Origin of the sequence: Myxococcus sp. AM011 (assembly GCF_013372595.1) — a bacterium.
Lineage (GTDB): Bacteria > Myxococcota > Myxococcia > Myxococcales > Myxococcaceae > Myxococcus > Myxococcus eversor.
Map to the genome: position 1 here is coordinate 1 of NZ_JABXEM010000053.1, position 48270 is coordinate 48270.

General features: G+C 69.1%; 35 protein-coding genes and 1 CRISPR repeat array. Of the genes, 19 read left to right on the top strand and 16 right to left on the bottom strand.

The window, feature by feature from the left end; translation table 11 throughout:
- Positions 1-1460: PAS domain-containing protein (locus HUW62_RS13730; protein WP_176434701.1), on the bottom strand; the 1460-nt coding region annotated here is incomplete at its 3' end.
- 155 nt (positions 1461-1615) lie between these two features.
- On the bottom strand, positions 1616-2161 hold the full coding sequence (atpH, locus tag HUW62_RS13735) for an ATP synthase F1 subunit delta (RefSeq protein ID WP_163869933.1): 546 nt from the start codon (positions 2159-2161) through the stop codon (positions 1616-1618).
- Positions 2162-2317: 156 nt separating this feature from the next.
- Here atpH and HUW62_RS13740 point away from each other — a divergent pair, with 156 nt between their 5' ends.
- The 4 genes from HUW62_RS13740 (at position 2318) to HUW62_RS13755 (ending at position 9223) form a co-directional block, all read left to right on the top strand.
- Positions 2318-4141 carry an Hsp70 family protein gene (locus HUW62_RS13740; protein ID WP_176434702.1) on the top strand — a complete coding sequence of 608 codons (1824 nt, stop codon included), beginning with the start codon at positions 2318-2320 and terminating at the stop codon, positions 4139-4141.
- 2 nt (positions 4142-4143) lie between these two features.
- Positions 4144-5313: a TIGR02266 family protein gene (locus tag HUW62_RS13745; protein WP_163869935.1), complete on the top strand. Its 1170-nt coding sequence runs from the start codon at positions 4144-4146 to the stop codon at positions 5311-5313.
- 170 nt (positions 5314-5483) lie between these two features.
- Positions 5484-7619, top strand: a complete 2136-nt coding sequence (locus tag HUW62_RS13750; RefSeq protein ID WP_176434703.1) for a beta-propeller domain-containing protein — start codon at positions 5484-5486, stop codon at positions 7617-7619.
- Between the two features lie 188 nt (positions 7620-7807).
- Positions 7808-9223, top strand: coding sequence for an MATE family efflux transporter (locus tag HUW62_RS13755; RefSeq protein WP_176434704.1), 1416 nt, complete (start codon positions 7808-7810; stop codon positions 9221-9223).
- A gap of 20 nt (positions 9224-9243) precedes the next feature.
- Here HUW62_RS13755 and HUW62_RS13760 read toward each other — a convergent pair whose 3' ends face one another.
- Entirely contained in the window at positions 9244-9957 is a 714-nt protein-coding gene (locus tag HUW62_RS13760) for an esterase family protein (protein WP_163869938.1), read from the bottom strand.
- 299 nt (positions 9958-10256) lie between these two features.
- Between HUW62_RS13760 and HUW62_RS13765 the strand changes: the two genes are divergently transcribed.
- A complete protein-coding gene (locus tag HUW62_RS13765) occupies positions 10257-11054 on the top strand; it encodes a hypothetical protein (protein WP_163869889.1) in 798 nt (265 codons plus the stop codon).
- 96 nt (positions 11055-11150) lie between these two features.
- Here the strand turns inward: HUW62_RS13765 and HUW62_RS13770 are convergent, their stop codons facing one another.
- Positions 11151-12584: an aldehyde dehydrogenase family protein gene (locus HUW62_RS13770; protein WP_368670408.1), complete on the bottom strand. Its 1434-nt coding sequence runs from the start codon at positions 12582-12584 to the stop codon at positions 11151-11153.
- A gap of 249 nt (positions 12585-12833) precedes the next feature.
- On the opposite strand from HUW62_RS13770, the gene HUW62_RS13775 reads away from it, so the two are divergent.
- The 8 genes from HUW62_RS13775 (at position 12834) to cas2 (ending at position 21100) form a co-directional block, all read left to right on the top strand.
- The gene (locus tag HUW62_RS13775; RefSeq protein WP_176434706.1) at positions 12834-13301 is read left to right on the top strand and encodes a hypothetical protein; all 468 of its coding nucleotides are present in this window, start codon (positions 12834-12836) and stop codon (positions 13299-13301) included.
- A 207-nt stretch (positions 13302-13508) separates the two neighbouring features.
- A complete protein-coding gene (locus tag HUW62_RS13780) occupies positions 13509-15710 on the top strand; it encodes a CRISPR-associated endonuclease Cas3'' (RefSeq protein ID WP_255203413.1) in 2202 nt (733 codons plus the stop codon).
- Between the two features lie 19 nt (positions 15711-15729).
- Entirely contained in the window at positions 15730-16389 is a 660-nt protein-coding gene (gene cas5c / locus HUW62_RS13785) for a type I-C CRISPR-associated protein Cas5c (protein WP_176434708.1), read from the top strand.
- The gene (gene cas8c / locus HUW62_RS13790) at positions 16386-18137 is read left to right on the top strand and encodes a type I-C CRISPR-associated protein Cas8c/Csd1 (RefSeq protein ID WP_176434709.1); all 1752 of its coding nucleotides are present in this window, start codon (positions 16386-16388) and stop codon (positions 18135-18137) included. The genes cas5c and cas8c overlap by 4 nt, the downstream gene beginning before the upstream one ends.
- A gap of 39 nt (positions 18138-18176) precedes the next feature.
- A complete protein-coding gene (gene cas7c / locus HUW62_RS13795) occupies positions 18177-19091 on the top strand; it encodes a type I-C CRISPR-associated protein Cas7/Csd2 (protein ID WP_176434710.1) in 915 nt (304 codons plus the stop codon).
- Entirely contained in the window at positions 19088-19735 is a 648-nt protein-coding gene (gene cas4 / locus HUW62_RS13800) for a CRISPR-associated protein Cas4 (protein WP_176434711.1), read from the top strand. The genes cas7c and cas4 overlap by 4 nt, the downstream gene beginning before the upstream one ends.
- 37 nt (positions 19736-19772) lie before the next feature.
- Positions 19773-20801 carry a type I-C CRISPR-associated endonuclease Cas1c gene (cas1c, locus tag HUW62_RS13805; protein ID WP_163869946.1) on the top strand — a complete coding sequence of 343 codons (1029 nt, stop codon included), beginning with the start codon at positions 19773-19775 and terminating at the stop codon, positions 20799-20801.
- A complete protein-coding gene (gene cas2, locus HUW62_RS13810) occupies positions 20801-21100 on the top strand; it encodes a CRISPR-associated endonuclease Cas2 (RefSeq protein WP_163869947.1) in 300 nt (99 codons plus the stop codon). Before cas1c ends, cas2 begins: the two co-directional genes overlap by 1 nt.
- A 204-nt stretch (positions 21101-21304) precedes the next feature.
- Positions 21305-26013: a CRISPR direct-repeat array (repeat unit 37 nt; unit sequence GTCGCTCCTCGTGACCGCGAGGAGCGTGGGTTGAAAC).
- 8 nt (positions 26014-26021) lie between these two features.
- Here cas2 and HUW62_RS13815 read toward each other — a convergent pair.
- The 8 genes from HUW62_RS13815 to HUW62_RS13850 form a co-directional block, all read right to left on the bottom strand.
- On the bottom strand, positions 26022-26588 hold the full coding sequence (locus HUW62_RS13815) for a DUF1629 domain-containing protein (protein WP_176434723.1): 567 nt from the start codon (positions 26586-26588) through the stop codon (positions 26022-26024).
- Positions 26589-26597: 9 nt separating this feature from the next.
- The gene (locus tag HUW62_RS13820) at positions 26598-27947 is read right to left on the bottom strand and encodes an AHH domain-containing protein (protein ID WP_176434712.1); all 1350 of its coding nucleotides are present in this window, start codon (positions 27945-27947) and stop codon (positions 26598-26600) included.
- Positions 27948-28084: 137 nt separating this feature from the next.
- Positions 28085-28771, bottom strand: a complete 687-nt coding sequence (locus HUW62_RS13825; protein WP_163869950.1) for a YqiA/YcfP family alpha/beta fold hydrolase — start codon at positions 28769-28771, stop codon at positions 28085-28087.
- 101 nt (positions 28772-28872) lie between these two features.
- Positions 28873-29223, bottom strand: coding sequence for a calmodulin (locus tag HUW62_RS13830; protein WP_176434713.1), 351 nt, complete (start codon positions 29221-29223; stop codon positions 28873-28875).
- Between the two features lie 142 nt (positions 29224-29365).
- Positions 29366-30646, bottom strand: coding sequence for a reverse transcriptase family protein (locus HUW62_RS13835; protein WP_176434714.1), 1281 nt, complete (start codon positions 30644-30646; stop codon positions 29366-29368).
- A 165-nt stretch (positions 30647-30811) separates the two neighbouring features.
- Positions 30812-32458, bottom strand: coding sequence for an SWIM zinc finger family protein (locus tag HUW62_RS13840; protein WP_176434715.1), 1647 nt, complete (start codon positions 32456-32458; stop codon positions 30812-30814).
- Positions 32455-34401 carry a gliding motility protein gene (locus HUW62_RS13845; RefSeq protein ID WP_176434716.1) on the bottom strand — a complete coding sequence of 649 codons (1947 nt, stop codon included), beginning with the start codon at positions 34399-34401 and terminating at the stop codon, positions 32455-32457. Before HUW62_RS13845 ends, HUW62_RS13840 begins: the two co-directional genes overlap by 4 nt.
- A 61-nt stretch (positions 34402-34462) precedes the next feature.
- The gene (locus tag HUW62_RS13850; protein WP_163869955.1) at positions 34463-35056 is read right to left on the bottom strand and encodes a porin family protein; all 594 of its coding nucleotides are present in this window, start codon (positions 35054-35056) and stop codon (positions 34463-34465) included.
- A 221-nt stretch (positions 35057-35277) separates the two neighbouring features.
- On the opposite strand from HUW62_RS13850, the gene HUW62_RS13855 reads away from it, so the two are divergent.
- From HUW62_RS13855 to HUW62_RS13870, 4 genes are all read left to right on the top strand, one after another.
- Positions 35278-36459: an AAA family ATPase gene (locus HUW62_RS13855; protein WP_163869956.1), complete on the top strand. Its 1182-nt coding sequence runs from the start codon at positions 35278-35280 to the stop codon at positions 36457-36459.
- Between the two features lie 85 nt (positions 36460-36544).
- Positions 36545-37015 carry a hypothetical protein gene (locus tag HUW62_RS13860; RefSeq protein WP_176434717.1) on the top strand — a complete coding sequence of 157 codons (471 nt, stop codon included), beginning with the start codon at positions 36545-36547 and terminating at the stop codon, positions 37013-37015.
- Positions 37012-38925, top strand: a complete 1914-nt coding sequence (locus HUW62_RS13865; RefSeq protein ID WP_176434718.1) for a hypothetical protein — start codon at positions 37012-37014, stop codon at positions 38923-38925. Before HUW62_RS13860 ends, HUW62_RS13865 begins: the two co-directional genes overlap by 4 nt.
- Positions 38922-41969 (top strand): bpX6 domain-containing protein, encoded by a 3048-nt coding sequence (locus HUW62_RS13870; RefSeq protein WP_176434719.1) that lies wholly within the window; start codon positions 38922-38924, stop codon positions 41967-41969. The genes HUW62_RS13865 and HUW62_RS13870 overlap by 4 nt, the downstream gene beginning before the upstream one ends.
- Positions 41970-41978: 9 nt before the next feature.
- Here the strand turns inward: HUW62_RS13870 and HUW62_RS13875 are convergent, their stop codons facing one another.
- On the bottom strand, positions 41979-42668 hold the full coding sequence (locus tag HUW62_RS13875; protein ID WP_163869960.1) for a response regulator: 690 nt from the start codon (positions 42666-42668) through the stop codon (positions 41979-41981).
- Between the two features lie 214 nt (positions 42669-42882).
- Here HUW62_RS13875 and HUW62_RS13880 point away from each other — a divergent pair, with 214 nt between their 5' ends.
- Together HUW62_RS13880 and HUW62_RS13885 are read left to right on the top strand one after the other, a co-directional pair.
- The gene (locus HUW62_RS13880; RefSeq protein WP_176434720.1) at positions 42883-43131 is read left to right on the top strand and encodes a hypothetical protein; all 249 of its coding nucleotides are present in this window, start codon (positions 42883-42885) and stop codon (positions 43129-43131) included.
- Between the two features lie 154 nt (positions 43132-43285).
- Positions 43286-45712 carry a PAS domain S-box protein gene (locus HUW62_RS13885; protein ID WP_255203414.1) on the top strand — a complete coding sequence of 809 codons (2427 nt, stop codon included), beginning with the start codon at positions 43286-43288 and terminating at the stop codon, positions 45710-45712.
- A 12-nt stretch (positions 45713-45724) separates the two neighbouring features.
- Here the strand turns inward: HUW62_RS13885 and HUW62_RS13890 are convergent, their stop codons facing one another.
- From HUW62_RS13890 to HUW62_RS13900, 3 genes are all read right to left on the bottom strand, one after another.
- A complete protein-coding gene (locus HUW62_RS13890) occupies positions 45725-46096 on the bottom strand; it encodes a response regulator (protein ID WP_176434722.1) in 372 nt (123 codons plus the stop codon).
- Between the two features lie 121 nt (positions 46097-46217).
- Positions 46218-47351: a protein kinase gene (locus HUW62_RS13895; RefSeq protein ID WP_163869963.1), complete on the bottom strand. Its 1134-nt coding sequence runs from the start codon at positions 47349-47351 to the stop codon at positions 46218-46220.
- 113 nt (positions 47352-47464) lie between these two features.
- Complete coding sequence (locus tag HUW62_RS13900; RefSeq protein WP_163869964.1) at positions 47465-48022, bottom strand: hypothetical protein; 558 nt, start codon at positions 48020-48022, stop codon at positions 47465-47467.
- Positions 48023-48270: the final 248 nt, after the last annotated feature.

A 48270-nucleotide genomic window follows, 5' to 3' on the forward strand; every position in this document is an offset into this window, starting at 1 on the left:
TCTCGGGGCAGCCAGACGACGAAGCGGGTGCCCCCTTGGGAGGACTCCACCGTGAGGCGTCCCCCATGGGCCACGGCCACCTGCCGGGCGATGTACAGCCCCAGGCCCAGGCCCTCCGCGCTGGCGGGGCGGCCCCGCCGGAAGGGCTCGAACAGGGTGGCGTGGTCCTCCACCGGCACCGTCAGCGAGTCATTGCGGATGGAGAGCGTCACGCCCCCCACCGCGCCCACCAGCTTCAGCAACACGGGCGTGGTGTCCGCGCTGTGCTGCAGGACGCTGCCCAGGAGGGTGTCCGCCAACTGCGTCAGTCGCGTCTCGTCCCAGTGGCCGCGCAAATCTCCCTGCGTCTCCATCAGCAGGGTGCGGCCGGGGTGGGCCTGCCGCCGCTCCTCCAGCACCCGTTCCACCAGCCGGTCCAGCATCAGCGACTCCGGGCGCACCGGCAGTCCGCCGGCCAGCCGGGCCCGGGTGAAGTCCAGCAGCTCGTGGATCATCCGCTCCATCCGCCGGGCCGCCTGGGCCATGTGCCCCACCAGCCGCTGCTGGGGCTCCTCCATCCCGCCGAGCCGCTGCAGGGCCCCGGTGCCCATCTGGATGGTCTGCAGGGGCGTGCGCAAGTCATTGCCCACCACGCCCAGGAGCTGCTCCCGGAAGTGCTCGGTGCGCTCGGCGCGCTCCTCCGCCGCCTTGCGCCCGCTGATGTCCCAGATGGCGGCCAGCCGCACCTGCCGGCCCTCCCACGTCACGTGCTTGCCCAGCACCTCCAGGGGGATGCGCTGGCCGTCCCGGCGCACGCACAGCACCTCGTAGGGTGTCTCCACCCCCCGGGCGACGGCGGACATGACGGCGGGGCGGTACTCCGGCGCCACCCACTCCACCAGATGGTGGCCGATCAGCTCCCGGGGCGAGTCGTGGCCCAACAGGTGCGCCAGGGCGCGGTTGGCGTCCAGGACGACGCCATTCTCATGCAGGAAGTGCCCGTCGCAGGCCACGTCCGCGAGGCTGCGCATGTGCGACTCGCGCTCCCGCAGTCGCGCCTCCTCGTGCACGCGCTCCGTGTCGTCGCGCAGCCACAGCACCACGCCCGCGAGCACCCCGGCCTGGTGCGCCGGAGACAGGCCCACGCGCAGGTGGAGCTCCCCGCTCGCCGGCGACAGCACGCCCGTCAGCGGCGCCTCCACCACGTTCTCCCCGGACAGGGCGCGCGACAGCAGCGGGGCCAGGGACACCGCGACCCTGGGCCATACGTCGACGAGGGGACGTCCCAGGTGCGCCCGCACCTCCATGCCCGACAGCGCCGCCAACGCGCCATTCACCCACACGGGCCGCAGCTCCCTGTCCAGCAGGGCGATGCCACAACCCGTCGCGTTCAGCAGCGCGCCAAGGAAGGGCCAGGCCTCTTCGGGGGCGACCGCGAAGAGCGGGCCACCGGGAAGGGGGTGAAACAGGGACTGCGGCATGTTGAGGTCGTCCAGAAAACCCGGGGTTACCCCGCGTTCCCTTGAGTATACCTCTGACCCAGGGCTACGGGAAATGCCGGTTTGCCCCGGACTGCGGGGTCCAGGGACGACCCGCGGAGTGGGCCACCAGGCGGCGGCCCGTACTCCGGGTGTTGCTAGTGGCGCTTCAACTCGCGGCGCATCTCCTCCAACTGGGTGCGGAGGCTGCCGTCGTAGAGGATGCTGCCCACCTGGGCGGAGACGCCACCGAGGAGGCTGGGGTCCACGCGCGTCTCCAGGATGACGTCGCGCTGGGTGATCTGCTGGAGCGACTGGCGGAGCTCGGCCAGGGTGTCGGCGGGCAGCACGGCGGCGGTGGTGACGTTGCCGCGCACGCGTCCGGCCCGGGCGTCGGCCATGTCGCGGAAGACGCGGGCGATGTCGGCCACGTAGGGCAGGCGGTTGCGGTCCACCAGCAGCCGCAGGGTGTTGGCCAGCACGGGCTCCAGGTGGGGGACCAGCTTCATGACCCCTTCCACGACCTGGGCACGCTGGGCGCGCGAGTAGATGGGGTTGTGAAGCACGTCCGCCATCTCCGGGTTCTTCGCGAAGATATCCGCGAAGGAGGAGAGCTGCTCGGATACGGCGTCGATGCGGCCCACCTCCGACGAAACGTCGAGGAGGGCACGGGCGTAGCGGCGGGCAATGGACACGTTCACCATGGCGGTCGCGCCCTTAGCATGGTGACCCAGGGCCGTCCACCTCCGCCGCCAACGTGCTCGGACGGACAGGGAAGCGACGTGCGGAGGGCAGGTCTGACGAGAGGGGGCTTGGCGAGGAGGCGGCAAGACCCGTACCGTGGGGTCCCGACCGCCCCCATGCACGACCCCGTCATCGGCATCGACCTGGGTACCACCAACAGCGCCGTCGCCACCGTGGAGGACGGCCGACCGCGCCTCATCCCCTCACGCGCGGGAGGCCGCCTCACGCCTTCCGTGCTCGGTGTGACGAAGGCCGGCGAGCGCGTCGTGGGGCAGCAAGCCCAAGCGCTCGCGGAGGAGCATCCCGACTCCGTTGTCTGGGCCACGAAGCGTTTCCTTGGCCGGCGCTACACGCCGGAACTGGTGCAACAGGCAAAGGCTCTCGTTCCCTATCCATTGGTCGCCGGCCCCTCGGGCGACGTGCGCGTGAAGCTGGCCGGGCGCGTGCTGCCCGTCACCCAGGTCTCCGCGATGATTCTCGGCGAGCTGGCGCTCGACGCGCAGGCGCACTTCGGCCGCACCGTCACCAAGTGTGTCATCACCGTCCCCGCCAACTTCGACGACAACCAGCGCCAGGCCACGCGTGAAGCGGCCACCATCGCCGGGCTGGATGTCGTCCGGTTGGTGAACGAGCCCACCGCGGCGGCGCTCGCGTACGGCCTGTCGCGCGGCTTCGAGGGCAGCGCGCTGGTGTTCGACTTGGGCGGCGGCACGTTCGATGTCTCCATCCTCGACGTGAAGTCCGGCGTCTTCGAGGTGCGCGCCACCGGTGGTGACCCGCGCCTGGGTGGAGAGGACTTCGACCAGCGCATCGTCCAGTGGCTCCTGGCGCAGGTGGATGACGAGCTCCGCCATGTCGTGTCCCAGGATGCGCAGAGCCTGCGGCGCCTGAAGGTCGCGGCGGAGGCGGCCAAGCGCGAGTTGACGGAGCACGAGGAAGCCACGGTCACCGTGTCGGGGCTGGGCGACCATGCCTCGGGTGGGCGGCGCACGGAGCTGGAGACGGTGCTCACGCGCTCCTTCTTCGAGACGCTGTCGGAGCCGCTGTCCCGCCGCTGCCTGGAGGTGTGCCAGGGCGTGATGCGCGAGGCGAAGATGGACCCGCGCTCGGTGGACGTGGTGCTGCTGGTGGGTGGCATGACGCGCGTGCCGCTGGTGCGCCGGCTGGTGGCGGACTTCTTCGGCCGCGCGCCCTCCACGGATGTGCACCCGGACGAGGCGGTGGCGCTGGGCGCGGCGGTGCAGGCGGACGAGCTGCTTCGCCAGTCGGGCCAGGCGCTGCTGTTGGACGTGGCCAGCCAGAGCCTGGGCGTGGGCGTGCTGGGCGGACGTGTGAAGCGGCTCATCGCGAAGAACACGGGTGTGCCCGTCGTCGCGCGCGACATCTTCTTCCCCGGGACGTCCGGCCAGGCCGAGGCGCGCATCCCCGTGTACCAGGGCGAGAGCGAGTTCCAGGACGAGAACCACAAGCTGGGTGAAGTGGTGCTCAAGCACCTGCACGTGGCCGCGCGTGGTGACGTGCCGCTGGAGGTTGTCTTCGAGCTGTCCGGCGAGGCGATTCTGTCCGTGAAGGCCACGGACCTGACCACCGGCAACATGGAGACGGTGCGCCTGGAGGCACGCGCGGGTCTGCCGCACGGCGAGGCGGAGAAGCTGGGCGCGGAGCAGGCGAACTACGCGAAGTCGCAGGGCGTGGTGGACGCGAAGCGCGCGGAGGAGCTGTTCCGCAAGCTGCTGGAGCGCGGCGAGAAGCTGGCGCGGATGCTCCAGAAGAGCGCGCAGGAGAACCCCAGTCCTGAGGCGGAGGCCGCGGTGGGCACGGTGCAGCGGCTGCTCGACGGCGGGCGCACCGCGCTGGAAGGCAAGGACGCGGCGAAGTGCGCCGCCATCGCCCGGCAGCTCACGCAGTTGTTGTCCGGCAAGCAGGAGCCGCGCGCCTGACCATGAATGTCCCCACCTCCACCACGCGCGAGGCCGTGTTCGTGGTGGATGACTCGCGCACCGCGCGCGAGGTGGTGAGGCTTCATCTGGCCAGGCTGGGCTGCGAGCCGGTGACGCTGGACGGCGGCGAGGCGTGTCTGTCCGAGCTGGCGCGCCGCGCGCCCATGCTCATCCTGATGGACCTGCGCATGGAGCGCATGCAGGGCGACGAGGTGTGCCGCGCGGTGAAGGCACACCCGGCCGGCCGCAACGTGCCCGTCATCATGTTCACCTCCGCGGGCGAGCCGCACGAGGTGATGCACTGCTGGCGCGCGGGCGCCGACGACTTCCTGCCCAAGCCCGTGGCGCTGGAGGCGCTCCAGGCGAAGCTCGTGGCCGTGCGCGGCGCGAAGGAGCGCGCGAAGGAAGGCCCTCCGAAGGGGCGCCGCATGTTGCTCGTCGAAGGCGGGCGCTTCCTCCACACCTTCCTGGGCGGCGCGCTGGAGCAGGAGGGCCTGCACGTCCTCTACGCGCGTGACGCGGTGGACGCGGAGAAGCTCGCGAACGAGCACGCCGCGCAGTTGGACGGATTCCTCGTGGATGTCTCTCGTGCGCCGCGCGAGACGCTGGCCCTGGCCGCGAGGCTGCGCGACGCGAACCCGAAGAAGCCGCTGGTGCTGCTGTCTCGCGCGGAGGAGTCCACGGACGTGCTCGCCCGTGCGCAGGCGCTCGCCGGGGCGCCGCTGTTGGAGAAGCGGCACCTGGGCGCGGATGAGTTGTTGGGGCGCGTGCTGTCGCGGCTCGTCCCGGAGCGCGTGCCCCTGCGGGCCGCGGAGCGTGTGCCCTTCTTCACCGTGGTGGAGTTCGCCCCGGTGGGCGGTGGCGCGACGTTGACGGGCTTCAGCCACGACGCCAGCCCCGACGCCCTCTTCGTGCGCACCCTCACCCCCGCGCGCGAGGGGACGAAGCTGACGCTGAAGGTGCTGCTCGCCGGGCAGCGCACGCCCTGCTCGGCCGAGGCCACCGTCGTCTGGTCCAACCCGCCCCGCACCCCAGGCCCCTTCCGTGCTCCCGCGGGCATGGGCCTGCGACTGGAGCGCATGGACCCGGCGCTGACGCAGCAGTTCGTCCGCTTCGTGCCCAGGACCCACGGTTTTTCCCCCTCGGGGACTCCTCGCTCCTCAGGTTTCTGAGAGGCGTCGTCTCCCGCAACCCCCTGGAAATCCCGGAGTCCGCTGTCTGCCTGGTGCTGGCATGACGGTGGCAAGAGCGCGCCCGGACCGCGCAGCCACCCGGACGTAGCGGGCTGGACGAGCCAGCTCGCGCACCGGGTGGGGCCAAGACGCGACAAGGGAGAAGCCTCATGCGGCAATGGAAGCGCTACGGGTGGGTGGGACTGGCGGCGGTGGCGGCGGTGGGCTGCGGGGATGACCCGGAGTACCCGAAGGTAGAGAACGAGCCGGTGCAGCAGCAGGCCCGGCTGGAGTCCTTCGAGGAGTGTGCTCCGCTGGAGCAGTACATCGAGGACACGGCGACCCGGCGGATGCGCGCGTCGCTGGAGCAGGCCCGGCCTCGAAATGGCGGCTGGCTGTTCGGTGATGGCGCGATGCCTCCGACGGTGGGCATGCCCACGGAGGGCGACGCCAACTCGGGCGGCGACGCGCCTCGCGGACCGACGGACCACACGGGCACCAACAACCAGGTGGCGGGCGTGCACGAGGCGGACTTCGTGCAGAACGACGGCACCCGCATCTTCGTGCTGTCCGGGCCCCGGCTGTACCTGCACCGCTCCTGGCCCGCGGAGCAGCTCACCCTGGCCTCGTCGATGGAAATCCAGGGCTGGCCCCGGGAGATGCTCTACGACAAGGAGCGCCAGCGGCTGGTCATCACCTCGCAGGTGGACGACGACCGTCCGGGACGTCCCACGGTGTGGGGTGGCTCGCTGATGACCGGCGCGCCCGTCATGGACTGCGCGGGCGTGGGCTTCCGGTGTGGCTACATGGGCGGCGACACGCTGAAGGTCACCGTGGTGGACGTGTCGGACCTGGCCGCGCCCAAGGTGAAGCAGCAGGTGTTCCTGCCGGGTTCGTACCTCAGCGCCCGTCGCGTGGACGGCGCGGTCCGGCTGGTGCTGTCGGACGACTTCCGCTGGCCGGCGGACATCCGCTTCTACCCCGAGTACTCGCCGTCGCTGAACCGCAGCCAGAAGAAGATGAACGAGGCCATCGACGCGCTCATCGCGAAGAACGAGCAGCTCATCCGGGCGCAGACGCTGACGGACTGGGTGGCGCCGGGCAAGCACGTGGCCGAGGACGGAACCGTCACGCCGCTGCCCGTGTCGTGCGGGGACTTCTACCGCTCCAACGCGCCCACGGGGCTGGGCTTCGTGACGGTGCTGTCGCTGGATTTGGACGCCGCGGAGGGCGCGGCGCCGGTGGGCCGCACCAGCATCGTGTCCGCGCCGGGCACGGTGTACGCGTCCCCGGACGCGCTCTACCTGGCGGCGTCCCACTGGTGGTGGTGGCCGGAGGCGAACCAGTCAGACCACACGTACCTGCACAAGTTCGACCTCAGTGCGCCGAGCCGCGCGGTGTACGCGGGCAGCGGCACGCTGGAGGGCAGCCTGGTGAACCAGTTCGCCATGGACGAGCACGAGGGCGTGCTGCGCGTGGCCACCACGGTGAGCACCTGGCGCGTCGACCCCAACACCAACGGCAATGGCGTGTCGGCCCCCAACACGATGGAGACCCACAGCCGGGTCGTCACGTTCGGCGCCGAGGGCGGACACCTCCAGGAGCTGGGCCGCAGCGAGGACCTGGCGTCGGGCGAGCGCATCTTCAGCGCGCGCTTCGTGGGCAAGAAGGGCTACGTCGTCACCTTCCGCCAGACGGACCCGCTCTTCACCTTCGACCTGAGTGACGCCGCGCACCCGCGCAAGGTGGGCGAGCTGAAGATTCCGGGCTTCTCCACGTACATCCACCCGCTGGGTGACACGCACCTGCTCACCTTCGGCGAGGACCGCGCCGAGGACGGCAGTTGGACGAGCCGCGCGCTGAAGCTCTCCCTGTTCGACGTGAGTGATTTGGCCCACCCGAAGGAGGCCTTCACGCACCGGATGGGCGGGACGAGCAGCTACAGCGACGCGCAGGGCGACCACAAGGCGTTCAACTTCTTCCCCGCCAAGGGCCTGCTGGCGCTCCCCTTCACGGACTGGGACTACAGCGGCTACGACTACTGGACGGGCTTCAAGAGCGAGCTGCGCGTGTTCCGCGTGGACACGGCCACGGGCTTCACGCCGGTGGGCGCGCTGTCGATGAAGGACGTGTACCAGAGCTTCAACGAGCCGCAGTGGAACTGGTACTGGTCGCCCTCCGTGCGCCGCAGCGTCATGGCGGATGACTACGTGTACGCCATCTCCGACGCGGGCATCCGCGTGTCGAAGGCGGACTCGCTCCAGACGCCGGTGGCCACCACGCGCTTCCAGCCGCCCGTGCGCTGAAGTCGCACCCGCGTCGAGACGACGTGGCGATGACGTGACGGGTCGGGGCCCTCGGGACAGTGGATGTCCGGGGGCCCCTCTCTTTTGACGAAGGAGTCCCCCGCCCGGGCAGGTCAGGTGGGCGAGCGGCGAGGCGTCCCTCGCGATTGGCGCATTCCATGCCGGAAGGCGCTATAGGCCGGGCCGTCATGTCCACCGCCGTCGCACCCTCCGCTCCGTCGCAGCCGCAGACCCGTCGCGGGCTCATCGTCGCGGAGTTTCGCGCGCTGACCCGGCTCGCCGTGCCCATCGCCATCGCCCAGGGCGGCCAGGCCCTCATGGGGTTGGTGGACACGCTCGTGGTGGGGCGTGCGGGCACCTCCGCGCTGGCCTCGGTGGGACTGGGCAATGGCCTGTTCTTCGCCATGAGCGGCTTCGGCATCGGGCTGATGATGGGCTTCGACCCGCTGCTGTCCCAGGCGGTGGGGGCCAAGGCCATGGCGCGGGCCCGGGCGCTGCTCTGGCAAGGCGGCTGGATGTCCCTGTTCGCCGGCCTGCTGCTGGGCGGCCTGCTGCTGTTGACGCCGTTGCTGCTGCCACTGGCGGGCATTGGCGCGACGGAAATCGACGGCGCCTGGGACTACCTGCTGTGGCGCGCTCCGAGCATGCCCCTGATGCTGGCCTTCATGACGATGCGCTCCTATCTCCAGTCCACCGCTTTCACGCGGCCCCTGGTGGTGGCGACGGTGCTGGCCAACGTCCTGAACCTGTTCGCGGACATCCTGCTGGTGTTCGGTGGCGCGGGGCTGCCGGAGTACTTCGGGCCGCTGCGCGCGGTGCCCGCCATGGGCGTCGCGGGCTCGGCGCTGGCGACGACGCTGTGCACGTTGTTGCAGTTGGGCGTGGTGATGTTCGCGGTGTCCAGGCTGCCCGCGGAGCGCGGAGCGCGGCCCACGCGCCTGCCGGTGTGGAAGGACCTGGCGCAGGCGGCGCGGGTGGGCGTGCCCATCGGCCTGCACATCGCGGCGGAGATTGGCGTCTTCGCGCTGGCGGGCGTGCTGTCGGCGGGGCTGGGGCCGGCCAGCGTGGGCGCGCATCAAATCGCCATCGCCTTTTCGAGCGTCACCTTCACGGTGGCCATGGGCATCGGCAACGCCGGCAGCGTCCGGGTGGGCTGGGCGGTGGGCGCGCACGACACGCCCAGGGCGAGGCTGAGCGGCTTCATGGCCTTCGCGGGAGGCGCGGGCTTCATGGCGGTGGGTGCCCTGGTGTTCGCCCTGTTCCCCACGGCGCTGGCGAAGCTGGCGGGAGCGCCGGATGACGTGCTTCCGCTGGTGGTGCCCCTGCTGATGGTGAGCGCCATCTTCCAGGTGTTCGACGGCGTGCAGGGCGTGGGCGCGGGCGTGCTGCGCGGCGCCGGAGACACCCGCTTCACCTTCCTGGCCAACCTGGTGGGGCACTACGCCATCGGCCTGCCGCTCACCTGGCTGCTGGGCTTCAAGCTGGGGCTGGGCGTGGTGGGCATCTGGTGGGGCCTGTGCGCGGGGCTCATCGCGGTGGCCCTGTCGCTGCTCTGGCGCTTCAACCATGTGAGCGCTGGCACGCTGCGTCCGCTCGATGCCTGATTGGGGCCCGGGCCCGGCGACTACCAGGGCAGGTACTGCTGAATCATCTCCCGCCACACGGGCCAGTCGTGGTTGCCGCCCTGCCAGATGGCGAGCTGGTGGGCCAGGTCCTTCTTCCACAGCAGGCTGGAGAGGTGCTCGTTGGAGCCTCGGCAGAAGTCGTGCTCTCCCACCGCGAGCACCATCTCCACGCGCTGGAGCGCGGCGAGCTGCTGGCCGTCGGTGACGTTGGGCAGCCACTGCGTGGCGGAGTGGTAGTAGACGTCCGTGTCCTGGTGGCCGTCGAGGAACTCGTCCGTCTCGAACTTGCCGCCCATGGAGATGAGCCGGCGGAAGACGTGCGGGTGGCGCAGGCCCACGTTGTACGTGTGGAAGCCGCCGAAGCTGCACCCGGCCAGGGTGAGCCGGCCTCCCGTGCCGCGACTCAAGAGCAGCGGCACCACCTCGTGCAGCAGGTAGGCCTCCCACTCCTGGTGGCGGGCGATGCGGTCATGCGGATGGATGGACTTGTTGAACCACGACTCCTCGTCCACCGAGTCCGGACACACGACGACGTAGCGGCCGGACTGGATGCGGTCGGCGATGGCGCCGATGAGGCCGAAGTCCTCGGCCTGGAAGAAGCGCCCCCGGCTGGTGGGGAGCAGCAGCACCGGTTCCCCGGAGTGGCCGAAGACCAGCAACTCCATGTCCCGATGCAGGCGCTCGCTGTGCCAGCGGAGGTATTCGCGGTTCATGGGCGGCAACTTAACCGCGCCGCGTCAACGACTGGCAATGACATGCGGGCTTCGCGTCCGCACTACGTACGAGTGAACACCTCGCGTCGCGCGTGACGCCCCTGGGGTCCGTGACGTCCCACCCCTGATGGCGAGTCACGGGGACGTCGCGAGCCCTCGCGCGACAGGGTTGTGGCGTGTGGAACCGCTCCGAGGGCGTCGGGCCCTCCTTCCGGGTCTGGTGGGGTGGGCGAAACTCTCCGGTTTTCCGGGTGATAATCGACGAGGGGATTTCTCGTGGTTTTACCTGAGGGTCGGACATGTCCAGTGTGAGCGGCAGTACCAGTGGCAGCAGGGGCGCGGACAGCGCCAGCAGGTCTGGCTCCTCCACCCGGTCCGAATCGACCGAGTCCGCCCGCGCGGATGCGGCGAAGGCGGAGGCCGCGAAAGCCGAAGCCGCGAAGGTCGAGGCGGCGAACGTCGAGGCGGCCGCGGTGGCTCAGGCGGTCCAGGCGTCGCTGAAGGTGGACGCCTTCACGGCGGCGCCGGCCGCGGCGCCGGTGGAGCTCAACCCCCAGCTGTCGATGCTGTCGCCCACGCCCATCTCCCAGCAGGCGGTGGCGGAACAGCCGCCGAGCATCACGATGGACTCGATGCTGTCCGCCACGCCCCTGGGGACGCCGACGTCCTTCACGGGCACCCTGAGCACGCAGGGGCTGATGGCGGCGGCCAACAGGCTGGAGACGCCGGCGATGCGCGAGGCCTGGAGCGGCTCGCAGCTCGCGGCGCAGCGGGCCAAGGACATCGCGACCGAGATGGGCTTCTCCGTGTCGAGCACCAAGCGCACCAAGACGGGGTCGATTGGCTCGAAGTCCACCTCCGACCACCACACGTCGCAGACGAACGCGTATGCCTATGACTTCCCGGCGGAGGGAGCGAAGGGCACCCAGTTGGCCGAGGCCATTGCCAAGGCGTATGGCTTTCCCGTCGACCAGCTCGGCACGTACCACAAGCAGCCGTTCACGTTTCAGGACAAGGAGTACCGGGTCCAGGTGCTCTGGGGCTCGGGCATCGACCACGACGACCACGTGCACGTGGGCGTTCGCAGCCTGGACTGACGCGCGCGGCGTCACCGGTTGATGCGAGGGCGGGCGGCCCGGGGAGTGATTCCCGGGAGCCCGCCCTTCGCCTTTTCGTGGACCAGGCTGTCGTGCTCAGTCCGGCCAGTTGCCTTCGAGGGGATGGGGCCCGTCGGTGAAGGCTCGCACCAGGTGCGTGCCGCCGACGAAGGCGCCGGCCCAGGAGCCGCCCTTGCCTCCGAAGGACTCCTCGCGGTCTCCGCGTGAGCGCAGCTTGTTGATGCCGACCTTGAAGGCGTGGAGCCGCGCGGCGATGCGCTCGGCGAGGCTGGGGTCGTCCGTGGCCACGGAGGCCACGAGCGCGCCGTTGGAGACGTTGGCCTCTTTCACGAGCTCCTCCTCGGAGTCGACGGAGATGAGCACGTCGATGGGTCCGAAGGGCTCGCGCAGGTACAGCTCGCTGTCGCGCTGGACGCCGAAGAGCAGGGTGGGCGGGATGTACGCGCCGCGCTCCTGTTGCGCGGTGAAGGCGTCCTCGGCGAGCTCACCCTGGAACAGCACCGCGGTGCCGTGCTCTTTCGCGTCCGCGATGAGGGCGCGCAGCTCCTCGCCCTTGCTGGATGAGATGAGGGGCCCGAAGTCCACGGGCGCGCCGAGGAGTGGATTGCCGACGCGCAACGTCGACACGGCGTCCACGTAGGTGCGCACGAACTTGGGGACGAGGGACTGCTCGACGACCCAGCGCGTGTAGGCGGTGCAGCGCTGCTTGCCGAAGTCGAAGCCCGCGCGAATCTGCTGGCCGAGCTTGTCCCAGTCCGTGAAGGAGGTGATGGCGTAGGCATTCACGCCTTCCATCTCGAGTGCGTAGCGCTTGTCGGTGGCGCGCAGGCGGCGGTGGACCTCGGCGCCGTTGGCTCGGCCGCCGATGAAGGCGACGCCCGCGATGCGCGGGTGGGCGACGAGTGACTCGGAGAGGTCCCTGCCGCGTCCACCCGCGAGCGAGACAGGCAGCTTCGCGCGGCGCAGCAGGGCGAAGGCGATGGTGAGCGAGACGCCGCCACCCTGGGTGGGAATCTTCGCGATGACCGAGTTGCCCGCGAGCGCCTGGACGAGCACGTTGAGCAGCAGCACGGAGAAGGGATAGTTCCAGGAGGCGATGTTCGACACGAGGCCGAGCGGTTGCCGGCTCTCGAGCATCGGGCCTATCTGCTCCAGGTACCACTCGATGCCCGCGAGGCACCGGTCCACGTCGTTGTAGGCGGTGGGCAGCGTCTTGCCGATATCCCACGCGAGGATTCGCACGAGCAGGTCGCGGTGCTCCTCGAGCAGGTCCACGGCCGCGATGACGGCGCGGCTGCGGTCCTCGAGGGAGCGGGCCGACCAGGGGATGAATTCGGAGGCGGCCTTCTCGACGCCCGTGGCGACCTGGGCGGCGTCGAGCAGTGGCAGCTCGGCGAGGACCTTGCCGTCGATGGGAGAGATGGCGTCGAACCAGGCGGGTGGCTTGACCCAGGCTCCCGCAATCGGAGAGAGCAGTCGTCCTTGAGAGTCGAAAGCCTCTGGGACCACGCGTCTGGCTTCAGCCAGCAGACGGCGGCTTTCGAGGTGAAGAAGGGGCTCGCCAACGAGTTCGGTATCCAGCACGGTGCACCTCCTCGTGCGTCGGGATTCACTCTGAATCCGCTCAAACCGAGGCCCATGACGAGCCGCGGCGTGGGCGGAATATCGTCACGCGTGTTCCATCTGTCTGGGCAAGCAGGCAAGGGCCCGGCGGGACGGTGGAGAATGGGACGCTGAGCAGACGAGGGAGCGGACGCGATGATTCGGCTGAGTGCACAACAGAAGGTCCAGAGGCTGCTGCGAGTCTTCACGCGAGGCGGTGGGCCGGGTGAGCGGACCCGTTCGTTCGAGGACTTCCCCGTGGAGGTGCAGGGACAGCTCCTGGAGTTGGCGAGGCTGCGTGAGGGGGAGCTTCCGGTGCTCGCGTGCGTGCTGGAGGAGGCGCGGTGGGTGTTGCTCACCACGAACCGGGTGGTGATTCGGCGAGTCGAGGGCGTGCGAGAGGTCGACTGGGGGGAACTCAAGGATGCGACGACGGATGGCTTGCACGTCGATGCGGCGCTGGCGTCGGGAGCGCGCGGGAAGCTGGCGCTGAATCGGCTGAAGCTGGTGCGGCATGAGGGCGAGGCCGTCGAGCTGGAGCTGGAAGCGGGGCCTCCGTTCTTCGGCATGTGGAACGCGCTGAAGGCCGTGGCGTCTCCGCACTCGCCGAACTGGACGCAGTGATGTCGCGGGTGCCGTCCATCCCCCTCGGGGAGTAGAGACGCCCCGAGCGGGCGGTGTCATACCTCTTCGTGATGTGAGGAATTGACCGCTCCGCGCGCCGCGCGGTGACGACCACCCACGCGTGCGCTGTACGGTGATTGAGATGACCTGGGCGGTTCAGTCAGGTCATGGGGGATTGCGATGGCAGAGGATGAGGCGCCGCGTGTCTTGACGGAGGAGCCCCTCGCTCATGTCACGGAGACGATGCGCCCGCATCTGCTCCGTGAGCATCTGGAGGCTGTCGGGAGTCTCGCCGAGGAGTTCGCCCCTCGCGAGGACATGAAGGTGCCAGCGCTCGCGTCGGGGCGCTGGCATGACCTGGGAAAATACAGACCCCCGTTCCAGTTCCGCATCCGGAAGGAGAATGGCTTCGAGGCACACCTCGAAGGCGATGCATTGGCGGACCGCGACCATGCGACCGCCGGGGCGCTGTGGGCGCTGGGCATGGACCCCAGGCTCCTATCCGTGGCGATGGCCATCGCGGGTCACCATGGTGGCCTGTCGGACCTGGAGAAGTTCAAGGAGCGCATCGGACGTCCGGAGAAGAAGGCGCTCCTCCAGGAAGCCCTGGCTTCGGGCATTCCCGAAGGCCTCCGCGCGTCTCCGGTGGGACTGTCTGGCGAGTCCCTGCTGAAGCGCTCACGGCACCGGCTCGAGTTCTGGACGCGGATGCTCTTCTCGTCGCTCGTTGACGCCGACTTCCTCGACACCGAGGCGTTCTTCGACGCCACCCGTGGCACGGAGCGGCGGGTCGGCGTGACGCTGGAGCAGCTCACCGCCGCGCTGCGCGCGTTCATGGATAGGAAACAGGGTGGGGCGCCAGACACGGAGGTGAACCGTGTGCGCCGGGAGGTGCTCTCCTCGGTGTTCGCGGCGGCTCCGAATCCTCCAGGAGTCTTCAGCCTCACCGTGCCCACGGGTGGTGGAAAGACGCTCGCGTCCATGGCCTTCGCGCTGGAGCACGCCCGCGCCCGCGGGCTCCGGCGCGTCATCGTCGCCATCCCCTACACGTCCATCATCGAGCAGAGCGCCGCCGTTTACCGAGAGGCTTTTGGTGCGCATGGAAGCGCGGTCATCGAGCACCACTCCGCGGTGGACCCGCGACGCGAGACGCCGCGCAACCGGGTGGCCAGTGAGAACTGGGACGCGCCGGTCGTCGTCACCACCACCGTGCAGCTTCTGGAGAGCCTCTTCGCGAACCGTCCGTCGGCGTGTCGCAAGCTGCACAACATCGCTCGCAGCGTCATCGTGCTCGATGAGGCGCAGACGCTTCCGCCAGCGCTCCTGATGACCATCCTGGATGGACTGGGCACGCTGGTCGAGGACTACGGCTGCTCGGTGGTCATCTGCACCGCGACGCAGCCCGCGCTGGGACAGCGACCGGATTTTCCGATGGGGTTCCCGGCCGTTCGAGAGCTGGTGCCGCCGGTGTTGCGCGCGTTCGAGCGCCTGCGCCGCGTGAAGGTCCAGTGGCCGAAGGGACGGGAGAAGACCTCCTACGCCGAGCTGGCCGAGGCCGTGGCGCGCGAGCAGGACGTGCTCGTGGTGGTCCACAAGCGTGATGACGCGCGCGTGCTCTATGAGCGGGTGGAGGCCCTGCTGGGGAATCCCGGGACGACGCTGCACCTGTCCGCGCTGATGTGTCCCGAGCATCGTTCCTCGGTGCTGCGAGACATCAAGGCGCGCAAGCAGCGCGGGGAGCCCGTGCGGCTGGTGGCGACCCAGTTGGTGGAGGCGGGAGTGGACCTCGACTTCCGCGTTGTCTACCGGTGCATGGCGGGATTCGAGGCACTCGCGCAGGCCGCGGGGCGGTGCAACCGCGAGGGCCTGTTGAGTGGGCTCGGGGAGCTGCGCGTCTTCGAGGCGGAGACGGAGCCTCCGCCTGGAGTCCTCCAGACGGCGCTGGGCGTCGCCAGGACGATGCTGGCTCAGCGGCCGGACCTGGACCTGTTCGCGCCAGAGACCTTCAAACGCTACTTCGAGCGGCTCTATGCCACGGCGGTCAGCGACGGCAAGGGCATCCAGGACATGCGCAAGGCGCTGCGCTTCGAGGCGGTCTCCGAGCACTTCAAGCTCGTGGAGGACAAATGGAGCGCGCCTGTCGTCGTGCCCTACGCGGGCTGCGAGCCGTTGCTGGAGGAGCTGCGGTTGCTGGGGCCTTCACGTGACCGCTTGCGAGCCTTGCAGCACTTCACGGTGACTGTGCCTCGCAAGGTGCGCGAGCAGTGGGTGGCGCGCGAGCTGGCGCGGTTCGTCGCGGACACTGTGGTGTTCCTCGGGCCGGAGCACGTGCCCGCGTACGACAAGAAGTTCGGCCTGGTGCCGACCCGGGTCGGGGTGCTCGACCCGGGAGTGCTCATCCCCGGTTGATGGACTTCTGGAGGTGTGGATGAAGACAGCAGCGAGCAGACGGTTCCGCGTGCGTGCCAGCGGCCCCGTGGCGTGCTTCACGCGGCCGGAGATGAAGGCCGAGCGGGTCAGCTACGAGGTCATGACTCCCTCGGCGGCGAGGGGCGTGCTGGAGGCCATCCTGTGGAAGCCGGCGATTCGCTGGCACCTCCACGAAATCGCCGTCCTGAATCCGGTGAAGTGGACGAGCTTCCGCCGCAACGAGGTGAACAGCCGCGCGGTGGTGGGGAAGTTCGACTACGCGGCGGATGAGGACCGCGCTCAGCGCAACACGGTGGCGCTGCGTGACGTGGACTATGTCCTCACCGCGTCCTTCACGCTGGTGCCCGGCAAGGCGGGCGCGGAGGACAACGTCCGCAAGTTCGAGGAGATGTTCGAGCGGCGGTTGGAGAAGGGCCAGTTCTTCCACGCGCCGTATCTGGGATGCCGCGAGTTCGACGCCCGGGTGGAGCCCGCCGGGGAGGACTTGAGTCCCTCGGAGGCGAGCCTGGGACGCAGACCGTTGGGGCTCATGTTCTACGACTTTGCTTTCGGTGACGCGGCAACGCGGCCCCTGTTCTTCGACGCGTACCTGGACCACGGCGTGCTCCAGGTGCCGACGTGGGAGCAGGTTCTAGAACGCAATGGGGGTCCGTCATGATGCTCACGGCGCTCAACGACTTCGCGCTGGAGCGGGGGCTTCTGGACGACCCGCTTTATGAGACGAAGGCCGTGGACTTCCAGATTCGGCTGAGTCCGGAGGGGAAGTTCCTGGGGCTGGTGCCCACGCAGGATGAGCGGGGACGGGGACTTCCCGTGCCCATCCCACGTATCCCGCCGCGCTCGGTGAACATCGCGGCGGGCTTCCTGGTGGACAACTCGAAGTACGTGCTCGGCCATGAAGAGGAGGAGTCCTCTTCGCGCGCGGGCAAGGCGGGGAAGGGCGCGGTGAGGTTCGCGGCCTTCTTGACGCTACTGCGAGAGGCCGTGGCCCAGACGGACGTGCCCGAGCTGCGCGCCGTGGAGGCGTTCCTCGCGAACGAGAAGGCGCGTGCGAAGGCGCTCGCGGAGCGGCCCGAAGACGAGTGGACAGGGTCGGAGATGCTCGCCTTCGTCGTCGGGGACTCCGTCACGCCCGTGCACCAACTGCCGGAGGTTCGCGCGTGGTGGGAGCGGCGAGGCGAGCAGGCGGCGGCGCTGGGACGCACGGGGCTGTGCCTGGTGAGTGGCAGGAACGCGGTCCTGGCGGAGACCCATCCCAAGCTCAAGAACGTTCCCCAGGCCCAGAGTTCGGGCGCTTCGCTGGTGTCCTTCAACGCGAACGCGTTTGTGTCCCACGGGCTCGAACAAGGAGAGAACGCTCCCATCTCCCAACAGTCGGCGTTGGGCTACACGCTCGCGCTGAATGACCTGCTCCGGAAGTCGGAGGAGCGCCGTTACCGACAGGGCATCCAGCTCGGAGAAGACTCGGTGCTGGTGTTCTGGACGAACAGCACCGCGGAGCAGGAGAGCCTGTTGCTCAACTGGGCGGACCCCACGGAGGAGACCCTCCGCCGCTTCCTGGAGGCGCCTCTGCGCGGACTGGAGCCGGGGGAGCTGGACGAGCGGAGCTTCTATTCCGTGACGCTCGCGGGCAACTCCGGCCGCGTCGCCGTGCGCGACTGGTTCCAGACGAGCGTCGGTGAGGTGAAGCGAAGCCTCCGCCGCTACTTCGAGGACCTGCGCCTGGGCGAGGCGAAGACGGACCAGCCCATCCCGGTGTGGCGACTGCTCAAGGCCGTGGAGGCGCCTTCGGGCAAGGGGCTGTCTCCGGACCTCGCCACCCGGATGATGGGGGCCGCGCTTCGGGGACATCCGTTCCCGCGCCAGCTCCTCTCCGCATCCCTGGACCGACTCCGGCTTCCTCCCGCCGACGGGAAGCTGGAGCGAGAGCAGCTCCGTCTTCGTGTCGCGCTCATCAAGGCCACCCTCATTCGCAGCCATGCCTTTTCTCAGGAGGTCACCGTGTCATTGGACAAGAACAACCGGCTCCAGCCGTACGTCCTGGGCCGTCTCTTCGCCGTGTTGGAGCGCTTGCAGGCCGTGGCGTTGGGGAGCGACCTCAACTCCACCATCCGCGACCGTTACTTCGCCTCGGCGTCGCGCACGCCCGCGCTGGCCTTCTCCCGACTGCTGCCGCTCTCCGTCCATCACGCCGCCAAGGCAGGTGACGAGGGCAGGTGGCTGGAGCGGACCAAGTCCGAGGTGATGGCCCTGGTGGAGCCCGACTTCCTGCCCAGCGTCTTCGACCTCAACGCGCAGGGCCTCTTCGCGGTGGGCTACTACCACCAGCGCGAGGCGTTCTTCTCCAAGCGCACGCCCTCCGAGTCCAAGCCTCCGAAGGGCGAGCCTTCCGACTCCGCCGACTGACCCCGCTTCCGCTTCCACCCATTCCAGAGAGAGAACGCCATGACCGAGCTCAAGAACCGCCACGACTTCGTCCTGTTGTTCGACGTCCAGGACGGCAATCCCAATGGAGACCCCGACGCGGGCAACCTGCCGCGCATCGACCCGGAGACGGGCCACGGGCTGGTGACCGACGTGAGCCTCAAGCGCAAGGTGCGCAACTTCATCCAGCTCACGCAGGAGAAGAAGCCAGGGTTCGACATCTTCGTGAAGGAGAAGGCCATCCTGAACGTGTCCATCAACGACGCGTACAAGGACCTGGGCATCGACTTGAACGAGAAGCCCAAGGTGGAGAAGGACGGCAAGAAGCGCGACACCAAGGGAAAGGCGCAGGGCTCCGAGGTCGAGAAGGGGCGCGAATGGATGTGCAAGACGTTCTTCGACGTCCGTACCTTTGGCGCCGTCATGTCCACGGGCCCCAACGCGGGGCAGGTTCGTGGACCCGTGCAGCTCACCTTCGCCCGCTCGGTGAGCCCCATCGTCTCCCAGGAGCACTCCATCACCCGCATGGCCGTGGCCACGGAAGCGGAGGCGGAGAAGCAGGGCGGTGACAACCGCACCATGGGGCGCAAGAACACCGTGCCCTACGGGTTGTACCGCGCGCATGGCTTCATCTCGCCGCACCTCGCGAGGCAGACGAAGTTCAACCAGACGGACCTGGAGCTGCTGTTCAAGGCCTTCGCGAACATGTTCGAGCTGGACCGCAGCGCCGCGCGAGGGCTGATGTCCATGCGCAAGGTCATCGTCTTCAAGCACGGCTCCGAGCTGGGCAACGCGCCCGCGCATGCGCTGTTCGACCGCGTCCATGTCGAGCCCGTGCAGCCGGAGAAGCCCGCTCGGGCGTTCAAGGACTACACGGTGAAGGTGGACACGGCGAAGCTACCCGAGGGCATCGAGGTGATGGACCTGGCGGGATGAGCGACGCGCGCGAGACCTGGGTGGCGCTGTCCGCCTTGCAGCACCTGCTGTTCTGCGAACGGCAGGCGGCGCTCATCCATGTCGAGCAACTGTGGCGGGAGGATGTGAACACCGCCCTGGGCCGGCTGCTCCATGAGCGGGTGGACCTTCCGGGGCATGACGCCCGGCCGGGCCGCCGTGTGGAGCGCGCGGTTCGGCTGGGGTGCTCGCGGCTGCGTGTCTCAGGCCGCGCCGACCTGGTCGAGTACCACCCGGACCCCGCCAGTCCCACGGGCTGGCGGCCGTACCCGGTGGAGGTGAAGCGCGGGCGGCGGAAGTCGCACGACGCGGACGCCGTGCAGCTCTGTGCCCAGGCGCTATGTCTGGAGGAGATGCACGGCGTCGGGGTTCCCGAGGGCGCGCTCTTTCATGGCGCGGAGCATCGGCGGCGGGCGGTGCTCTTCGATGCGCGACTCCGGGCTCGGACGGAGGAGGCCATCGCGAGGATGCATGAGCTGCTGGCGCGACGGTGCGTGCCCGTCGTGCCGAGGGCGCCGAAGTGCGCGGCGTGCTCGCTGGAGCCGATGTGTCTGCCCCAGGTCACCGCGGGCCAGCGGAGTGTCTCCGAGCACTTGCGGCGGATGGTGGAGCCCGTGGACCCCTGAAGCGCGGGCCCTGACGTGTCACTGGAGGAGGACTGGCATGACGACCGCGCTCAATACGCTGTTCATCACCGTGGAGGGCACCCGCCTGAACAAGGAGGGCGAGCGCGTGGTGGTGACGATTCAGGACGAGAAGAAGGCGGAGGTGCCATTGCGTCATCTGCGCTCGGTGGTGTGTCTGGCGCGTGCGTGGATGACGCCGGAGCTCCTGGAGAGCTGCGTGGAGGCGGGGATTCACGTGTCGTTCTTCGGGATGACGGGGCGATTCCTGGCGCGAGTCGAGGGGCTGCCTGGCGGCAACGTGCTGCTGCGGCGTACGCAGTTCCGCGCCGCGGATGACGGGGCTCGTACGCTGGCCATCGCTCGGGCGATGGTCGTGGGGAAGTTGGGGAATGCTCGCCAGTTCCTCTTGCATGCGCGGCGGGACGCGGCGGAGGAGCGCAAGGCGTCGCTGGAGGAGGCGGCTCGGCGACTGTCTGGTCATCTTCGCGCGCTGGAGCGGGCGGATGACCTGGACCAGGTGCGAGGGCTGGAGGGCATCGCGGCGCGGGACTACTTCGAGGTGTTCCCTGATTTGTTGAAGGGTGATGCTCGGCGGTTCGTGTTCGATGGTCGGAACCGGCGGCCTCCGAGGGACCCGCTGAATGCGCTGCTGTCCTTCGGGTATGCCCTGCTGGCGCAGGACTGCGCGGGGGCGCTGGCGGGCGTGGGGCTGGACCCGGCGGTGGGGTTCCTCCATGAGGACCGGCCTGGGCGGCTGTCACTCGCGCTGGACTTGATGGAGGAGCTCCGCGCGCCCGTGGTGGACCGGTTGGTCTTCTCACTGGTGAACCGGGGGCAGCTCAAGCCGGAGGACTTCAAGACGGAGGCGGCGGGAGCGGTGATGCTCAAGGACGACGCGCGCAAGACGTTCCTCGTGGCGTACCAGGGCGCGAAGCAGGTCGAGGTCCAGCATGTGTTCCTGGGGCAGCAGACGAGTTGGGGGCTGGTTCCCCATCTGCAGGCGTTGCTGCTGGCTCGAGCGCTCCGGGGCGAGCTGGATGGCTATCCGCCCTTCGCGGTGCGCTGATGCGAAAGGTCACTGTGCTCGTGTGTTACGACGTCCGGGTCTCCGATGCGGACGGGCCACGCCGGCTCCGGCGGATTGCTCGGGCGTGCAAGGACCATGGGGTCCGGGTGCAGTATTCGGTCTTCGAGTGTGTGCTGGAGCCGAAGGACTGGGTGGTCTTGCGCGCACGGCTGCTCGCGGAGCTGGATGATGCGAGCGACAGTCTGCGGTTCTATTTCCTGAGCGAGGATGTGGCTCGGAAGACGGAGCACCATGGCGCGAGGGTGCCGTTGGATGTGGAGGGACCGCTCATCCTGTGAGGGGCTCGCGTGCCCGGATTGGGGCGCGCGGACCTGTGCCGGTGTGGGCTCCGTCGGAGGTTCGCGTTCTTTGAAATCTCCAATAGGATTCAGAGGTTGCGCGGGGGGGCTCGGTGAGCGCCGGGTTTGGGGTCGCTCGTGGGGAGTTGGGTTCGCGCGAAGCGGCTGGATTCCCTTGGAGTTCTGGTAGCTTGGACGGGCAGAGTCGCTCCTCGTGACCGCGAGGAGCGTGGGTTGAAACAACGATCATCAGCGTGTAGTGGTGCATGTGCGTAGTCGCTCCTCGTGACCGCGAGGAGCGTGGGTTGAAACACGAGTGGGACGCGCCGACGGGCCCACTGGGCGGTCGCTCCTCGTGACCGCGAGGAGCGTGGGTTGAAACGCCATCATCGCCACGCCAAGCACTCGGCTGGTGTCGTCGCTCCTCGTGACCGCGAGGAGCGTGGGTTGAAACGTAGTGGTGCTGGCCGTGCTGCTCGTGCTGGGCGGTCGCTCCTCGTGACCGCGAGGAGCGTGGGTTGAAACGAAAACGTGCGGCGCTCCGACGTGGCGCGGCAGAGTCGCTCCTCGTGACCGCGAGGAGCGTGGGTTGAAACTACAGCGACGGCAGCCAAGTCTACTCCGTGGGCTCGTCGCTCCTCGTGACCGCGAGGAGCGTGGGTTGAAACTGCCTAGTTAGGACAAGGGCCGTATTCACCTCGGTCGCTCCTCGTGACCGCGAGGAGCGTGGGTTGAAACATCAAGCGGAACACAGAGGGAACCCCGCAGGCCAGTCGCTCCTCGTGACCGCGAGGAGCGTGGGTTGAAACGTCGCAGCCGCCTGCGCCGTCCCCACTGCCGTCTGTCGCTCCTCGTGACCGCGAGGAGCGTGGGTTGAAACTCGAACTGCTCAGCGAACGTGCGCATCTTCCGTCGTCGCTCCTCGTGACCGCGAGGAGCGTGGGTTGAAACGACGCGTGGCGCATGGAATTCGGCGCGTGGGCGCTGTCGCTCCTCGTGACCGCGAGGAGCGTGGGTTGAAACCGCCGCTGGGACGCGGCCACTGGCCACCTCAACGTCGCTCCTCGTGACCGCGAGGAGCGTGGGTTGAAACTGCGCGGCGGTGATGAGGTATCGACGGCCGGTGAGTCGCTCCTCGTGACCGCGAGGAGCGTGGGTTGAAACTGCCTGCCGGAGCACTCCAGCAGGCCGTCGGGGCGTCGCTCCTCGTGACCGCGAGGAGCGTGGGTTGAAACTGCCGTGCGAGACGAAGGACCATGGGCGCGCCAGGTCGCTCCTCGTGACCGCGAGGAGCGTGGGTTGAAACGCTCGGGACACGGAGCAGACGCTCATCGCCCGGGTCGCTCCTCGTGACCGCGAGGAGCGTGGGTTGAAACAAGGACACGCCGTCCGGCTGGGCGCAGCGCTGGGTCGCTCCTCGTGACCGCGAGGAGCGTGGGTTGAAACCCGCAGTCCCATTGAGGTCCGCATGGCGTGTCAGTCGCTCCTCGTGACCGCGAGGAGCGTGGGTTGAAACCTCTCGCGCCTGGCGCGCTCCTCCTCGGCGGTGGGTCGCTCCTCGTGACCGCGAGGAGCGTGGGTTGAAACGATGCATTGGCGCGCGGGGACGTCAACGAGCCCCAGTCGCTCCTCGTGACCGCGAGGAGCGTGGGTTGAAACCGAACATGGTGACTCCGCGGGTGACTGGGTGAGGTCGCTCCTCGTGACCGCGAGGAGCGTGGGTTGAAACCATTGGTGGGAGCCACGTTGTCGTCTGCACCAAGTCGCTCCTCGTGACCGCGAGGAGCGTGGGTTGAAACGAGGAAATCTGGCTGGTGCGCAACCGGCTGGAGGTCGCTCCTCGTGACCGCGAGGAGCGTGGGTTGAAACACCGTTTTGACGCTCGCCCACCCGTCAGGGGCCGAGTCGCTCCTCGTGACCGCGAGGAGCGTGGGTTGAAACCGCCGAGACGCCTTGCAGCGAGCGCACCGAACCGTCGCTCCTCGTGACCGCGAGGAGCGTGGGTTGAAACTGGAGGCCACCGAGCTCGTCCCTCGCGGCCCGGGTCGTCGCTCCTCGTGACCGCGAGGAGCGTGGGTTGAAACCGGATGTCTGTGAGCCCGAACCCATGGAAGGTGAGTCGCTCCTCGTGACCGCGAGGAGCGTGGGTTGAAACAGGCCGAGCTCCAGGCGGACCTGACGCGCACCCAGGTCGCTCCTCGTGACCGCGAGGAGCGTGGGTTGAAACGCGGGTCCCGAGCTTGCTACAGACGTAGTCGCTGTGTCGCTCCTCGTGACCGCGAGGAGCGTGGGTTGAAACGAATCGTGGGCGCGCGGACAGCAAGAGGCAGACGAGTCGCTCCTCGTGACCGCGAGGAGCGTGGGTTGAAACGCGTCCATGGACCAGAACATCCTGCTGCTCTGCCGGTCGCTCCTCGTGACCGCGAGGAGCGTGGGTTGAAACTCCACAAGCGCCCCAGGGCACGCCCCACCGAGGTCGCTCCTCGTGACCGCGAGGAGCGTGGGTTGAAACACCAGATCGCGCCCACCTGGAGCGGGAGTTGAAGTCGCTCCTCGTGACCGCGAGGAGCGTGGGTTGAAACTGGCTCGCCAACTTCAGCATCTGGAGGGCACGGTTGTCGCTCCTCGTGACCGCGAGGAGCGTGGGTTGAAACACGTCCAGCCCTGCCAGGAAGACGCCGTTCTCGTCGCTCCTCGTGACCGCGAGGAGCGTGGGTTGAAACCAGCTCGCGGAGTCGAATCGTGAGACTGTCGTAGTGGTCGCTCCTCGTGACCGCGAGGAGCGTGGGTTGAAACGGCGGCGTGCCGTTGGAGCAGGTGGTGGTCCAGTCGCTCCACGTGACCGCGAGGAGCGTGGGTTGAAACGGGTTCCCGGCAGGGTCCCTGTCGTTGGCGTCCGTCGTCGCTCCTCGTGACCGCGAGGATCGTGGGTTGAAACAGCAATGCGACGCAGTTGGGGCGACGGTGGCTCAGTCGCTCCTCGTGACCGCGAGGAGCGTGGGTTGAAACTCTTCGTCCGTGTAGAAGAGGTAGTGCCCGGCCGGTCGCTCCTCGTGACCGCGAGGAGCGTGGGTTGAAACCAGATTCTCACGAAGCAGCGCCAACGCACCCGCAGTCGCTCCTCGTGACCGCGAGGAGCGTGGGTTGAAACGCTGGCGCGGTGGCGTTGCCCAACGTGGGCATGGTCGCTCCTCGTGACCGCGAGGAGCGTGGGTTGAAACCGGAACGGGACCATCGTCATCAACGTCGACTCTTGTCGCTCCTCGTGACCGCGAGGAGCGTGGGTTGAAACGCGGTGAAGAACACGTACTTCAGCAGGTTCCGCAGTCGCTCCTCGTGACCGCGAGGAGCGTGGGTTGAAACCGATTCAGATTAGTGGGCCCCAGTAGTCGTCAGGGTCGCTCCTCGTGACCGCGAGGAGCGTGGGTTGAAACCACGTGTTCCCGCGCCGCCAGCGAAGCGCTCCGGTCGCTCCTCGTGACCGCGAGGAGCGTGGGTTGAAACTACGCGGCCCTCCGGGACTGCTACATCGTGTACGGTTGCTCCTCGTGACCGCGAGGAGCGTGGGTTGAAACACGGAGGACGACCACTCGGGCCTCGTCAAGTCGCTGGTCGCTCCTCGTGACCGCGAGGAGCGTGGGTTGAAACTCTTTGGCCGTCGCGATGGTCTGGCGGTACTGCGTCGCTCCTCGTGACCGCGAGGAGCGTGGGTTGAAATCAGCGCGTCAGCACCGGCAGGAGCGCGTCGAGCAGTCGCTCCTCGTGACTGCGAGGAGCGTGGGTTGAAATTTCACAGCGCTGTCAGCCGTCAAGTCGCGCAGGTCGCTCCTCGTGACCGCGAGGAGCGTGGGTTGAAATGCCAACAACCGGACCACGGAGCTCTGGGTCGGACGCGTCGCTCCCCGTGGCCGCGAGGAGCGTGGGTTGAAACGTGGCGTCCAAATCGCCACGGAGGGCCAGACGCAGGTCGCTCCTCGTGACCGCGAGGAGCGTGGGTTGAAACGTGGCGCTCCAGCAGAGGAGCTTTCCCGCCGCGAGGTCGCTCCGCGTGACCGCGAGGAGCGTGGGTTGAAACCACGAACGTCAAGGCCGCGTCGGGAGTCATTGGTCGCTCCGCGTGACCGCGAGGAGCGTGGGTTGAAACTACCGTCAGAAGCCCGGGTACGTGCGCGACCTGGAGTCGCTCCGCGTGACCGCGAGGAGCGTGGGTTGAAACGGCAGTCGGAATGCCGCCCCCAAGTGGTACGAGGTCGCTCCTCGTGACCGCGAGGAGCGTGGGTTGAAACTCGCCGCCCATGGGGGCCGGGACGCTGACGTCGTCGCTCCTCGTGACCGCGAGGAGCGTGGGTTGAAACCGCCACCAGGTGCTGCACGTCGCGCTAACGGACGTCGCTCCTCGTGACTGCGAGGAGCGTGGGTTGAAACCAGGAGCTTGATCGAGCCGGAGCCGGTCGAGTCGCTCCTCGTGACTGCGAGGAGCGTGGGTCGAAACAAGGGATTCGCGTCCGACGCGCAGTCGAGACGGCGTCGCTCGTCGTGACCGCAAGGAGCGTGGGTTGAAACTGCGATCAGGGCGGCAGCCACCTCTGGGTGGTGCGTCGCTCCTCGTGACCGCGAGGAGCGTGGGTTGAAACCAGAAGCTTGATCGAGCCGGAGCCGGTCGAGTCGCTCCTCGTGACAGTGAGAAGCGTGGGTTGAAACGAGCACGCCTCTTACCTGCTGCGTAAGTACAACGGTCGCTCCTTGTGACCGCGAGGAGCGTGGGTTGAAACGCGTTGGTGCCCGCCTCCGTGCCGCGTTGGCGCAGTCTCTCCTCGTGACCGCGAGGAGCGTGAATTGAAACTGGCTGGCCTCAAAGTCCGCCGACAGGAGTCGCGTTGCTCCTCGTGACCGCGAGGATCGTGAGGAGTCTTCGCGCAAGCTACACCCGGGTGAACGTCAGGCCTGTAGCCTTGGCCCGCTCCAGGGCCTCCTTGATGTCCTCGTGGATGATGAGGGCGAGCGGCCAGCCCGCCGTGCGGAACGTCCTGGCCTCTCCCACTTTCGTCGGGTCGATGTGCAGGTCGTCGACGGCGTAGTACTGCCCGACCTTCTCCGGCAGGCCGTCTTCCGGCATCCAGAACTGCACCGCGGACGCTTTCTCGTCGATGCAGTGGATGAGCTTTGTTGCCACCAGGATGAGGTACTGGTCCGCGTGACCTTGGATGTCCACGGGAATGAGCTGTACGTCGCCAGGGGCCAGCGCCGTGAAGATCTCCGCGACCTTGATGTGGACGATGGGAACGCTGAGCGCCGTCAAGGTGAAGTCCAGCGGCTTCCCTGCATGCTGAATGGGTACCTTCAGTCGCCCTTCAACAGGAACCGGGTGCCCTGCGTTGAAATCTCGCGGGTCGTCCACCTCGCGCCCATGACGGTCCGTAGGGTCATCGAGATGCCAACGGCCTGGAGCATGGACATCCTCCTTCAACCTGAAGAAGCGCTGGGACATGGCGGGCATCTAGGGCAATGAACTCTTGGTGAGAAGCTGGTTCAGTCGTGTTCCTGGCGTGCGGACCTCCACCGCCAGTCTATTGAGGGCCCTCGTCAGGACTTCCCTGCACTCCGAAACCTTACGGCAATGGAGGGTCGCGCCGTAGAGGCGTTCGTGGACCAGGTCGTGGTACTCCTGGGGATGCGGCCCTTTGTGACCTTGGAGGGACACGATGTTCTCCACGTCATCCAGCTCCATCCCCGCCTTCCGGAAGATCTTCTCGAACTTGGGTGTCCAGGGGCCACCACGTGCCTTGGAGACACTATTCTTGTTCGTGGCGAGGTGATGATTCTCCGTGGGACCGTCACTCATTCCCCGGGCCGCCATCGCCACCGCGTTGGGGGCCAGCGCGATGGTGAATCCTTCGGCCGTCAGCGCCACGGACCGCACGCCGCCAATCGCCACGAAGCGGTAGCCCGCCTGTGTCTCTACAGCGAGTGCCGCTTGCGCGGAGCCCGGCAGTCCCGATGCTTTCGCAGTCAGGCCGAGGGTGCCCCCAATGGCCGCCGTTGCCAGCATGACGAAGATGCGCGCGGCGTTCTCTCCCAGGACTTCCCCATACGCTTCACCAGCCTCACTGAGCTGAGCGAAGTTGGTGGCACGATCTACCTGGCGCACCAGTGAGATCCAACCATTGAGAATCCGCCACACCGTATCCACACCCAGGTAGGCGATTGCCGAAGCCGTCAGCAGGGACGCCAATCCCTTCGAGAAAGGTTCGGGCAGCGTCCAAAGGAGCATGTACATGCTGACAGAGGCGGTCACCGTCGCGAGGAGCGCCTGTGGGTCGGCCATGTCCTCCAACGCTTCGGCCGTCTCCTCCCACACGGAGCTCATTGCGATGGCCATGGCCAGCGAGTACTTGCCATCACTGGCGAGCAGAGGGCCTTCGGCAAGCAGATGCAGGCAGTCGCCTGGTTGGTCTTTGCGTGCGCACCATTTGCCATAGGATTGTGTCAGCTCCTCATCCGCATAGGACTCCAGGAGCCGCAGACCCTCAGATGAATCATCCTCCTTCAGCGGGATGAGACGTGGGCCTCTGCTCTCGTACTGATACACCGCGCTTCTCTCAGGAACCCCGAAGAGCTGGCGGGCTTCGCGAAGGGGATTGGTGAAGACCCGCACATCACGAGCGAGTACCGCCACCGCTTCTTCGAATTCGTCGCCGTCAAGCTCCACGGGCCCTGCATCATCTTCAATGATGGGAGTGTGCACGAGAGTCGGCTCGTTCGCTGTCTCCAGTCGTACCACTCGTGCCGCGGAGCAGCCCACGCTGGCAAGTGCCAGGAACAACCAGACGACCCAACGGGCCTTCATCCGCGTCCTCCAGTTCAGGGGGTACCCTCGACGGCCGAACTCAGGATGCCAGCATCGGCTGACACGTCACGGTTCGAAGTTCTCTGGGGGGCGCAGTGAGGACTCGGCTCGATGTCCCTGGATTGAGTCCCTGTCTCTCACGCCCCCCAGGGACGCAGGAACTCTTCCGACTCCGCGAGGATTCGCGGGAGGGACGCGGTCAGCTCGTGACCGTCATCCACCTCCACCATCCGTACATTCCTTCGCCCCTCCACCCACTGGCGCGAGTAACGGATGTCGCAGGTGTCGTCCTTCGTCCCGTGGATCAACAGCGTCGGCACTCGCACGTCCGGCCAGCCTCCCGTGCGCGCGTCCACCGTCTCCGCATCGTCGATGAACCCCGCGTGGATGCGCACCTTGCGCTTCTCCGCGAAGTCGTCCGTCTCAATCCAACCCGACGTCTTCCAGTGCCCCCACGCAGCCTCACCCATCCGCTTGCGCAACTGCGACACCACGTGGAACGCCGGGGCCAGCAAGACCAGCCCGCACACCCTCGCGTCCTCCGCCGCGATTCTCGCCGCCGTCAGGCCTCCCAGGCTGGAGCCGAAGAGCACTGCCCGGTCCTCCTTCTCTCCCAGCGCCGCTCGCACCGTCTCCAGCATCGCGCTCAACCGGAGCTGCTCCATCGAGGGGACTCGCAGGTTCAGCCTCGCGACGTGCACGCCTCTTGCCTCGAAGTGCCTTGCCACGGCCACTCCCTTGGCCGAGTCGGGCCCCGATGCGAACCCGTGCAGATACAGCCAGCGCGGCGCGACGGGCTTCGGGACGGATGGAAGGTCACTCATGACCATCCACTGTAGCGCCTGGCCCTCATCCTCTCGGGGCCTCACCCTCGGAACGCGTTAGCCGCGCTCAACCGAGGCATGAGGCCCGTCGAGGCCCTTCGCTACTTCACTTCGCGCGTGAGCCTGGAGTCCCACGGGCACCAGTGGCTGCCCGGCAGGAAGGCGCCTCCCGCCTCGTCCAGGTGGTCCTCCACGTACACCATGTTCGCGTCGCAGACCTCGATGGCCATCGAGAAGAACTGGATGGTCGCCGGGTCCAGATGGAACGAGAACTTCGGATTGTACGGCTGCATCCTCTTGATGATTCGCCCATGCACGTGGACCTCGTTCGTCTCCTGGCCGGAGAGAATCTTCCGTGCATGGTTGATCGTCTTGTCGTCCGTCAACTCGATGATGAACTCGGTCCCAGGTGAGCTCGGCTGCGTGAATGCGAAGCGGGTGGCGGTCGCCATGGCGCAACTCCTGTGAGGGTGGGGCGCCCGGTGTAAAGGGTCACCTCCTCACGCCACAACGCACCCGCGCTCCCCGCAGTGGAAAACCCCTCAATGTCTTGTGCGGGGTTGTGAAATCACACACATCAATCCGTCCAGCGACTCACCCACCCCGAGGCTTGCGGTGCCTCGCGAGGCGAGACGCGTGCTCGGGATTCAACATCCCCACATACGCCAACATCCCGTCGATGCGCGCGCTCCGCTTCGCATCCCCACCGTCCCGGTCCTCCTGGTGAATCATCGCCCGCAGCTTCCGCCGCTCCTCTCGCGACAACCCCAGCCCCTCGTTCACCGTGACGCCCGTCACTCGCTGCCGCCCACCCTTGCGCTGCACGCGCGTCTTCTCGGCATTCACCTCGAAGCCTTCTTCCCGCACGTACCTCGCGGCCAGCGCTCGCACCTTCTCCAGCGCCCCCACGTCATCCCCGGAGAACGTCAAATCATCCGCGTAGCGCGTATACGCATAGCCATACCGCCGCCCCAGCCCCGCCAACCTCCGGTCCAGCCGCGTCAGCACCGCATTGCACAGCCCCGGACTCGTTGGCGCGCCCTGCACGCAGACTCGCGGACCCACCGGGACGTGAAACACCGTCCCCTCCACGTCCACCCGCTGACGCTCCGCCTCCGTCATCAACACCGCCAGCGTCGCCGCCACCGGATAGCCATACCCGAAGGCCAACAACAGCCCTCGCACCCTGCTCACCGTGACGGATGGGAAGAAGTCCTTCAGGTCCAGCTTCAACACCACTCGCTTGCCCACGTGCGGCGCCGCTCCCGTCTTGATGGAGCGCCCCGTCACGAAGCCGTGTGCCTGCTCGCTCACCGGGAGCTTCGACACCAGCACGTCCAACAGTCGGCGCTGTATCGCCTTCAGCTTCCGCTTCGGTGCATGCAACAGCCGCTGGCCTCCGGAGCGCTTCGGCACGGTGAACGTCACGTAGTGCGACACCCGCTCCTGCGCCCGGTGCGTCGAATAGTGCCGCAGTTGTCCCACCGACAAGCCCAGCGCAGTGGCCACGTCCTCCTCCGTGCGCCACACGGGCAGCCCGTACCGCGCGAGCTGTGCCTCGTCCGGGAGCAAGTCGCGCACGTTCCGATTCCGCGTCCGGAACGCCGTGGAGAAGAAACGCCGCGCCTCAAGCGCGCTGAAGAGCCGCTTCCGCTTCTTCGTGTAGACCCGCTTGCCCTTGGGCAGCAGCCGCGCGTCTCTCAGAATCTGGCGCAGGTGGCCGGGCTTCAGCGGTCCCGAGGTGGCCACCGTCTCGCGCACCACGTCGGGTGGACGGTCGCTCGCGTCGCGCTCGAACGGCGCATCCAACCGTGAGACATCGCGAGTCACCGGCTTGGGGGAGAACAACCCCTTGAACCAATCGAGCCAGCTCATGGTGCTCCGGGAGGGGCCAGGGGACGACCTGCGAGGCGCTGGACCCGGGGCTCCCTGCGTTCCGTACGCAGGGACCCTGGAGAAGAGAAGGAGACAGAACACCGCCGCGGCGAAACACCACGGCACCGACGGCTCATCCGCGAGCCCAGGCCCTTCCCGAGAGCATCACCGGTTATCGTCATCGCCGCCGTCCTCGTCAAGCGCCTCGGTGTCGTCCGCGTCGGTGTCATCGTCCGTGTCGGCGTTCCTCGGCCTCCGCGCCGCCGCTTCCGCCGCGCTCACCGTCAGCGCCTCGGCAGATGCCGGCACCGAGCTCGCCAGCTCCTTGCGCCGCGCCTTCGCCAATCGCAGCAACGCCAGCAGGTGCGCGCACGGCCCCTGATTCATCAGGTGCTCACGGAAGTACTCACAGCCGCACTTGCCGAAGAGCAGCCGGTCCTCGTCGTTCAACACCAGCTCCACGTCCTGCTGGGTCCCCACGTGCCCGTGCACCACCCAGTCGCGGTAGACCACCTCGCGCACCACCGCGCCCTCGGGTGTCGGCAGCTTGCGCACCTTGCGTGTCTCTCGCGTCGTCTCCGACGTCACCTTCACTGCGTCCGCCGCCGCCAGGCGCTCCGCCTCCTCGCGCCTCGCATCCGGCGGATACAGCCGGCCCAGGTCCACCGGCGCGGTGAACAGTTCGCGGTGCCGCCAGCTCCGCGCCTCCACGTCGAAGATCGCCCGCCCCGCCGCGCACAGCCCCGCCAGCGCCCCCGCGGCTCGTGCCTTGCTTACGCCCAACGCCTGCGCGACCTCCTCCGTGGACACGTGGACGCGCTCGCGCAACAACCCGAGCACCCGCTCCATCAGCTCGCTGTCCTGCTCGGGCTCCAGCAACAGGTCCATCCCCGCCGTGCCCGTCCACCGGTTCGCCGTCCATCCCGACAGCCCGAGCACGAAGCGCACGCCCGGCCCCAGGTGCACCGCGTAGAAGTGCGGCAGCGCCCGGCCCTTCAGGTAGATGTCCACCTTGTCCGCGTACGGCAGCAACGGCTCCAGCAACCGCAGTCGTCTCCGGCCCCACGTGCGCACCGTGCGCGGCTCCGTGGCGCCATGGGTCGCTCCTCGCAGCGGCACCTCGTGCTCCCACGGCTCCAGCACCAGCTTCGCGTCATGGCCCGGCGTGAGCACGTAGCGCAGCGCTCGCGGGGACACCTTCGCCTTGGTGAAGGTGAGGTGGCGCACCGCCGAGAGCAGGTCCACCGGCCGCACCGTCAGCTTCGTGCCCGGCATCGCCATGCCGCCCTGGAGCTGGAGGAAGCCTCGCACCCACTCGTCCGGCACCTCCACCTTCTGCTCGAAGCGTCCTCCCGAGCCCTTCGTGCGGACCTCGAAGCCCTCCGCCCCCACTCGCAGGTGCGTCTCCCGGCTGGAGCGCATCTCCGCCAGCGCCGCCCACAGCCACGCCGTGAAGTCCACGTTGGTGGTGCCGCAGCGCACCTCGCCCTCGGGCTCGAAGCGGCTCCGGTCCACGATGACCATTCCGTACGAACTCTGGTCCTGACTGAACGCCTCGAAGAAGACCCGGTCCGGATGCACCGTGATGATGGGGTCCATCAATCCCCCCATCCACTCCGAGCTCCACTCGTCCGACTGCCAGATGAGCTGCCCCAACGCCTGGAGCGCCAGTCGTATCGGCAGCACGTCCTTCGCCACCTTCGCGTGGAAGCGCACCGGGCGATGCTGGTCCGCCGACAAGCCCAGCAACGCACGCTCCCGCGTGGACTCGAAGACCGACGGCGTCGCGTAGAGGAGGTCGACCACCGTCATGGCGCGGCCTCCTTCGTGGTCGCGGAGAAGACTCGGGGAACCTCCGACGGGCCTCGCAGCTCGGGCCAGCGCGTGAGCACCTTCGCCAGCAGCTCCACCAGGGCCTCCTTCGGATAGCGCTTGTCCGGCAGCGCGAAGGCTTCACGCATCCGGGGCAACAGCACCCTCGCGGTGTCCTCGTGATTCAGCGCGGCGTTGGCCAGCGCTCCGAAGGCCGCGAGCCGCGTGCGCCGGTGCAGGGGCCTCAACAGCGTGGCCTGGAGCAGGTCCAGGTTGAGTATCGCCAGCGCACTCGCGCGCGCCGAGTCCCGCCCCAAGAGTCGGAACGCGAGCGCCTGCACGTGAATCTGCGGCGCCTCCAGCAAGTCCCTCACCGCCAGCGGGTCCGCCAGGTAGAAGTCATCCGAGCGCTGGAAGAACAGCCGCGCGAGCCGGTTCCGCGACAACAACCCGTCGAAATCCCAGATGGAGAACGCGGGCACCGCCCCCAGGGCGTTGGCGGCCCGACGCGCGAACACGCCGCCTTCCTTCGGCAGCTCCTCGTAGTGCGTCGCCAGCGCCTCCAACACCCGCGTCCACTCCTTCTGTCGCTTGTTCGCGCCATGCTCGGGCACGGGCTGCGTGGCGGCTCGGCTCGCGATGAAATCCAGCAGCTCCTCGTCGCGCCGCTCCAACACTCGCGCCACCAGCTCCGGGTACGCCGCGTGCCAGCCGGAGGCCACGTGCATCCGGAAGGGGCCGCGCACCAGCTCCGGGAAGCGCTCGTACATCGCCACCGCCGTCGCGTCCGTCAGCGGCAACACCCTCGCGAAGCCGAGCCCTGGCAGGTTCCATTCGGCCCCCGCCCCCGCCACCTGGAGGAGCCGACGCCGCGCCACCTGCTCGTCCCGGTCCGCGTCCTTCACCAGCTTGCGCACCTCGGTGTCGAATGTCTCCTCCGTCGCGGAGGTGCGCAGCGCCGCGCTCCACACGTCCTCCCAGCCGCGCACCCGGCACAGCTCCAGCAACTCCGGCAGCGCCTTCGCGTTCTTCGCCCCGTTGATGCTCCCCAGGCCCGCCCAGCGCGGGAACACCGAGCGCAGGTGCTCCAGGACATAGGGCACCACGTCGCGCCCGCGCCGCTCCACCAACTCCACGAAGACGTGGGCTGCCACGGTGGGGGCGAACTCCGGATGATGCTCGTCCAGCGCGCGCACCAGCGCCTCCGGCTCCTGGATGGACTGGGTGAGCGCCAGCGCGTCCTCGCGCCAGGCCTCATCGGACACCAGCCGGCGATACACCGTCCACGCCTGCTCCATGTCTCCCCTGGCGAAGAGGCGCTCCCGGTAGGTGCTCCACATCGGCATCGGCTTCTTCGGCCGGGACCAGGTGGTCCCCGGGAAGGGCAGGTGCTGACGGATGAAAGGGCGCGCCGCCTCCGGGTCCACCGCGTCCAGCGCGAGCGCTGTCGCCTCATCCAGCCGGAGGTGGAGCTGCTCCACCTTGCTCAACTCGAGGTGCCGGGCGCTCCGCATCTTCGCGCCCCGGAAGCGCCGCGCGACGTCCTCGCGCCACACCGGCTCCTGCTTCTTGCCCAGCCCCTGCAGCTTCCAGCTGTACAGCTTGCGGAACACGGCCACATCGTCGGCGCGGTCCGCATCGTTCAGCCACGTCTCCAGCGCGGCGGTGTACTCGCTCTTCCACGGGTCGAAGAGCTTCCCGCTCGTGGTGACGTTGGCCGGCATCAGCCAGGAGAGGATGAGCGGACGGAAGAGGACCCGGTCCCTCGCGTTCAGCGCCGGTCCCCACAGCCAGGGGAAGCTCCGGAAGCGTGGCCTCTGGGCCAGCGACTCCAGCTCCGCGCGCAGCTCCAGGTCCGACTGTCTTCGCGCGAAGGCGCTCTGGATGGCGGCTTCCATCTCCCGCGCTTCGCGTCGTGCTCGCTGCTCCCAGCTCTCGCTCACCCCCGGTTTTCTACACCGGCCGAGACACGCGGCGCATCAGTCGAGTGCGCTCGCGGGTGTCTCAGAAGCGCAGCACCGGGCCCACAATCACCGACTGAATCAGCTTGGCGCACTCGTCCACTGAGTCCCGTGTGAGCTTCACGTCGCAGAACTGGAAGGCCGTGGCGGCGGAGATGCCCCAGCGCTGGCTGAACCAGGCATCCACTCCCACGCGGAACGCCATGCTCGTGGTGTCCACGTTCTCCCGCAGGAAGTTGCCGAACTCGTCCGGCGTGAAGGTGCTGCCCCAGCTCTTCGACAGCCGCGCGCCCACCCAGGGGGTGATGGGCTTGTCCCGGAAGAAACGCAGCCGCGCCTCGATTCCGACGGCCTTGTAGTCCAACTGGGTGCGCTCCAACCGGTCCTCCCTCGCCGCGTCTCGCAGCTCCGTGCCCCACGTCTCCGAGACTTCGGCCAGGAGGCCCAGGGACAACCCCGGCGGGGACTCCACGCCCAGGTAGGCATGCAGCGCCGGCCCCTTCGCGCGGAAGTCACTCAGGTGGTCCAGGGAGATGCCCGCGCCCAGCGAGGCATAGCCATTCCAGCCGTCCGCCACCGCCTGGGTGCCCACGCCCAGCACGCCCACCACCGCCACCCACTTCGACACCGTTTTCATGGCCGGCAGTCTATGTCCGACCCGCGCCCGGAGCATGAAGTGGGATGCCATGTCATGAAGCAAACCGCCCTCCGTCACGCAAGGGTCGTCCCGTTTTCGCACCCACCCCCATCGCCAGGCAGGCGTCCCGGCACCGCGAGGCCGGTGGACGTCCGCTGGTGTTCCTTCGTGGGGGGTGGGTGCGCTTCGCGCCGGTGGAGTCCGGCGGTTAGGCTTCGTCCATGTCCGTCACCTTTGAAGCCGCGGCCAGCGCCGTCCGCGACGCCCTCTCCGACGCGGGGCGGGGACTCGTCGAGCGCGAGGCCATGGTGGAGCTCATCGCGCTGTCCGCCGTCGCAGGGGAGCACCTGCTGGTCATTGGCCCCCCCGGTACCGCGAAGAGCGAGGCCGTCCGCCGCACCGCTCGCGCGCTGGGCGGCTCGTATTTCGAGTACCTCCTGGGCCGCTTCACCGAGCCCTCCGAGCTGTTCGGCCCCGTGGACCTGCGCAAGCTGCGCGAGGGGCTGGTGGAGACGGAGACCACGGGCATGCTGCCCGAGGCGGATATCGCCTTCCTCGACGAGGTCTTCCTCGGCTCCACCGCCATCCTGAACACGCTGCTGGGCCTGCTCAACGAGCGGACGTTCCGCCGGGGCCACACGCGCATGCACTGCCCGCTGCGCGTCTGCGTGGGCGCGGCCAATGCACTGCCGGAGGACGAGTCGCTCGCCGCCTTCGCGGACCGCTTCCTGGCGCGCATCTTCGTCGAGCCCGTGCCGGACCCGCGACTGGAGGACCTGCTCGCGGGCGGGGCCTCGCTGTGGGGCGACGGTTCGGGACGCCGTGCCTCGCTGGAGGCGCTGGATGTGCTCGCGCAGGCGGCGCGCGAGGCGGACCTGGCGCCCGTGCGTCCGCATCTGGCCCACGCGCTGCGCTCCCTTCGCGGGGCGGGGCTCGCGCTGTCGGACCGGCGCGCGGTGAAGGTGCAGCGTCTGGTGGCCGCGGCGGCCGTGCTCGCGGGACGCTCGGTGCCGAGCACCGCGGACCTGTGGCCGCTCGTGTACGCGGTGCCGACGAAGGAAGGACAGGCGCTCGCGCGGGATGTGCTGCGGGAGCTGCTCGCGGCGACGGAGAACCCGGCCCTCTCGGCGGCGGCGCTGGAGGCCAGCGCGGGGCCGTGGGCTCGGGCGCAGCGAATCGCCCAGGCCGGGCAGGTGCTGCTCGCCGAGCGGCCCAGTGACACCGACGCCGAGGCCTTCTCCGCGTGGCACCTCAAGCTGGAGGGCGTGGCGCGGGAGATGGATGCCAGCTTCGCTCCCGAGTTCCTCACCGAGGACCTGAAGGTCCTGCGCGCCGGGCTCACGGAGGCGCTCGCGCTCGTGTCTCCGGTGTCGCTGGAGGCTCGCGGCGCCGGGCTCTCTTGACCGGAGATGTCGTGGCGGCGTGGTCCGCGTCGACGACGTGAGGGACAGGTCTTCAAGACGTGCGAGAGGGCGGTGGAGTGGAGTCATGAGCAGTGAAAGTCAGGGGGCCCTGTCGGTTCGCTGGGGACCGCGCGCGGAGCCGATGGAGCCGCTCGCCGTCGTCGGCGTGGGAGAGGTGGCGCGCGTGCTCGCGCGACGGGCTCTTCAGGAGGACGACGCGAGGCTGGGCGCGTGGCGCGGTGTCGCGGGGCAGGGCGTCCTCGTGCTGTTGGGCGCAGCGGAGTCCCTGCCTTGGGTGGATGGTGTCCTGTACCTGGGCCGCGACAGCACCGCGCCGTCACTGCTGCTGCCCTGTGCGCTCGCGCCTGACGTGGTGGCCTCGTTGCTGGAGCGTGCGTTGCTTGCGCTGGTGGGGAACACCGCGACGCCGCTCGCCGTGCTTCCAGGCCCGCTTCAGCTCGTCCCGGTGGCCTCGGCTCGGCCGGTGCATCGCGCCACGCTCGTCGCGTGGCTCGCTGGCGAGGAAGCCGTCGCGGGAAGGGACGGGGCGTCTTGAGCTCGCTGCCTCCCGCGCTGCGCCCGTGGGCGGAGTCGCTCGCGCTGTTCCCCGAGGAGCTGGCCGTGCACCTGGGGCCGTTCGTGGCCCGGCTGTCCGCGGCGATGGGGACGTTGCGGCCGCGTGGAGAGACAGAGGGTGGCGAGCCCCAGGGCTATGACGGAATCACTCGCCGGGGCTCCTTCGACCGGCTGCTCGTCAGTGAATGGCTGTGGGCCCTGGAAGCTCCGGACGAGCTGGTGCGTCGCGCCGCTTACGGTGAGCTGTCCTTCCTCAAGCCCGCCTTCCGCCAGCCCCAGGGTGCGCGCCGCATCGTCGTCCTGCTGGACGCGGGGCCCGACCAGCTCGGCAACCCCCGCATCGCGCACCTCGCGCTGCTCATCGTCATGGCCCGCCGTGCCCAGGCAGCCGGAGCCTCCTTCGCGTGGGGCGTGCTTCAGGCCTCGCCCGAGCGCGGCACCTATTCCGAGGTGACTCCCAGCGTGCTGCTCACCTGGCTCGCCGCGCGCGACGTGGAGCCTCCCGCCGCCGAGCGACTCGCCGCATGGCATGCGGCTTTGTCCCTGGGGGACGCTCCGGAAGAGACGTGGCTGGTGGGGAGTGCTCGCCTCGCGCGGCTGCCCGGTGCTCAGTCGATGTCCCGCATCGAGGTGACGGAGGTGCTGGTCCCCGAGGAGCGCAAGCTCACCGTGGACGTGCGTCCCGCCTCCCGTCCGGTGCGTTCAATCGTGCTGGACCTGCCGCCTCCAGACGACAGCATCCGTCTGCTGAGGGACCCGTTCCAGAGTCGCGTCGCGAAGCCCGTGTCGATGGCCGGACGTCCGAAGGCCAGCTCGTTCCACTTCTCGGCGGACGGCTTCCGGCTCGTGATGTTCCACTCCGACGGCGGCGTGTCCGCGATGGCGATTCCCGACTCGGTCAGCTCCACCGCACCTCGGCCTCGACGCATGAAGCTCCAGCCCGGTCATCTGATGCTGGCCGCGGGGTGGCGCTCGAATGGTGGACTGCTCGCGTTGATGGAGCGGGCGGACCGCTATGTCCTCCACGGCACGCTCAAGTCCCAGCCTCCCCGGGCCGACGCGAGTGAGCGGCGCCCGGTGACCGAGCGGTGGACGCCGGGCCACGCGTCGGAGCGCCCCGCCGCGCATTCAGGCCTCGGCCGGCTGTTCTCGTGGAGGGACCGCGATGGAGAGTCGGTCCTGCTGCTGACGCGGACCGGAGAACTCTTCCTCGTCTATCTGGTCAAGGCCGAGCACAAGGTCGAGTTGATGGCGCTGGACAACTCGGTGACGGCGATGGCTCGGATTCACGGCAAGCTCGTCTACGTCCGGAGTGGCCCCAGCGTCCCCGTGGGCACGGGGTTGCGGGGCTTGTATCCCGTGTCTCCGAATCCGCCCAATGTCTGCAAGCCTGTCTACATCGCGCCCTCGGAGGGGCCGCCCTCGCCCGCGCGGACGACGCTCCATGTCGTGGGGCCGGACGCGTCGACGAGCACGGTGCTGGAGGCACGAGGGGGCGAGGCCTTCTTCGGTCACGCGGTCGGAGTCAAGGTGCCTGGGGACTCGGGGTTGCTCGCGATGAGTCACGGGCCGAGAGTGTGGCGACTGTTTCTAGAGGGCTCCGTCCAGGACATCATGGTGCCTCCAGGCTTCTTCGTGGTCGGCGTGGGCTGCTGGCACGGCGCTCCGGGGCAGGCCGGGTTGGTGGTGCTGGGACCGGATGAGCGCACCTTGTCGTGGTTCGGCGCGAAGGAGCACCACGTGCTCACTCGGGCCTCGGCTCCGGTGGTGCACGCGGAGACCAGCCACGCCACGTCGCTGCTCGGCTTGCTCACGCAGACCGGGGAGATGGTGTTGCTGGACCTTCGTGACGGACAGGTGCGCTATCGCGCGACGGCGGAGGGCTCTTGAGGAACTTCGCGCACGCGAGGACCGCGCCGCGCCAGCACGTGCACCGGGGCACGGTGAATGCCTCGGCGTTCTGGTTCGACCCGGAGCTGCTCGGCGAGCAGGTGGCTCGGCGTCGGGTGATGGCGCTGTGGGCGCCGGGCATGTCCGTGCTGTTCGTGGCGGGGGGATATCTGCTGCGGTCTCCGCGCGTGCAGCGCGTCTCGACGGCGTCGAGCCCGGGGCTGCCCCTCACGCTGGAAGGCGGTGTGCTCACCTCCGCGCCGCTGACCGCGTCGGAGTGGGGACGGTTGGGCGCGGCGAGGGATTCGCTCGTGCTCGTGCGCGCGGGCCACGCCCAGGTGCATTCGCTGTCGGGCGCGCGCGTCGTGGACCTGTCCTCGTGGTTCGACGTGTCCGAGTGGACGGTGCTGCCCACGAAGGGGTTGGGGGCGCCACCACCACCCGTGGCTTCCGCCGTCGAGCCCATGGCACCCGTCACCCGCGCCTTCTTTGGTGGCTCCATTCCAGAGCCGTCGCGAGAAGCACGTGTGGTGATGGCGCGGATGGAGGGGCGCGCTCCTCCGCCCGAGGTCGTGGTGGCCAGGCGTCCGGGATTGCTCGCGCGGCTGCGCTCCGCCTGGAGGAGGTCGTCCGCCGGGGGCTCGGGTCCTCGTGGTGATGTCGTGGGTGCGCGCGCCGGGATGTTGTCGCGACTGCGCGCCCTGTGGGGAGCATCGTCGAAAGTGTCGAGCGGGGCGACGTCGGGAAGCGAGGGCCCTGGAATCGTCGGCAGGTGGCTCGGACTCCTCGCGGCATGGCTGGGCAGTGCGTCCTCCACGGCGGGCGCGCTGCCCTCGGGGGACGGCAAGGGCACCTCCACTTCTGGCGCGCGGCGCAATGCCCTGACTCCGAGGACGCCATCTCTGTTGAGCCGTCTGTGGGCGGTGTTTCGTTCTCGCTCGGGGACGCAGCGGGCCCCCGGAAGCGGAGCGGGAGTTCGCCCCACATCGCCCCAGCCCTCGGGTCCTCCGCCGGGCCCCGGGCCGCTGTCGCGCCTGTCCCAATGGCTGGTGCGCAACACGCCCCTGGGGGACCTTCTCGGGCGCCGCAAGGCGGAGTACCTGCGCCGCCTCTTCGAGATGTTCGAGGGCGGCGACCTTCACGAAGCGCTGCGCCATGCCATCCCCCTGGGTGGGAACCTGACCGCCAACACCCGCGAGGCGCTCGGCCTGCCGGGGCCGAGAGAGGAACTCAAGCTCCAGCTCGGACCGCGCGGTCCGGCCTCGACCTTCGCTGGAGGCGACGCGCTCTTCGAGGCACTCCGCCAGCGCTACCGCGCCGCCTTGCAGCGCTTCGAGCGCGAGGGTCGCATCGACGAGGCCGCGTTCATCCTCTCCGAACTGCTCGGCGCTCACGAGGAGGCCGTCGCCTTCCTGGAGCGGCACGGGCGCTTCAAGCTCGCGGCCGAACTGGCCGAAGGACGTGGTCTGCCACCCGGGCTGGTGGTGCGTCAGTGGTTCCTCGCGAAGGACTTTCGGCGCGCCATCGATATCGCCCGGCGCCACAACTGCTTCGCGGACGCCGTGCTGCGCCTGGAGCGCACGCACCCCACCGAGGCGAACGCGCTGCGCCTCTCTTGGGGCCAGTCACGCGCCGACGCGGGAAACTGGGCCCAGGCCGTCCACGCCATCTGGCCGGTGCAGGAGGCTCGGCCCCAGGCGCGCGAGTGGCTGGAGCGCGGCGCGGAGGTGGGCGGCGTGAGTGGCGCGCGGCTCCTGGCGCTGTGGGTCGGCTCGATTCAGGGAGGGCTGGAAGCGGCGCGCCCTCGCGTGCTCGCGCTGCTGGACGATGACTCCTCGCAGGGCCCTTCGGAGCGGCTGGCCTTCGCCCAGGCCCTGCTGAAAGAGCCTGTGTCCGCGGCCCGCGCCGCCGTGCTCGTCCCCACCGCGCGCGCCCTCCTGCGGGACCGCTCCCTGGGCCGGGCCCACTTCCTCTTCGAGTTCATCCCCCAGCTCCTCCAAGGCCTGCCGGACGGCGCGCTGCGCGCGGACCTGCCCGCGCTGGTCCCTCCAGCCCAGTCCTCCTGGGTCCACGACACCCGGCGGACCCTGGTGATGGCGACGGCCTCACTCGCGGATGCGGGACCCTTCCCCATCCACGACGCGGTGGCGCTCCCCGGAGACCGGCTCCTGCTCGCGCTGGGCGAGGCGGGCGCCGTCCTCATGAGCGCCGAGGGCCGGAGGCTCGCGCACTTCGACGTGCCCGCCTTCTCCCTGGTCGCCTCGCTCCATGGAGACCGGGTGCTGGCTGTCGCCCCGCGCGGCGAGGTGCACCATGTGTCCCGGGTGGACGTGGTGCGGCGTCGGGCCACCACGTGGTGCGACGTGTCCATGAACGCGTGGGCCCCCACCTACGACGGCGAGGTGTGGTTCGTCGCGTCCAGGCACACGGTGATGATGCTGGATGCCCAGGCCCCCGAGCCGCGTGCCCTGTGGCGCGTGTCGGAGGTGCAGGGGCTCGTCGCCTGGCTGGCCGCGAGCGAGACGCACGTGTGCTTCGTCACCTCCGACGCGGAGCGCTGGGTCTACGAGCTGGGGAACGGTCCCACCCTGCGCGCGCGCGACTCGCTCATGCCCCGACGGGAAGGCGTCTCCGTCCTGCTCCTCTCCTGCGCCCTCACCGCCGATGGCGAGGTGCGCGCTTCCGTCCACTTCAGCGACCGCGAATACCCCCGCATCACCGACGCGGACTGGCTGTGGGTGAAGCCGCTGGGGTCCCGCCTCGCCACGGCGCTGCCCGCGGACCAGGAGTCCCTGGAGCGCGTGAAGGGCTTCCTCTCGGAGTCGTGGCGCGCGGAGCTGGTGTTCGTCAACGAGGTCTGGCGCGTCCGCCTGTTCGACGCGCGTGACATCCTCCGGGCGCGGTTCACCTTCACCACCGACGGGGATGAGCAGCTCCCACGCGTTCGGCTCACCTCCACCGCGCTGCTCGTGTTCGACCCCCGCGGCCGCCTGCTGTGGCTGGACCTGGAGCACGGCACGGTGCGCAACGGAGGGCCCTCGTGAGCCGCGTCGTCAGGACGGCTTGAGCAGGTGAGCGGGCAGGTCCACCGACGTGCCGCGCAGCACGCGCGCTTCGTCGTCCACCTCCAGCACCACCCGCACGCCTTCCACGGAGACCATCAGCGCGGGAGGCGTGCCCGGCAGCGCCATCAGCCACGTGGACGCCATGGGCAGCTCGGTGCCCACCAGCTCCGCCGCGTGGAGCAGGTGCATGCGCACCGCGTGCCCCACCGAATGCGGCAACAGGCGCAGCGGCAGCGCCACGTCCTCCGCCAGGCTCAGCGCATACGGACCGGAGGACTCGCGCGCGCTCAGCTCCGGCGGATACCGGAGGTTCGAGCGCAGCGCCGTCAGCATCGCCTCCGGCACGTGGGGCTTGCGCAGATAGCCCACCACGCCACCCAGCGGCACCTCCTGTCCGCTGAGTGACTCGGAGAACATCAGCACATTCAGGTGCCGCAGCCGCGCATCCGTGCGCAGCTGCCCGTACAGCTCCCAGCCATCCATCCTCGGCAACACCAAATCCAACAGGATGAGGTCGGGGTGCCCCGCGCGAGGCCGCGTGCGCAGCCAGTCCAGGGCCTCCACGCCGTCCGAGGCGTGGCTCACGGCGACGCCCTCCGCGTGGGCCGCATCGGCCAGCCGTGACCGCCAGGAAGGGTCGTCCTCGACGAGGAGCAGGTGACGTAGGGCCTGAGACATGGTGCCGGGGGGAAGAGACCTGTTTCAGATACCGCGCGCCAGCATTTCCCGCCTGTTGGACGCAGCGGGGCCCGTTCGGTGGAAGACAGCCGGAGAGGTGACGCACGGCGGCGCGCGGGAAGTCCAGATTCGTGGAAGTTGGAAGAGCACCAGTCTCATTGACCCTGGGCACGTCTTGTTGGCCACGCCCAAGGTGGTCACCCTGAGTAGGACCATGGCTCTTCGTCTTCAGCTCGCGCCTCCTGCATTGCGTACGCTCGACAAGTGTCCGGCCCCGGTCCGGCAGCAACTCCAGGGGGAGCTGGCCGCGCTGGCCGCCGGACTGCCACTCGAGGGGCCGCTGCTCCCGGAGGAAGTGGGACTGGTGGTGCTGGGCTCCGGCTTCCGCGTGCACTACCTGCTGGAGCAGGAGCACCGCCTGCTGCGGCTCACGGATGTGATGGCGCCCGCGTCGTCACATTGAGCGACAGTCGCCGCGAGCCTTCGGGGATGTCGACACGAAATGAAGTGTGGCCTGGATGGCGCAAGGCTTCTGCTCGGTTGTAGACGGGCGGGCGAGTGCCCTAAATCCACGCGCACCTCGTGCCCGGCCCCGGGGCACTCCTTCCGACACGCCCTTGCCCATCCCCCTGGCTGACTTCCTGCTTCAGAACCGCGACACCATCCTGCAAGCGTGGGAGGCGGAGGTCCGCTCCATTCCCGCGGCCCAGGCCCTGGCGCGCCCCGCGCTGCGCGACGGACTGCCCCACCTGCTGGAAATCATCTCGGCGATGATGCGCGGGCCCGACTCGGAGCTGGCCGCGGGGCTGAAGGCCATCAGCGACGACCACGCCCTGGAGCGGCTGGGCGGGGGCTTCGACCTTCGGCAGGTCGTCGCCGAGTACCGGCTCTTGCGAAGCTGCGTGTTGCGCCTGTGGTCCGCGCGCGGCCACCCGACGCCCCGTCCGGAGGAGGAGCGCATCTTCCACGAGGCGATGGACGAGGCCGTCGCCTCCGCCGTCAGTCGCTACACCCGAGCGCGCGAGCGCACGTTGCATGCCATGGACCTCATCAGCGCGGCGGCGCTGGGCAGCCCCGACGTGGCGGGCTTCCTGCTCCGGCTGCTCCAGGTGCTGCGCGACACGGTGCCCGCGGTGGACGTGGCCGCGGTCCTGCTGCGCGACGGCGAGGACACCCTGCGCGTGGAGATAGGCGTGGGGGAGGGCGTGGAGGTAGGTGGGCGTGTGTCCGTGGGGCAGGGCTTCGCCGGCACCATCGCCGCCACACGCCAGCCCTTGCTGGTGCACGACGCCAGCCTCGACGAGCGGGCCCACTCGGCCGTGGTGCGCACCGCCGACGTGCGCGCGCTGTACGGCGTCCCGCTCGTCCTGAACGACGCGCTCATCGGCGTGGCCCTGATGGGCAGCCGTGGCAGCACCGAGCTGTCCGAGGAGGACCTCCTGTTGTTCCGTGCCATGGCGTCGCGCGCCACCGCGCTGGTCGCCCAGGCCCAGGCCCGCGCGGAGGCGGAGGCGTCCCTTTCTCGCCTGCGCGAGAGCGAGGCCGGCCTGCGGCGCTGGGAGGAGGTCTTCTTCGGCCTGGGCGTCGGCGTCGTCGTGGTGTCCGCCCAGGACGACACGATGCTGGACGTCAACCCCGCCTTCGCGCGCATGCACGGCACCACGCCGGAGAGCCTCATCGGCCGGCCGCTGGAGACGACGATTGCCCCCGAGGCCCGTGGAATGCTCCCGCGCCACGCCACCGCCGCGAACTCCAAGCTCTCGCACGAGTACGAGTCGCTCCACCTGCGCGAGGATGGCAGCCGCTTCCCCGCCTTCTCCCACGTCACCGCCTTCCGCGACGAGACGGGGCGGGTGTCACGGCGCGTGGGCACCGTGCTGGACATCACCCAGCGCCGCGTGGTGGAGGCGGACCGGCAGCGGCTCTTGTCCACCATCGAATCGGAGCGCGCGCGCCTGGCCGCCGTGCTGGAGCAACTGCCCGCGGGCGTCTTCATCGCGGACGCGCCCAGCGGCCGGCTGGTGCTCGCCAACCGGCAGGTCTCCGAGCTCACCGGACGTCCCTTCCTGCCCATGTCCAACGTGGACACCTTCACCAGTGCCTACGGCGCCCGCCATCTGGAAGGGGCGCCGTATGCGCCGGACGCGTGGCCGCTGGCGCGCACCCTTCGCACGGGCGAGGTGGTGCAGGGAGAGGAGGCGATGCTGAAGCACGCGGACGGCCGGACGCTCACGGTGCTCGTCTCCAGCGCGCCCATCCGCGACAGGGACGGAGCGCTCATCGCCGGGGTCGCCACGCTGGCGGACGTCACCGAGCGCCGCCGCGCGCAGGAGGCCGCGCTCCAGGCCGCCCGCTTCGGTGAGCGCCTCATCGCCATCGTCAGCCACGACTTGCGCAACCCCCTCAACGCCATCCACCTGTCCACCACGCAACTGCTCCACAGCGAGGTGCTCGCGGAGCGGGAGCGCCGCTTCGTCACGCGCATCGCCCGCTCCAGCGCGCGGATGACGCGGATGATTTCTGAGCTGCTCGACTTCACGCGCGGGCGGCTGGGCGGAGGCATTCCCATCCAGCGCACGCCGGGAGACCTGCGGGCGGTGGTGCGCCAGGGCGTGGAGGAGCTGGAGGCCGCGTGGCCGGAGCGCTCCCTGCGGGTGGAGGGCGGCGCGGGCCGCTATGACGGCCAGTGGGACGCGGACCGGCTGCTCCAGGTGGTGAGCAACCTGGGCGGCAACGCGCTCCAGTACAGCAAGCCGGATGCGCCTGTCACCCTCACGCTGACGGACCTGGGCGACGAGGTGCGGCTGGAGGTCCACAACCCCGGAGAGCCCATCTCCGCCGAGGCGCTGCCCCACCTGTTCGACCCGTTCCGCCGCGCCACCAGCAGCCACCAGGGCAGCAGCATCAGCGGCGGCCTGGGCCTGGGCCTCTACATCGTCGAGCAGGTGGTGAAGGGCCACGGGGGCCGCATCCAGGTGACCTCCACCGAGGCGCACGGCACCGTCTTCCAGGTGACGCTCCCGCGCGCGCCTCCGCCGGCCTGAGTCGTCAGCCCCTCAGCCCGCGGCGTTCACCACGCGGGCGAGCGTCGCGCGCAGCTCCCACAGGTCCACCGGCTTGGGCACGGCGGCCTGCACACCGTCGGGCAGGGGCTGGCTGCTGCCGGCGCCGGATACGACGACGACGGGCATGGCGCTCAAGGTGGCGTCCTCGCGGACATGGCGCATCAGCTCCCACCCGCTCATCACCGGCATCATCAAGTCCAGCAGCACCGCGTCCGGACAGGGTGGACGTCGCAGGCGCTCCCACGCCGTCTGGCCGTTGCCCGCCGTCTCCACGGCGAAGCCCTCCATCGTCAGGAACTCCTCCAGGAGCTCCCGGCTGTCAGCGTGGTCTTCCACCAGGAGGACGAGGCTTGGCGTGCACATGGAGACTGAGACTCGTACCGAAGTCTCAGTCCTGCCAGCCGCACCGCGTCGATACGTCCTCGCGGGGACGGTGCGGGTGTTCGCCAGCGCACGCTTCCGAAAAACAAGGGGTGTGCGGGGATCAGCTCGCGGGGTCCTCCTCCGGCAACAGCCTGTCCTCCAGCACCTCCTCGGGAGACTCCCCGGCCTGTACGCGCAGAGAGGCGTACCTCAGGCCCGTCACCTCCGCGAGCGCGTCCGCGCGTCCGAAGACGAGCCCCGCGCGGCGCGCGTACAGCCGCAGCGTGCGCGCCAGCTCCGCGCCGGTGCCGAAGCGCTCCTCTCGCTCGGGCGCCAGGGTGCCTCGCAGGAGCGGCTGGAAGGCCACGGGCACCGCGCGCAGCGCGTCCTCCAGGTCCTCGCGGCTGTAGGCGCGGATGCGACGGCGCAGCTCCCGCGCCGCGGCCAGGCTGACGGCCTCCTGCATGGCCGAGTCCAGCGCGTGCACCTCCTCCGCGCTGTCCTGGGAGAGGGCCCGCTCGCGGCGCTGGCGGCGCTCCGCCTCGAAGCGGTCCGCGCCCTCGAAGAGGTGTCGGCCGGTGAGCAGTTGGAGCAGCACCAGCCCCAGGCTGAACAGGTCCGCGCGTCCGTCTAACGCCTGCCGCGCGACGTGCTCGGGGGCGGCGTAGGCGAGGCTGGTGGGGTGCTCCTGCGCCTCCGGAGCGCCGGAGAGCGTGGACGACGCGGCGCCGAAGTCGAGCAGCTTCACCGCGCCGTGCTCGGTGATGAGGATGTTGTGGGGACCGACGTCGCGGTGGACGACGCGCAGCGGCCGGCCGTGCTCGTCGGTGAGGGTGTGCGCGTGGTGCAGCGCCTCGGCGACTTCGGCGGCGACGTAGAGGGCGAAGCCCTCCGTGAAGGGCAGGTGGGCGCGGGCGGAGGCCTCCATGAGCGAGTCCAGCCGGTGTCCCGGGGTGTGCTCGAAGACGAGCACGGGCGCGTCATCGGGACCCTTCAGGTCATGCACGCTGACCACGTTCGGGTGGTGCAGGAGCGCGGTGAGCCGCCCTTCCTCCAGGAGCCGGTGCGCGGCCTCGGCTCGCAGTGGACGCTTGATGACCGCGTAGCCTCCGAAATCCGACTCGTAGCGGCGGCGCGCAAGGAGCAGCTCCCCGTGGTGCGCGGCGCCCAGCGACTTGACGAGCTCATATGAGGCGCGACCGGAGCGCAGCAGCACATGCGGCTGGGCGGAGGCGTCGGACGACGGGGGCGACATGGCGACTCTCCTCATGACGGACGGACCCGACGGGCCCGCGGACTCACTCGGAGAGTATGGTCGTCCTCCGGCGGGAAGTCACCTCATGGGTAGTGTCCGCCCCGGCCGCTGCTTCAGGCCCCCGAGGCCGGCTTCAAGAGCCCGTCCTGTCGTGCGTACTCGCGCACCTGCGCCACCTCGTCCAACAGCCGCGGCGAGTCCGGGAAGACCTTCTCCGCGCGCTCCGCCAGCCGCAGCCCCTTCTCCAGGGACTCCTTCGTGCGCGCATCCCCCAGGCTCCGCAGCATGCCGGCCCACGCCTGCTCCAGCGTCTTCAGGGCCTGGTTGGAGCCCTCTTCCCACAGGGCCATCGCGTCGTCCTCGCGGCTGCGGATGACGTCCAGGAAGTAGCCCAGCTCCACCAGCGGAACCGCGTTGCGGCGCGACACGGAGACGGACTGTTCCAGCAGCCGCTGCACCTCCGCGAAGGCGACCTCCGGGTCCACGCCGGGCTCCTCCGCGAGTTGGAGCAGCCGCGCCAGCTCCAGCAGCGCGGGCGCGAAGGTGGGGGCGTCCCGCGTCAGCTCGCGCAGCAGTCGCAGCTGCTCCGGGCTGGCGTGGTTGGTGTCGCCAGCCTCGCGAGTGGTCAGCAGGCGCTTCATCAGCTCATCGGCGGTGGGGTGCCCGGCCATGGTGGGTCCTCTGTCTTCGAGCCTGCCATTTTTAAGGCGATGTCTTGATTTTCGGCTTTACGAATGGGAGGTGTCAAGCGCCGAAGCCGAAGCGTCCAGGACCTGTCAGGAGGGGCTCGCCTTGCGTGGGAGGTCTTGTCACAAGTCATGGACCTCCTGGGTTCTGAGGAGGTGCTGCCTCAGAGGGAGCGGAGGAGGGCGCCAGAGGAGGGACTCGGACGGAGCGTGGGCTGTCTCTTATACACATC

Coding starts and splice junctions, on each gene's coding strand:
- HUW62_RS13835 (WP_176434714.1), bottom strand. CDS start 30,646: ATGAGCTGGCTCGATTGGTTCAAGGGGTTGTTCTCCCCCAAGCCGGTG.
- HUW62_RS13815 (WP_176434723.1), bottom strand. CDS start 26,588: ATGTCCCAGCGCTTCTTCAGGTTGAAGGAGGATGTCCATGCTCCAGGC.
- HUW62_RS13760 (WP_163869938.1), bottom strand. CDS start 9,957: ATGAACCGCGAATACCTCCGCTGGCACAGCGAGCGCCTGCATCGGGAC.
- cas2 (WP_163869947.1), top strand. CDS start 20,801: ATGCGAAAGGTCACTGTGCTCGTGTGTTACGACGTCCGGGTCTCCGAT.
- cas4 (WP_176434711.1), top strand. CDS start 19,088: ATGAGCGACGCGCGCGAGACCTGGGTGGCGCTGTCCGCCTTGCAGCAC.
- HUW62_RS13855 (WP_163869956.1), top strand. CDS start 35,278: ATGTCCGTCACCTTTGAAGCCGCGGCCAGCGCCGTCCGCGACGCCCTC.
- HUW62_RS13895 (WP_163869963.1), bottom strand. CDS start 47,351: ATGTCGCCCCCGTCGTCCGACGCCTCCGCCCAGCCGCATGTGCTGCTG.
- cas5c (WP_176434708.1), top strand. CDS start 15,730: ATGAAGACAGCAGCGAGCAGACGGTTCCGCGTGCGTGCCAGCGGCCCC.
- HUW62_RS13745 (WP_163869935.1), top strand. CDS start 4,144: ATGAATGTCCCCACCTCCACCACGCGCGAGGCCGTGTTCGTGGTGGAT.
- HUW62_RS13775 (WP_176434706.1), top strand. CDS start 12,834: ATGATTCGGCTGAGTGCACAACAGAAGGTCCAGAGGCTGCTGCGAGTC.
- HUW62_RS13860 (WP_176434717.1), top strand. CDS start 36,545: ATGAGCAGTGAAAGTCAGGGGGCCCTGTCGGTTCGCTGGGGACCGCGC.
- HUW62_RS13880 (WP_176434720.1), top strand. CDS start 42,883: ATGGCTCTTCGTCTTCAGCTCGCGCCTCCTGCATTGCGTACGCTCGAC.
- HUW62_RS13890 (WP_176434722.1), bottom strand. CDS start 46,096: ATGTGCACGCCAAGCCTCGTCCTCCTGGTGGAAGACCACGCTGACAGC.
- HUW62_RS13740 (WP_176434702.1), top strand. CDS start 2,318: ATGCACGACCCCGTCATCGGCATCGACCTGGGTACCACCAACAGCGCC.
- HUW62_RS13900 (WP_163869964.1), bottom strand. CDS start 48,022: ATGGCCGGGCACCCCACCGCCGATGAGCTGATGAAGCGCCTGCTGACC.
- HUW62_RS13840 (WP_176434715.1), bottom strand. CDS start 32,458: ATGACGGTGGTCGACCTCCTCTACGCGACGCCGTCGGTCTTCGAGTCC.
- HUW62_RS13755 (WP_176434704.1), top strand. CDS start 7,808: ATGTCCACCGCCGTCGCACCCTCCGCTCCGTCGCAGCCGCAGACCCGT.
- HUW62_RS13830 (WP_176434713.1), bottom strand. CDS start 29,223: ATGGCGACCGCCACCCGCTTCGCATTCACGCAGCCGAGCTCACCTGGG.
- HUW62_RS13820 (WP_176434712.1), bottom strand. CDS start 27,947: ATGAAGGCCCGTTGGGTCGTCTGGTTGTTCCTGGCACTTGCCAGCGTG.
- cas7c (WP_176434710.1), top strand. CDS start 18,177: ATGACCGAGCTCAAGAACCGCCACGACTTCGTCCTGTTGTTCGACGTC.
- HUW62_RS13750 (WP_176434703.1), top strand. CDS start 5,484: ATGCGGCAATGGAAGCGCTACGGGTGGGTGGGACTGGCGGCGGTGGCG.
- cas1c (WP_163869946.1), top strand. CDS start 19,773: ATGACGACCGCGCTCAATACGCTGTTCATCACCGTGGAGGGCACCCGC.
- HUW62_RS13765 (WP_163869889.1), top strand. CDS start 10,257: ATGTCCAGTGTGAGCGGCAGTACCAGTGGCAGCAGGGGCGCGGACAGC.
- atpH (WP_163869933.1), bottom strand. CDS start 2,161: ATGGTGAACGTGTCCATTGCCCGCCGCTACGCCCGTGCCCTCCTCGAC.
- HUW62_RS13825 (WP_163869950.1), bottom strand. CDS start 28,771: ATGAGTGACCTTCCATCCGTCCCGAAGCCCGTCGCGCCGCGCTGGCTG.
- HUW62_RS13875 (WP_163869960.1), bottom strand. CDS start 42,668: ATGTCTCAGGCCCTACGTCACCTGCTCCTCGTCGAGGACGACCCTTCC.
- HUW62_RS13850 (WP_163869955.1), bottom strand. CDS start 35,056: ATGAAAACGGTGTCGAAGTGGGTGGCGGTGGTGGGCGTGCTGGGCGTG.
- cas8c (WP_176434709.1), top strand. CDS start 16,386: ATGATGCTCACGGCGCTCAACGACTTCGCGCTGGAGCGGGGGCTTCTG.